Annotated in this window: 46 protein-coding genes and 1 riboswitch (2 of these 47 cut by a window edge); of the genes, 1 reads left to right on the top strand and 45 read right to left on the bottom strand. The window is 31.3% G+C overall.

Annotated elements, in window-relative coordinates:
* The 44 genes from Q0O83_RS02440 to Q0O83_RS02225 all read right to left on the bottom strand — a co-directional run.
* Nucleotides 1–1194, bottom strand: the 5' portion of a protein-coding gene (locus Q0O83_RS02440; protein WP_294093842.1) for a pitrilysin family protein. 30 nt of this gene lie to the left of the window's left edge; 1194 of the gene's 1224 nt are visible here — the first part of the coding sequence; its start codon is at nt 1192–1194; its stop codon lies off the left edge, out of view.
* An 8-nt stretch (nt 1195–1202) separates the two neighbouring features.
* A complete protein-coding gene (locus tag Q0O83_RS02435) occupies nt 1203–2282 on the bottom strand; it encodes an LptF/LptG family permease (RefSeq protein ID WP_294093840.1) in 1080 nt (359 codons plus the stop codon).
* Nucleotides 2279–3358, bottom strand: coding sequence for an LptF/LptG family permease (locus Q0O83_RS02430; RefSeq protein WP_294093837.1), 1080 nt, complete (start codon nt 3356–3358; stop codon nt 2279–2281). Before Q0O83_RS02430 ends, Q0O83_RS02435 begins: the two co-directional genes overlap by 4 nt.
* Nucleotides 3359–3367: 9 nt before the next feature.
* The gene (locus Q0O83_RS02425) at nt 3368–3901 is read right to left on the bottom strand and encodes a CvpA family protein (protein ID WP_294093835.1); all 534 of its coding nucleotides are present in this window, start codon (nt 3899–3901) and stop codon (nt 3368–3370) included.
* Nucleotides 3902–3918: 17 nt separating this feature from the next.
* Nucleotides 3919–5103, bottom strand: a complete 1185-nt coding sequence (locus tag Q0O83_RS02420) for a class I SAM-dependent rRNA methyltransferase (protein ID WP_294093833.1) — start codon at nt 5101–5103, stop codon at nt 3919–3921.
* A gap of 11 nt (nt 5104–5114) precedes the next feature.
* Complete coding sequence (gene alr, locus Q0O83_RS02415) at nt 5115–6224, bottom strand: alanine racemase (RefSeq protein WP_294093831.1); 1110 nt, start codon at nt 6222–6224, stop codon at nt 5115–5117.
* A 58-nt stretch (nt 6225–6282) separates the two neighbouring features.
* Nucleotides 6283–7221: a protein translocase subunit SecF gene (secF, locus tag Q0O83_RS02410; RefSeq protein WP_294093830.1), complete on the bottom strand. Its 939-nt coding sequence runs from the start codon at nt 7219–7221 to the stop codon at nt 6283–6285.
* Nucleotides 7222–7225: 4 nt separating this feature from the next.
* Nucleotides 7226–8446 (bottom strand): protein translocase subunit SecD, encoded by a 1221-nt coding sequence (secD, locus tag Q0O83_RS02405; protein ID WP_294093828.1) that lies wholly within the window; start codon nt 8444–8446, stop codon nt 7226–7228.
* Between the two features lie 16 nt (nt 8447–8462).
* Nucleotides 8463–8882 (bottom strand): Holliday junction resolvase RuvX, encoded by a 420-nt coding sequence (gene ruvX / locus Q0O83_RS02400; RefSeq protein ID WP_294093826.1) that lies wholly within the window; start codon nt 8880–8882, stop codon nt 8463–8465.
* A gap of 15 nt (nt 8883–8897) precedes the next feature.
* Entirely contained in the window at nt 8898–11504 is a 2607-nt protein-coding gene (gene alaS, locus Q0O83_RS02395) for an alanine--tRNA ligase (RefSeq protein WP_294093823.1), read from the bottom strand.
* 38 nt (nt 11505–11542) lie between these two features.
* On the bottom strand, nt 11543–12268 hold the full coding sequence (gene lptB / locus Q0O83_RS02390; protein WP_294093819.1) for an LPS export ABC transporter ATP-binding protein: 726 nt from the start codon (nt 12266–12268) through the stop codon (nt 11543–11545).
* A 9-nt stretch (nt 12269–12277) separates the two neighbouring features.
* Nucleotides 12278–15034: an LPS export ABC transporter periplasmic protein LptC gene (gene lptC, locus Q0O83_RS02385; protein WP_294093816.1), complete on the bottom strand. Its 2757-nt coding sequence runs from the start codon at nt 15032–15034 to the stop codon at nt 12278–12280.
* Nucleotides 15035–15042: 8 nt separating this feature from the next.
* Nucleotides 15043–17667, bottom strand: a complete 2625-nt coding sequence (gene mutS / locus Q0O83_RS02380) for a DNA mismatch repair protein MutS (protein ID WP_294093814.1) — start codon at nt 17665–17667, stop codon at nt 15043–15045.
* A gap of 17 nt (nt 17668–17684) precedes the next feature.
* On the bottom strand, nt 17685–18620 hold the full coding sequence (dusB, locus tag Q0O83_RS02375) for a tRNA dihydrouridine synthase DusB (protein ID WP_294093813.1): 936 nt from the start codon (nt 18618–18620) through the stop codon (nt 17685–17687).
* Nucleotides 18621–18778: 158 nt separating this feature from the next.
* Nucleotides 18779–19789, bottom strand: coding sequence for a tRNA (adenosine(37)-N6)-threonylcarbamoyltransferase complex transferase subunit TsaD (gene tsaD, locus Q0O83_RS02370; protein ID WP_294093811.1), 1011 nt, complete (start codon nt 19787–19789; stop codon nt 18779–18781).
* Nucleotides 19790–19890: 101 nt separating this feature from the next.
* On the bottom strand, nt 19891–20616 hold the full coding sequence (pflA, locus tag Q0O83_RS02365; RefSeq protein ID WP_294093808.1) for a pyruvate formate-lyase-activating protein: 726 nt from the start codon (nt 20614–20616) through the stop codon (nt 19891–19893).
* 32 nt (nt 20617–20648) lie between these two features.
* Nucleotides 20649–22889 (bottom strand): formate C-acetyltransferase, encoded by a 2241-nt coding sequence (gene pflB / locus Q0O83_RS02360; RefSeq protein WP_294093806.1) that lies wholly within the window; start codon nt 22887–22889, stop codon nt 20649–20651.
* A 173-nt stretch (nt 22890–23062) separates the two neighbouring features.
* On the bottom strand, nt 23063–23803 hold the full coding sequence (locus Q0O83_RS02355) for a lysophospholipid acyltransferase family protein (protein WP_294093804.1): 741 nt from the start codon (nt 23801–23803) through the stop codon (nt 23063–23065).
* Entirely contained in the window at nt 23797–24357 is a 561-nt protein-coding gene (locus Q0O83_RS02350; RefSeq protein WP_294093802.1) for a regulatory protein RecX, read from the bottom strand. Before Q0O83_RS02350 ends, Q0O83_RS02355 begins: the two co-directional genes overlap by 7 nt.
* Entirely contained in the window at nt 24329–25402 is a 1074-nt protein-coding gene (gene recA, locus Q0O83_RS02345) for a recombinase RecA (protein ID WP_294093800.1), read from the bottom strand. The genes Q0O83_RS02350 and recA overlap by 29 nt, the downstream gene beginning before the upstream one ends.
* 5 nt (nt 25403–25407) lie before the next feature.
* The gene (locus Q0O83_RS02340; protein ID WP_294093798.1) at nt 25408–26406 is read right to left on the bottom strand and encodes a glycosyltransferase family 9 protein; all 999 of its coding nucleotides are present in this window, start codon (nt 26404–26406) and stop codon (nt 25408–25410) included.
* Nucleotide 26407: 1 nt separating this feature from the next.
* On the bottom strand, nt 26408–27079 hold the full coding sequence (locus Q0O83_RS02335; protein WP_294093796.1) for a lipopolysaccharide core heptose(II) kinase RfaY: 672 nt from the start codon (nt 27077–27079) through the stop codon (nt 26408–26410).
* Nucleotides 27080–27082: 3 nt separating this feature from the next.
* Nucleotides 27083–28093, bottom strand: a complete 1011-nt coding sequence (locus Q0O83_RS02330) for a glycosyltransferase family 9 protein (protein WP_294093794.1) — start codon at nt 28091–28093, stop codon at nt 27083–27085.
* A 2-nt stretch (nt 28094–28095) separates the two neighbouring features.
* Nucleotides 28096–29121 carry a glycosyltransferase family 9 protein gene (locus tag Q0O83_RS02325; protein ID WP_294093793.1) on the bottom strand — a complete coding sequence of 342 codons (1026 nt, stop codon included), beginning with the start codon at nt 29119–29121 and terminating at the stop codon, nt 28096–28098.
* Nucleotides 29078–29866, bottom strand: a complete 789-nt coding sequence (locus tag Q0O83_RS02320; protein WP_294093791.1) for a glycosyltransferase family 2 protein — start codon at nt 29864–29866, stop codon at nt 29078–29080. Before Q0O83_RS02320 ends, Q0O83_RS02325 begins: the two co-directional genes overlap by 44 nt.
* A 123-nt stretch (nt 29867–29989) precedes the next feature.
* Nucleotides 29990–33571: a pyruvate:ferredoxin (flavodoxin) oxidoreductase gene (nifJ, locus tag Q0O83_RS02315; protein WP_294093789.1), complete on the bottom strand. Its 3582-nt coding sequence runs from the start codon at nt 33569–33571 to the stop codon at nt 29990–29992.
* A 172-nt stretch (nt 33572–33743) separates the two neighbouring features.
* Nucleotides 33744–34949, bottom strand: coding sequence for an acetate kinase (locus tag Q0O83_RS02310; RefSeq protein ID WP_294093786.1), 1206 nt, complete (start codon nt 34947–34949; stop codon nt 33744–33746).
* A gap of 93 nt (nt 34950–35042) precedes the next feature.
* Nucleotides 35043–36041, bottom strand: coding sequence for a phosphate acetyltransferase (gene pta, locus Q0O83_RS02305; RefSeq protein ID WP_294093784.1), 999 nt, complete (start codon nt 36039–36041; stop codon nt 35043–35045).
* Nucleotides 36042–36175: 134 nt separating this feature from the next.
* Nucleotides 36176–37336: a signal recognition particle-docking protein FtsY gene (gene ftsY / locus Q0O83_RS02300; protein ID WP_294093782.1), complete on the bottom strand. Its 1161-nt coding sequence runs from the start codon at nt 37334–37336 to the stop codon at nt 36176–36178.
* A 14-nt stretch (nt 37337–37350) separates the two neighbouring features.
* Nucleotides 37351–38742 carry an FAD-binding protein gene (locus tag Q0O83_RS02295; protein ID WP_294093780.1) on the bottom strand — a complete coding sequence of 464 codons (1392 nt, stop codon included), beginning with the start codon at nt 38740–38742 and terminating at the stop codon, nt 37351–37353.
* Between the two features lie 21 nt (nt 38743–38763).
* A complete protein-coding gene (locus Q0O83_RS02290) occupies nt 38764–39240 on the bottom strand; it encodes a hypothetical protein (RefSeq protein WP_294093778.1) in 477 nt (158 codons plus the stop codon).
* A gap of 19 nt (nt 39241–39259) precedes the next feature.
* Nucleotides 39260–40372 (bottom strand): ribosome biogenesis GTPase YqeH, encoded by a 1113-nt coding sequence (gene yqeH / locus Q0O83_RS02285; protein WP_294093777.1) that lies wholly within the window; start codon nt 40370–40372, stop codon nt 39260–39262.
* Nucleotides 40373–40409: 37 nt separating this feature from the next.
* Nucleotides 40410–41312, bottom strand: coding sequence for a tyrosine-type recombinase/integrase (locus tag Q0O83_RS02280; RefSeq protein WP_294093775.1), 903 nt, complete (start codon nt 41310–41312; stop codon nt 40410–40412).
* A gap of 13 nt (nt 41313–41325) precedes the next feature.
* Entirely contained in the window at nt 41326–42633 is a 1308-nt protein-coding gene (trmFO, locus tag Q0O83_RS02275; RefSeq protein WP_294093868.1) for a methylenetetrahydrofolate--tRNA-(uracil(54)-C(5))-methyltransferase (FADH(2)-oxidizing) TrmFO, read from the bottom strand.
* Nucleotides 42634–42688: 55 nt separating this feature from the next.
* A complete protein-coding gene (topA, locus tag Q0O83_RS02270) occupies nt 42689–44959 on the bottom strand; it encodes a type I DNA topoisomerase (protein WP_294093773.1) in 2271 nt (756 codons plus the stop codon).
* A gap of 96 nt (nt 44960–45055) precedes the next feature.
* Nucleotides 45056–46120: a DNA-processing protein DprA gene (gene dprA / locus Q0O83_RS02265; protein ID WP_294093771.1), complete on the bottom strand. Its 1065-nt coding sequence runs from the start codon at nt 46118–46120 to the stop codon at nt 45056–45058.
* A 14-nt stretch (nt 46121–46134) separates the two neighbouring features.
* Nucleotides 46135–46755 carry a tetratricopeptide repeat protein gene (locus Q0O83_RS02260; protein ID WP_294093769.1) on the bottom strand — a complete coding sequence of 207 codons (621 nt, stop codon included), beginning with the start codon at nt 46753–46755 and terminating at the stop codon, nt 46135–46137.
* Nucleotides 46756–47955, bottom strand: coding sequence for an exodeoxyribonuclease VII large subunit (gene xseA, locus Q0O83_RS02255; protein WP_294093767.1), 1200 nt, complete (start codon nt 47953–47955; stop codon nt 46756–46758).
* 8 nt (nt 47956–47963) lie between these two features.
* Entirely contained in the window at nt 47964–49946 is a 1983-nt protein-coding gene (gene uvrB, locus Q0O83_RS02250; protein WP_294093765.1) for an excinuclease ABC subunit UvrB, read from the bottom strand.
* A gap of 39 nt (nt 49947–49985) precedes the next feature.
* The gene (locus Q0O83_RS02245) at nt 49986–50660 is read right to left on the bottom strand and encodes a methyltransferase (RefSeq protein ID WP_294093762.1); all 675 of its coding nucleotides are present in this window, start codon (nt 50658–50660) and stop codon (nt 49986–49988) included.
* A 9-nt stretch (nt 50661–50669) separates the two neighbouring features.
* Nucleotides 50670–51521, bottom strand: a complete 852-nt coding sequence (locus Q0O83_RS02240; RefSeq protein ID WP_294093866.1) for a stage 0 sporulation family protein — start codon at nt 51519–51521, stop codon at nt 50670–50672.
* Between the two features lie 192 nt (nt 51522–51713).
* On the bottom strand, nt 51714–52673 hold the full coding sequence (locus Q0O83_RS02235) for a TIM barrel protein (RefSeq protein WP_294093760.1): 960 nt from the start codon (nt 52671–52673) through the stop codon (nt 51714–51716).
* A complete protein-coding gene (locus Q0O83_RS02230; RefSeq protein ID WP_294093758.1) occupies nt 52670–53524 on the bottom strand; it encodes a helical backbone metal receptor in 855 nt (284 codons plus the stop codon). Before Q0O83_RS02230 ends, Q0O83_RS02235 begins: the two co-directional genes overlap by 4 nt.
* 63 nt (nt 53525–53587) lie before the next feature.
* The gene (locus Q0O83_RS02225; protein ID WP_294093756.1) at nt 53588–55516 is read right to left on the bottom strand and encodes a TonB-dependent receptor; all 1929 of its coding nucleotides are present in this window, start codon (nt 55514–55516) and stop codon (nt 53588–53590) included.
* Nucleotides 55517–55543: 27 nt separating this feature from the next.
* Nucleotides 55544–55712: riboswitch (cobalamin riboswitch) on the bottom strand.
* Between the two features lie 116 nt (nt 55713–55828).
* On the opposite strand from Q0O83_RS02225, the gene Q0O83_RS02220 reads away from it, so the two are divergent.
* Complete coding sequence (locus tag Q0O83_RS02220; RefSeq protein ID WP_294093753.1) at nt 55829–56308, top strand: methylated-DNA--[protein]-cysteine S-methyltransferase; 480 nt, start codon at nt 55829–55831, stop codon at nt 56306–56308.
* 15 nt (nt 56309–56323) lie between these two features.
* On the opposite strand, the gene putP is transcribed toward Q0O83_RS02220, so the two are convergent.
* Nucleotides 56324–57671: the 3' portion of a sodium/proline symporter PutP gene (gene putP / locus Q0O83_RS02215; protein WP_294093751.1), read on the bottom strand. Its footprint extends 86 nt past the window's final position; the window shows 1348 of its 1434 coding nt (coding positions 87–1434); its start codon lies beyond the right edge, outside the window; it ends in the stop codon at nt 56324–56326.

The following is a 57671-nucleotide window of genomic DNA, read 5'->3' as shown; positions in this document are numbered from 1 at the left end:
CTTCTCCTCTACAAATATTTTTTTAGCAACTCTTTTAATATCTTCTAAAGTTACAGATTCAATCTCTTTAATTACAGATTCAATCTCTTTTACATATCCATGAACTAAATATGATCCAACCATTCTTGTCATTTTACCTTTACTGCTCTCTAGACCAAATGTAACCATACTTAAAAATTGATTTTTTGCTCTATTTAACTCTTTTTCTGTAATTCCATTTTCTTTCAACTCTTTCAGTTCATTTTCAATGATTGATATAACCTCTTTATAATCCTCATGTGTAGTTCCTGCATACACAGTAAACAGTCCACCCTCATCAAAGTTAGATGTATATGAATATACCGAATAAGCTAATCCTCTTTCCTCTCTTATCTTTTGGAATAATCTTGAACTCATATTTCCACCTAAGACATTTGAAATAACAGACATCGCTATTCTATCCTCATCAACATTTGAAACTCCAGGGGTATTTAAACATAGATGAACTTGATTCGTTTCTTGAGATATTATTTTCTCACCAGAGTTTATAACCATTTCACCGTTATATTCTCTTGGAGTACTCTTATCTTTCAGTTGACCAATCCCTTCATTTAATTGCTTAAAGATTTTATCATGTTCTATATTTCCAGCAACTGCGATAACTAAATTTTCAGGTTTATACATATCAGAGAAGTATTTTAAAATAGCTTCTCTATCTATTTTCTTTAAACTTTCAATCGATCCCGCTATTTTTTTACTTTGAACTCCTGTTATTGCAAACTCTAAGTTTTCTTCATGAACTACTTCTTCTGGAATATCTTCATACATTCTAATCTCTTCGATTATTACATTTCTTTCTTTTTCAATATTCTCATCTGTAAAAGTAGAGTTTAAAAACATATCATTTAAAATATCTATTCCAACGTGTAAAGTATTTGATGTCATTTGAATGTAATACGCTGTTTTTTCAACACTTGTATAAGCGTTTATCATTCCACCTTGATTATCAATCTCTTCTGAAATCTCTTTAGCTGTTCTATTTGTTGTTCCTTTGAATAGTAGATGCTCTATAAAATGTGATATTCCCTCTTCACCAGGTAACTCATTTTTAACACCAGCTTTTACAAAAAATCCTAAACTTGCTGTATTTATACTTTTTATATCCTCTGTTAGTAATGTTATTCCATTATCTAACTTCTCTATATTTATACTCATTTTCCTCCCTAATATTCAGCTTTTCTCATGAAATATACTCCCAAACATAAAAATATAATATTTGGTATCCATCCACTTACAAATGGATTTAATATTCCATTTACACTTAAAGCTTCAAACGATGCTTGAACTATATAATATGAATAACCCAATCCGACACTTAATGCTATGCTTATAGCTGATGCTCCTCTTACATATCTACTTCCTAAAGATAACCCTAAGAACGAAACTATAAAAGCTGCAAAAGGAAACGAATATCTTTTCCCTAAAACTGCAAGAGATTCTTTTATATCTCCACCAGTTATACGAATATCTCTAATTGTTTTTGCAATCTCAGCGTTTGTCAATTCATCTGGATCACCTTGAATTGTTATAAAACTTGCTGGAGATTTATCCAACTCTAAATCGATATAATTTTTTTCAACTTTTTGAACTTTATTTTCAAAATTATTAATAACTGCATCTTTTAATACCCAAACATTTTTCTCATTATCAAAAACTCCACTTTTAGCAGTTATTATCTCTTTAATATTTTGAAAACTATCATCTAACTTTATAATCTCTAAAGTGTTTCCTACATTTTTAACTCTATCAACTCTTTTAATATAATAAACTATATTTTTTTCTGTTCTCAAAAATGCATTGTTTTTTGTGGCTGGTAAGACTCTTGCTGAAACATCTCTTCCCGCTCTTATTGCTCTACTTTTAGCTAAAGCAAAAGGATGAACTTTATTCATGACCTGAAAAACAATTAAAGAGATTAGAAATGATAAAATTATAGGAAATCTTACAATTCTTCTAAAACTTATTCCAGATGTTTTTAATGATATTATCTCTAAATTAGATGCCATTCTATTTATACACATCAACGATCCTAAAAGAATAGCTAGCGGAGTAACCTCTATAAATATTTTAGGCAATAGGTATAATATATATGTTATTGATTCAGAAACAGTCATTCTTCCCGCTGTTATATATCTTATTATTTTAAAAAGTTGACTTAGTATAAAAATATTTATAAATGCAATCAAGCTAAGTAAAAATGATTTTAAAAAGTTTTTACTTATATATAAATCTAATTTTTTCATTTAGCACCACCTGCTTTTCTTTTATATAGTAATAATGTCCCACCAACTAATAATAAATTTGGTAGCCAAACTCCTACATAAGGTGATACTATCGCCTTATTTGCCATTACCATTCCAACATTTAAAAATACAATATAAGTAAAAATTACCCCTAAACTTATTCCAAAACTTGCACCTTTACCACTTCTATGATGACCTATTGACAGTAAAACTCCTAAAACAGCTAATACAACTGTTGAAAGAGGTATTGCAATCTTTCTATTTATCTCTACTAGATATGGAATTTTTTCATTTTTCTCTTTGTTTTTCAATCCTTTAAACAAATCTTTTATTGACATAGCCTCAATATCTTTCACTTCAATACTTATCTCTTGGAAATACGAACTAAGAGGTATTTTTTTCTCTTGGAACTCCCCTTCTAACTTTAAAGTTCCATCAGGATTAAATGTGTAAAATTTTGAATCTTCTAATACCATATTTACATTTTTCCAATACGCTTTATCTCCTAGCAATATTGTAGGATAGATGTCTTTATTATCTTTTTGGAATATTAAAACATTTTGAGCTTCATTAGTTTTTCTATCTATATTATCTATATACAGACTATATTCATCCACTTCATCTATCAAAATCCTCTCTTTCAATTGAAAAACAGGGTTTTCATAAGCTATTTTCATTGTGATTTCTTCTAATTTAGCAAATGATCTTGGGATAATACTTTCTTGTAGAAAGAAAATAAATAAAGTTATTACTGAAGCCAATATTATAATTGGCTTCAGTATATCCTTTAAAGACATTCCTATTGAACTCATAGCAGTAGCTTCACTTGTCCTCGTAAATTTAGAAAATGTTATCATCACTCCTAAAAATACGCCCATAGGTATTGTTTGAGATAAGATTGGAGGAAGATAAAATGATAATATTCTCATAACATCAATTAAAGATATCCCTTTAACTATAATATTCTCCATAAGAGATACTATTATCTCTATCAAAAATATAAATGTAAATAGAGATACTCCAAATATTATTGGCATTTTTACATCTTCCAATATATATTTTTCTATTATTTTCATTTCTTTCTCCTAAAACATTTTATTAAAATATTTTTCTACTAATTCTTTTCCTTTAATATAATTAAGTTCAGATTTTAGCTCTTTCGGTAGATACTCTTCTAGATGATAAGATTTCTCTAAAAAAACTTCATTCGTTTTACTTTCAATTCCATATTTTTTTAAAGTTGTATATTTTTGTGCCGAGTAATTAAAAATAAACAGTACTATTACTGATACAATTAATCCTTTAACTAATCCAAATACGCCTCCAAGACCTCTTGATAAAAACCCTTTGCTTTGTGCTTTTAAAATAACACCTATGAAGAACATCAAAATAGCTATTGCAAAATAAGAAGCTATAAAAGTTCCTATATATGTCAGTAAAAAATTATTTTCATTATGACTTATTGATAACTTGTCCATAACAATTGGTGTAAATTTTTGAGCTATTATAAAATCTATAAAGATTCCAAATATTGAAAAAAATTGTAATAAAAATCCATCTTTCAATCCTTCAATTACTGCAAATATAAGTATTATTGCTATTAATATATCTAAGTACATAATTATTCCCCCTTAAATTAATTATTTACTACTTTTACCCATAAAGCTTTTAAATATAAAGTTTCTGGAACATGTAATATCCATGGATGATCTTCTGGTTGATAGTTAATTCCAATCACTTGTAATAACTTTCCATTTTTAGAAGCTGCCATTCTTGTAACTTCTATTAAATCTTGAAGACTCATATGATATGCACAAGTAATAACCCCTACTATTCCTCCATCCTCTATTAGCTTAAAGCTCTCGTCACAAAGACTAAAGAACATATCTCTTCCTCTTGGAACATCTATTCTTTTCTTTATTAGCGAAGGTGGATCTAATGTTATTACATCGAATTTCTCTCCTCTATTTGCTAATATTTTTAGCATTAAGAAAGCATCCCCTTCTGCTGTTTCAAACTCATTTGTAAACTCATTTAATGCGTAGTTTTCTTTACATAATTCTAATGCATGAGGTTCTTTATCTATCGCTACAACTTTCTTACATCCCTCTTTTAATGCAGCTACAGAGAATCCTCCACTACTTGAGAATACATCTAAGAATCTTGTATTTTCATTTAAATACGGTCTAATAAACTTTCTAGAATCTCTTTGATCTAAGAAGAATCCTGTCTTTTGTCCATCAACTATATCAACTAAATACTTTAATCCGTTATCTTCCATTACTATTCTATCAGGAATCTCTCCATAAATAATTCCAGTTTGTTGCTCTACACCTTCGTGAGTTCTATTTTCAACATCACTTCTCTCATATATTCCTTTTGGTTTCATAACTTTTTTAATTGCATTGATTATCTCTTGTCTAAAAGCTACTTCTAATCCAGAATTTCTAAATTGTACAGATACATATTTATCAAACTTATCTATTATTAATCCTGGAATTCCATCTGCTTCTGAGTAAAATGCTCTTACACAGTTAGTTTCTGCTAATATGTGCTTTCTTTTTTCATAAGCTCTTTTTATTTTATCTAAAATAAGTGTTTTATCAACAGCTACATCTTTTGTCGTTAACATTCTTACGTAAGCATTTGTTGATTCTGCCACATATCCTTTTCCAACAATCTCTCCATCTGTTGTACAAACCTCAACTATATCTCCATTTTCTATTTTTCCAAATGTATCTGCAATCTCATCTTTAAAAACATTTGGGTAAAAATTCCTGATTTTTTTCTCTTTTCCTGATTCTAATATTACTTTTGCCATTTCTTTCTCCTTTAGATTTTTCCTATTAAACTATTTATCAAATAAGGTTTTCCATCTCTTAAGTAAACTCTACTTACTCTTCTACTCAATCCTGTGAACAGTTCATAAATTGATGAGCCAACTATTTTTGATTTTTCAAAAATATCCTCTCCCATTACAACTACTTCATCTCCTGCTTTTACCTTATCTTTTAATTCTTTTGGGATTTTTACCATCAGCATATCCATGCAAACTTTCCCAACTATTTTACATTCTACTCCATGAATATTAACAGTACCTTTATTCGATAGCTCTCTTCTAAATCCATCAGCATACCCTACTGTTATAGTTGCTATCAAATCTCCTACATATCCTTTTCCTACTCTTCCATAAGATATATCTATATCCTCTTTTAGCTCTTTAATAAAAAGAATTCTACTTTTTAAAGTAAATACTCTTTTTAAACCTTCTATTACTCCCTCTCCATAAACACCATACATAATTACTCCAGCTCTAACCAAGTTACTTTGAGGAATTTTAGAAAACTTTAATATCCCACCACTATTAAGAATATGGATATATTTTATCTCTTCTAATTTTTCAAAATATTTAAATTTTTCTAACTGTATTTTTGTATAGTTTACCGATTCATCATCTGACTCATCTGAAACCGATAAGTGAGAATACACACCAACTACATCTATATTTTTTAATTTACAGATATCAATTGCCTTTTTGGCTTCATCTATTGTAAACCCTACTCTTCCCATTCCTGTATCTACTTTTATATGGACTTTCAATGAAAGATTATTCTCATAGACATACTCTATTTGAGAAAAGTCAGTTAAAGTAACTTGGAGGTTTTTTTCTTCAGCTTCTTTTAACTCTTCGTTAAAAGTTCCCGCTAAAATTAAAACTTCATTTTCAAATCCACTATTCCTTAACTCAATTCCCTCTTCTAAAGATGAAACTCCAAATATTTTTACTCCCATATTTGAAAGTTCTTTTGCTATTGTGACTGCTCCCATTCCATAGGCATCTGCTTTTATAATTGCCATTATGTCTCTGTCATGAGATAGTTCTTTTATTTTTTTTATATTGTATTCTAAGTTATCTAGATCTATCTCTGCCCACGTTCTCATTGCTTCCTCCAACTTCTTATTAAGTAGATTAAGCCACCTTTTTCAGGTGGCTTTTTTGTTATACTACAATTTTTTCCTCTGGATCTGAATTATCATCTTCGTCATCTTTTCTTGGCTCATATTTTTCATCTCTTTTTTTCTCAAAAAGATATACTAACGGAGCTGCAATATATAATGAAGAATATGTTCCTACACCTATTCCAACTAATAGTGTTGTCGTAAATGTTCTTAAACTATCTCCACCAAAAACTAATATTGCTACTAAAGCTAACAATGTTGTCACCGAAGTATTAATTGATCTTACTAAAACCTGATTTAAACTTCTATTTAATACTTCTCCAAAAGTCATATCAGATTTTTTTCTTAAACTTTCTCTAATTCTATCATATATTATAATTGTATCATTTATAGAATATCCTAGAATTGTTAATATTGCTGCTATAAAAGGAGTATCTATTTCATATCCTAATAGTGCGATTACTCCTAGAGCTGCTGTCACATCATGAAGTAGTGTTAAAATTCCTGCTATTGCAAATTTGAATTCATATCTCATAGTTATATATATAACTATTAATAATCCTCCAATTACTAATGCGTAAATAGCTGATGTTTTTAACTCCTGTCCTATAGTTGCTCCAACTTTTTCAGCTCTTTCTAATTTATATTCACCCATATCTTTAAGTTTTGTTAGTAACTCTTGTGTTTGAACTTCTGTCATCTCTGCAGTTCTTATAATTACGTTATTATCAGCCTGAGAAACTTGAACTTTTCTAGCTGTTGAAGATAGCTGTGGTATTTGAACAGCTAACTCGTCTAGTTCTTTATTTATTCCAGCTAAAGTTATATCATTTGTATAGTTTAATTGGATTAAACTTCCACCTGTAAAATCTATTCCATAGTTTAATCCTTTTACAAAGAACATCCCAAGGAATACAATAAAAGATATTGTTGATAACATTATCCATTTTTTACTATGCTTTATTACCTCAATATACATCTACTTACCCCCTTTTCACACCGAAGAACTCTGTTCTTTTTATTTTGAATATATCTACCATAGTTGTTAACAGAACTTTTGTTATAAAAATAGCTGTAAGCATTGACGCTACTGTTCCTATTGTTAAAGTTACTGCAAACCCTTTCACAGTTCCTGTTCCAAACATAAATAATACTAAAGCTGTTAATAATGTTGTAACGTTAGCATCTATTATCGAAGCTATACCTTTACTAAATCCAAGCTTAATTGCTCCTGCAATAGTATTTCCTAACTTTAACTCATCTTTTATTCTTTCAAATATGATAACGTTAGCATCCACTGCCATACCTGCAGAAAGAATCATACCCGCTATACCTGGTAAAGTTAAAGTTGCATCTATAAAGTTTAACATTGCGAACATCACAAGTCCAAAACTTAATAAAGCTAAATCCGCTACAAATCCTGGTAATCTATACATGAACAACATGAATACTCCGATTAATCCCACAGCTACCATAGCTGCTGTTTTACTCTGAGCAATTGATTCATCTCCTAAAGATGCTCCAACTATTCTTGTTTCGATTATCTCAGCTTTAACTGGTAAAGCTCCTGCATTTAAAAGTGTCGCTGTTTTTTTAGCTTCATCTGGAGTATAGTTTCCTGTGATTACCCCATTACCACTTGGAATCTCACTGTTTATTGATGGTGCTGTTTGAACCTCTCCATCAAGAGTAATTGCTAATCTTCTTCCAATATTCTCTCTTGTTATTTTTGCGAACTCTTTAGCTCCTTCGATACTCATTTCAAATTGTATTTGAGGTCTTCCTAAGTTATCATAAGACACTTCTGCCTTTTTTAAAGCTCCACCTGTTAATAGTGTTGGTCCTAATGAACCATCATCATTCATTATTTTAAACTCCATTAAAGCTGTCTTACCAATCATATTAACTGCTTCTTCTGAGTCGCTAACTCCAGGTAACTCTATTATAACTCTATCCATACCTGCTCTTTGTACAACTGACTCTGCCACTCCAAGACCGTTTATTCTTCTATCTAGAACCTCTATTAATCTATTCATTGCATCGTCATCTAACTGTGCTCCAGATTCTGGTTGAGCTTGTAATACTACATAAACTCCACCTTTTAAATCTAGTCCTAACTTAGTTGGCTTCACAACAGCTAGCCACCAAGAACACACTAGTATAACTAATACAAAAAATAGTTTTGTCATCCCCTTAAAATTCATGTTCGCCTCCACTTAGTTATTTTTTCATGTCTAAAAAAGTTTGTAGTATAATAGCTGCTGCTACTTTATCAACTACTTTTCTTTTCTCTTTGGCTCCCCTTAAATTTGTTTCGTTTAACATTCTATCTGCTGAAACAGTGGAAAGTCTTTCATCTACTTCAAAGAATTCTAATCCTTCAATAGATTTGTTCAATTTCTCCATAAATTCTCTTACTTTTTCCGCTTGACGCTTCTCTGTTCCATCTAAACTTTTCGGGATTCCAATTACTATAGATTTAGTATTTTCCTCTCTACATAGTTCAGCGATTCTTTTTACTGCCTTTGTCTTTCTTCTATCTATTACTTCTAGGGGAGCGGCTACCATCCCCATTAAATCTGATTTTGCCACTCCAATTCTTACATCTCCTACATCTAAAGAAAGATATCTTTTATACATAAAATCTTCCTCCAATTATAATGAATTTGCTAAAATCTCCTTAACTGCAGCTAAAGCTTCTTTAACTTTTGCTCCATTTTTTCCTCCAGCTTGTGCGAAGTCAGGTCTTCCTCCACCATTTCCTTCAGCTATCTTAGCAGCTTCTCTTACTAAATCTCCAGCTTTTACTTTTCCGATTAAATCTTTTGTTACTCCAATTGCAAATATAGCTTTATCGTTATTTGATCCTAAAGCGATTACACAACTTCCTAACTTATCCTTTGCCTTATCAACGATCTCTCTTAATGAATCAGCTTCTTTATCTGTAAAGTCTTGTACTAAAACTTTAACTCCGTTTATCTCTTCAACTTGGTCAAATAAAGAACTTGCTTCGAATGTTGCTACTTTAGCTTTTAAAGTTTCAACCTCTTTTGCTAAATCTCTTACTTCTTCAACAACTTTTTCAGATCTCTCTTCAACTTTGTTTACATCAGTTTTTAAGTTTTTAGCTACTCTTTTCATTGTTTTTTCCATCTCTAAAACAGATAAGTATGCTTTATAACTTGTTTGAGCTTCTATTCTTCTTACTCCAGCTGCTACTCCAACCTCTGAAACTATTTTAAACATACCAATTTTACTGATATTGTTTATATGAGTTCCTCCACAAAGTTCCATTGAGTAATCTCCAATAGTTACTACTCTAACTTCATTTCCATATTTATCTCCAAATAAAGCTGTAGCTCCTTTTGCTTTAGCATCATCCATAGACATAACATCAGCATTTACTGCTGTAGCCATAAATATTCTTTCGTTTACTGCTTTTTCAACTTTCTCTAACTCTTCAGCTGTTAATCCCTCATAGTGATTGAAGTCAAATCTTAATCTATCTGCTCCACAAGATGAACCAGCTTGTTGAACATGAGTTCCTAATACATCTTTTAAAGCTTGGTGTAATAAGTGAGTTGCAGTATGGTTTTTAGCAACCTCTTCTCTTCTAACTGGATCAACAGTTAAGTTTAATAGAGTTCCCTCTACTAACTCCTCTATTCCACTTTCAATCTCAACAACATGAGTGTAAATCTCTTTTTGCTTTTGAACATCTAAAACTTTAGCTACTAAGTTTTCTCCCTCTACGATTCCGTGGTCAGCTTCTTGTCCTCCCGACTCTGCATAGAATGGAGTTTGATCAAATATTAAAGCATATCTATTATCTTCTAAAGCTCTTACACTTAAAAGAGTTGCAGCAGTCATTAAGTCACAGTATCCTGTAAACTCTGTTTTTCCATGCTTATCATAGAACTCTTCAATAAAGCTATCTTGTCCCTTTTCCATTACAACAGTTCTTGATGATCTAGCTTTTTCTCTTTGCTCTTCCATCTTCTCTACAAACTCTTCATTTGAAACTTCTATTCCGTTTTCTTCACAAATCTCTTCTGTTAATTCATATGGGAATCCATAAGTATCATAAAGCTTGAATGTAACATCTCCTGAAAGTTTTGTTTCACCTTTTGCTTTAGCTTCGTTTATCTCATTTGTTACTAATTGCATTCCTTGATCTAAAGTATTAGAGAATTTTTCCTCTTCTATCTTTACAACCTTTTTGATGTGCTCTATATTCTTTCTTAACTCTGGATACGCTTCTTCCATCATCTCTACAACTTTATCTACCATCTCATACATGAACAGTTCTTTTCTTCCTAAAAGTCTTCCGTGTCTTACAGCTCTTCTTAATATTCTTCTTAAAACATAACCTCTTCCTTCGTTAGATGGTATTACTCCATCGTTTACTAAGAATGTTACAGCTCTTGAATGATCTGTTATTACTTTTAATGAGAAGTCCTTTTCAGGTGCTACTCCGTACTCAGTGTTAGTTAATCTTCCAGCCTCTTGAACGATTGGGAATAATAAGTCTGTTTCAAAGTTATTAGATTTACCTTGAACCATCGCTGCTACTCTTTCTAGTCCAGCACCAGTATCTATATTTTTCTTTGGTAATGGTTGTAATGATCCATCTTCCATTCTGTTCCACTCAGTAAATACTAAGTTCCAGATTTCGATAAATCTATTATCTGTTCCTTCATCACCTAATTTAGAGTTTTCATCTCCACCATAAGCTGCTCCTAAATCCACATGTATCTCTGAACATGGTCCACAAGAACCTGTAGGTCCTGCTGCCCACCAGTTTTCTGATTCTCCCATTCTTACAATTCTCTCTTTAGGGAAGTTACACTTTTCTATCCATATTTTTTCAGCTTCATCATCTGTTGTGAAAACTGAAACCCATAGCTTATCTTTTTCTAATTTTAATACTTCTGTTATAAACTCCCAAGACCAAAGAATAGCCTCTTCTCTGAAATAATCTCCAAATGAGAAGTTTCCTAACATTTCAAAGAATGTGTGGTGTCTAGCTGTTCTTCCAACATTTTCTAGATCGTTTGTTCTAATACATTTTTGATAAGTTGTCACTCTTGGAGTTGGTGCTTCTTTTTGCCCTAAGAAATAAGGCTTGAATGGTACCATTCCTGCAACTGTTAATAAAAGAGTTGGGTCATCAGGAATAAGTGATGCACTTTCAAAATGCTTATGAGCTTTTTCTTCAAAAAACTTTATAAATTGACTTCTAATTTGATTACCTGTTAACATATTTTTGTTTCCTCCGCTATATTTTTAAAAAATTTTATTTAATCTAATTTAAAGTTTTCCCCTAGATAAACTTTTTTAGCCATTTCATTATTGGCTATCTCTTCTGGAGTTCCACTTATTAAAACTTTTCCATTGGCCATTATATAGGCTTTCTCTGTGATGGATAGAGTTTCTCTAACCGAATGATCTGTTATTAATATTCCCAAACCTCTTTGTTTTAAGTATCTAATAATCTGTTGAATATCTTCAACTGCTATTGGGTCAACTCCAGCAAAAGGTTCGTCTAGTAAGATAAAATCAGGATCATTAGCTATAGTTCTAGCTATTTCAACTCTTCTTCTCTCTCCACCAGAAAGAGAGTATCCCATCGATTTTGCTACATGAGTCAATTTAAACTCCTCTAAAAGCTCTTGCATTTTTTTTACCTGCTCGCTTTTAGGTAATCCCTTCATCTCTAATATAGCTAATATATTATCTTCTACAGATAGATTTCTAAAAATAGATGGTTCTTGAGCTAGATATCCAATTCCCATGTCAGCTCTTTTGTACATTGGATAATCTGTTATATCCACTTCATTTATAAAAACTTCACCTTTTTCAGGCTTTACAATCCCGGTTATCATGTAAAACGTTGTTGTTTTTCCAGCTCCGTTTGGTCCTAAAAGGCCTACAATCTCACCTTTTTTAACCTCTAAACTCACTTCATTAACAACTTGTCTCTTTTTATAACTTTTACATAAACCTTGAGCAACTATACTTCTCATAGATTCTCCTTATTTTTTTATAATTTTGTTATATCCTGAATTTATTTGATTTTTATTAGTGATACTTTTACTTTCATTTGCTTTATAGTCTACAAATACATTTCCTCTAGCTTTAGCTTTATTCGTTTTCATATCATAATCAACCTCATCGGCAGTTATAATTGAATCTCCATCATCAACGAATACATCGCCTCTTAACTCTGCTAAGTTTTCTTTGTTTTTTAACTTAGCTTTTGTTGAAGTCGCATTTAAAGTTTTATCTTTATCTTTTCTTACAATAACAACTTTTCCTACTAAATCGATTACCTCTGTATTAAGATTTCCAGTCATTATATTTGCAGTTACTGTTGTTACTACTCCATTCGCATCTTTCATGATAACTTTTGTATTATCTTTTCCAAACACTAATTTTTTCTCTGGTTGAATCTCTAAATAATCTGAATAAAGTGTCGTTCCTTCTTTTTCAACAACAGCATTTTTTCTAATTTCAACTCTTTGAATCTCGTTCTTACCAGTAGCATTCTTTTTAAAATATGCTCTTACGAAATCTCCTTTAAAGTTTACAGGTACACCATCTTGATAGATTCTACCTGAAACATTCCCAATGAAATCTAAATTCATATTATTTAAAGTACCCTCAACTCTATCTCCTTTAAATTCTTCATTTAAATTAGATTTTATAACTACTGTTTCTCCTGTTAAATAACTACTTTTTTTATTTAACTCTCCATTTTTCATATCGATATTATAATCTGTATACTTTATATTTATAGGCAGATTTGATTTTGCTATTTCAGTATTTTGATTATATTGTAACCGCTCACCCTTTAAAGTTGAAATATCATCTTTAATCTCTGCATTACCTTCTAATATAAACTCTCCCTGAGAAACAAAGTACTTTATTATATCACTTTTTGAAGCATTCTTCACATCTTTTCCACTAAATTTTTCACCAGTGAATATTTTTTTATCAGTTTCATACACACCATTGTACATTTTTCCATTGCTTTTCTTAACAACATCTTCAAATATAATCTCTCCTGGTATATAAATCTTTTGATCTTTAATTTGATAATCAGCTGAATTTGCATTAGCAACAACATCTCCACTTGTTAGAACAAGTTTATCTCTCATTTTTACAAACTCATTTTCTTTGAATTCACCAGTTGTTGAAACAACTTTAGTTTCACCCTTTTTGTCTATAGCTACTAAATCTTTCTCTACAGTTCCTATTCCTGTTTTTTGATTAAACTCTAAATTTGTTCCTTCTACAGAGTTATTTGTACTTACATATTTAAATGCTCCAAAAGATTTAAATATCTCTGTTGTTAAGTTATATTCACCCTTCAATCCTTCAAAGCTATCTTTTTCAAGTTTTCTTTTTAAAATATACTTTTCAGGCAGATAAACAAATCCTTTTTTTCCTAAATAATCTACCTTTGAGCTTTCAAAAATATAGTTTCCATCCTCAAAATGAGCATCTCCATCGACTAAATAACTTTCTTCATCTCTATCAAAATCAACTCTGTCTCCTGAAGCAGTTTGATTTTCAACTAAATCTTTTATTGTTCCTTTTAAAACATAACCTTTTCCAGTCAGCTTATTATAAAAGAAGCTTTCTCCTTTGCTGTCATATTGATCACTAAAGTATGAGTATCCATCTTTTAAATAAAGCTCTCCTGTTACTGTTTGATATTTTAAATTTTTAGTTAAGATTTTATTAGTCGGACTTGCATACTCTATATTTTTATCCGATATTAACTCAAGATCTTTTGTATCTGTTGAGTATATAGCCATATCAGCTTTTAACTTTCCTCCATCGCTATCGGTTCCATTTACATCTCCTTTTATAACTAACTTCTTAGTTACTTTGTTGTAAATTCCATCATCACCTACAAAAGAGTATACTCCATTACTACCTTTAATCTTTCCATTGAAATTGATATTATCTCCACCATCTGAAGTTATACTTTCCATATCAATTTTATATCCATCTGCTACTACATACACATTTTTACTAATTTTAAAAGATTCAGTTTTATCATTTAAACTTAAATCCTCTCCATATAACTTTATTCCGTTATAATCCAATTCAAAAGGATTTGAACTAGTTAATACATTTGTTTTCGTATCATATCTTAACCCTTTAAAGTTTCCACTTAAAATCCCTGAGCCATCGCCTAGATTACTTCCTGATAAAAATGCTTGTCCCTCTATATTCATAATTTTATCTTTATCATTATACTTAGCTTGTTGAGCCGATAGTGTTATATTCTTTGTTTTAAAGCTTACATCTCCAGATAAAGTTACATTTTCCATTTTTAAATCACTTTTAAAATTCTTTCCAGAAACTTCTAATTCCTGCTCTTTATTAAAAGCTGTTACACCTATCGTTGATTCTATCTCTCCATTTTCTTTCGTATACTTAGCTTCTTGAGTTTCAAACTCCCAACCATTTAAACTTTTTCCAAGAATATTAGATTTCAATAAAAGGTTTTTTCCTGCATCTAAAATTGCATTATCTCCCGTTAAAATCATTCCATCTAGAACTGCCTTTGCTTTTTCAAAAGTTGTTTCATTTGTCTTTATAAAATCTTTCTGTTTTTCTGCTTCTATATGATAACCCTCTGTATCATATACTGCACCTGTTGTTTCTATTATTTCCTCTTTTTTCTCTATTTTTTTCTCATCACCAAAATAATTGAAATATCCCAAAACCAACGCTGCTGCTATAACAATTCTATAGGCCAACTTTTTCTTATCCATACTGCCTCCTAGTTTAAGATACGTTTTAACTCATTCAGCTTTAAAAAGGCATCCAAAGGTGTCATTTTATCTAACTCAGCCTCTTTTAAAAGACGTAGAACTATTCTTTCTTCATTTTCCAACTGAACAATATTTTCTTCTATTTTTTTTACTGGTTCCTCTTTTACTTCCTCTTTGAAATCTCCAAATAATATCAATTGCTCTTTTTTTACCTTTTTTTCTATAATCATCTTTCTATTTTCTAAAACTTTTAGCATCTCTTTAGCTCTTTCTAGAATCTCTTTTGGAAGTCCTGCTAATCTAGCAACCTCTATTCCATAAGATTTATCCGCTCCACCTTTAACAATCTCCCTTAAAAAAGTAATTTCTTTTTCATCCTCTTTTACTTCAATTCTAAAGTTTGCTGACTTATTTAATTTTGATTCTAATTGAGTCAATTCATGGTAATGAGTTGCAAATATAGTTTTAGCTTCAATATTATCGTGAATGTACTCTGTTATTGCTGTAGCTATTGATATTCCATCAAAAGTTGAAGTTCCTCTTCCAATCTCATCTAAAATAATAAATGAATCTTTTGTTGAGCTATTTACAATATTAGCAACTTCACTCATCTCTAACATAAATGTAGATTGCCCAGTCACTAAATCATCACTTGCTCCAATTCTTGTAAATATTTTATCCACTATTCCTATTTTAGCATATTCAGCTGGAACATAACAACCCATATGTGCCATAATTAGAATTAATGCAACCTGTTTCATATAAGTAGATTTTCCCGACATATTCGGTCCTGTTAAGATTATAAGGTTTTTTTCATTATTTAGAACAATACTATTTTTTATAAACTTTTCTCTACCTACTAATTGCTCAACTATAGGATGTCTTCCTCCTATAATTTCTAACTCTCCATCTGTAGTTATCTCAGGCTTAACATATCCATTTTTAGTTGCAATGTATGCAAAGTTTGAAACTACATCTAAATACGCTATTTTATAAGCTAACTCATGAAGAACCTTTCTATACGCTTTTACCTCTTCTGAAATATCTTTGAATAACATATACTCTAGATTTTCAATCTTATCCTTTGCATTTAAAACTTTCTCTTCATAAATCTTTAAATCTTCAACAATATATCTTTCAGCATTAGCTAAAGTTTGCTTTCTTATATAATCATCTGGTACTAAATGAATATTTGCTTTTGTAATCTCTATAAAATATCCAAAAACTTTATTATATTTTATCTTTAGACCTTTAATTCCTGTTCTTTCTCTCTCTCTATTTTCAATCTCTAAAATAGTATCTTTTCCATTGTTAGAGATGTTATGCAGTTCATCTAAATCAGAGTTATATCCCTCTTTTATCATTCCACCCTCTCTAACAGAAAATGGAACTTCATCCTTTATAGCTCTTTCTATCAAATTGTATATTTTAACTAATTCATCTAAAGCTATCTCAAAAATTGGAGCACCTTTTAATACCTTGTATATATCTAAACTATTTAAAATAGATTTTTTTAAAGCTACTAAATCTCTTGCATTTTCATTTCCTAAAACTAGCTTTCCTATAATTCTCTCAATATCATATATATTTTTTAATCTCTCTCTAACCTCTTCTCTCAAAAGAACATTCTCATAGAAGAAATCAATATCACTTTGTCTATCTAAAATTATCGATTTTGAAATTGATGGATTCTTTAAGAAATGCTTTAAAAGTCTACTTCCCATTGAACTTTTACAACTATCTAAAACCCACTGTAAAGTACCTAACACTCCATTTTCTCTCGTCGATGCTACAATATCTAAATTTCTTTGAGTAGTCAGATTTAACTCCATAATATCTTCACTACCTGTATATACTATTTTATCTACTGGAATCTCATTTCCTTTTTGTAATTCCAACACATAATCTAATACCATTGCTGCAGCTTCTACTGCTACAACTTTTCCGTTTAAATCGAAACTATCTAAAGAGATAATCTTAAAATACTCTTTTAAATACTCTTCACTTTTTTTTACTTTTAAGCAAGAGTTAATATTTATTTTATTCAGTTGAGCAAATTGTTTCAACTCTTTTTCTAACTCTGGGTAAGAAACTTCATCAATTAGAACCTCTCTTGGAGAAACTTTATTTATCTCACCTAAAATTTTATAGACATAATCCTCTGTTTTTGGTTTTTCACTAGCTACAAACTCTCCAGTTGTTATATCTATATATGTCAATCCTATGATATCTTTTTTTAGTACAACTCCCATTAAGTAGTTATTACTTTTTTCATCTAAATACTCGGTATCAATTATTGTTCCTGGAGTTATTACTCTAACTACCTCTCTTTTTACCAACCCTTTTGTGGCTTTTGGATCTTCAACTTGTTCACATATAGCAACCTTATATCCTTTCGCCACAAGCTTTCCTATATACCCTGCCGATGAGTGATAGGGGATTCCCGCTAGGGGAACCTCCATACCTTTCTCTTTGTTTCTACTTGTTAAAGTTAATCCTAACTCTTTTGATGCAACTACTGCATCATTGAAAAACATCTCATAGAAATCACCCAATCTAAAAAATAGAATGCTATCTTGATTTTGTTCTTTTATCTCTTTATATTGAGCCATTAATGGCGTATCTGCTGACAAAAAATCACTTCTCCTTACTATAAATTTTCCTTTGCTTTCTCTAATAGAGCTACTAACTCATCATAACTATCTATCTGATTTATAGCCCCTTTCAGGAATGCTCCATTTCTTATTCCTTTTAAATACCAACAAAGATGTTTTCTTAATTCAAATAGAAATTTTTTATCTGGATTATCTAATTTAGCTTGAAGAGTATGCTTTATAGCCATATCCAGTCTCATCTCTGGTGTTAAAATTGTTTGAACCTCTCCTGTTTCAAACTTTTCTTTTATTTGTTTAATCAGCCAAGGGTTTCCACATATCCCTCTAGCTAGCATTATCCCATCTACTCCTGAATATTTTACTTTTTCATAAGCATCTTCAGCTGTAAATATATCTCCATTACCTATAACCTCTATATTTACACTCTCTTTTACCTCTTTTATAAGTTCCCAATCTGCGGTTCCACTGTACATCTGCTCTCTTGTTCTTCCATGAATTGTAATATGTTTACATCCAGCTTCTTCAGCTATCTGTCCTACTAACTTATGTTGCTTTAACCCTTTATATCCAACTCTTGTTTTCAGTGATAAATCAACATCGTCAGCTATATTAGCTTTTATTTCACATAAAATTTTCTTTATATGATCTGGATCCTCTAGTAAAGCTGCTCCATATCCATTTTTTATTATCTTATTCACAGGACAACCTGCATTTACATCTATATGCTTTACTCCTAACTTTTCAGTTATGTATTTAGCACTATGAACCATTTTGTCCACATCTCTTCCAAATATCTGAACAGCTTCACCATCTCTTATTTTTAAGATTTGATTTAAAGTCTTTTCGTTTTCCATCTCTAAGGCATTTATACTTACCATCTCTGTAAACATAAGATCTGGTTTATACTCATCTAAAATTCCTCTAAATGTATAATCTGTAACTCCAGCTAGTGGAGCAATATATATTTTCATTTTACCTCCAAAATAACACATTGTTATCCAAAAATTTTACCATATTTTCAAGAGTTTTTCAATGTTAAATAGCTTTTGAAATAACTCTAGTTTTCTAGCTTTCTTTGTATAAAAATTATATCATAAAAATTAAAATACCCCAAAATTTGGGGTATTTTCTAATCTTTCATTATATCTAATGTAGCTTTTCCATTCAAAGTTAAATCTGCAAAAATTTCACCTTTTCCATAATTCAATTTGTAATAAGCTGCTGCTGCTATCATAGCTGCATTATCAGTACAATAAGACATCGAAGGATAATTTACCTTCACTCCTATTTTTTCTGCTCTCTTAGTTAATTCACTTCTAAGTAATGAATTCGCTGCCACTCCTCCAGCTATTACAACTTGCTTTACACCTTTATCTTTAACAGCTTTCAAAGTTTTTTTACAAAGAATATCTACAACTTTCTCTTGGAATGAAGCAGATAAATCTTCTGGTTTAAAATCTTCACCTTTCATTCTAGCTTTATTGACAGCATTTATCACTGATGTTTTTATCCCTGAGAAACTAAAATCATATCCATCCACTTTTGGTTCTGGAATCTTGAGTGCATCTTTATTACCTTTATAATATAGCTTATCAACTATAGGTCCACCTGGATATCCAATTCCCATAACTCTAGCTACTTTATCATAACTTTCTCCAACAGCATCATCTAGTGTTGCTCCTAGATTTATAAAATTGTGTTGCTCATCAATATAGACTATATTTGTATGTCCTCCAGATACCACCAAAGCGATACATGGTAACTCTACATCATGTTCTATAAAGTTTCCATATATATGAGCTTTGATATGATGAACTGGAATAAGCGGAATATCATGCCCATATGATAACCCTTTAGCAAAAGATATTCCTACAAGTAAAGCTCCAATCAATCCCGGTGCATATGTTACAGCTATATAGTCCACATCATCCATTGTTATTTTTGCTTCTTCTAAACTTTCCTCTAGTATTGTAGCTATATTTTTTATATGATGTCTTGAAGCTATCTCTGGTACAACTCCTCCATACTCTTTATGTATATCTATTTGAGAAGAGATATTATTAGATAAAACCTCTTTACCATCTTTTAAAACAGATATCGACGTTTCATCACAAGATGTTTCTATTCCTAATATTATCATTGAACTCTCCTTCTTTTTTTACTTAATTATACCATATTTTTTATTAAAATATATAAAAAACTACCTTAGAACAAACTTGCTCTAAGGTAGCTAAAACTTTACTATTTAACTGATAAACCTCTACTTCTAAATATATTTTTAGCATTTTCAAATCTCTCTGCTGAAAGTTGCTCAACACCTTTTAAAGGATATTCTAAACCAACTTTTTGCCACTTGTACTCTCCTAAAGAGTGGTATGGTAAAACTTCTACCTTTTCTAGATTATCAAAATCTTTCAAGTAGTCAGCTAGTTTTTCTAACAACTCATCATTATCAGTGATTCCTGGAACAACAACGTGTCTTACCCACATTGGCTTTCCAATCTCTTTTAAATACTTTGCAAATTGTAAAGTAGGTTCTAAATCTACACCAGTTAACTCTTTATATTGTACTGAATCTATTGATTTTATATCTAGTAAAATTAGATCTGCATACTCTAAAGCTTCTTTAACTTTATCATTGAATAGATACCCTGAAGTATCAATCGCTGTATGTATCCCTTCTTTTTTACATAATCTCAATAGTTCCTTTACATACTCAGGTTGAGTTAACGGGTCACCACCGGTAACCGTAACTCCTCCTTTTTTTATAAAGTTTTTATATTTACAGATTTCTAAGAATGTTTCTTCAGGAGTCTCTAGAGATTTCGCATCCTCTTTTTTCCAAGTATCACAGTTATGACAATATTTACATCTCAAAGGACACCCTTGAGTAAATACAACATATCTAATACCTGGTCCATCTACAGTTCCAAAACTCTCGTGTGAGTGTATAAATCCCTTTTTCATTTCTTAGCACATCCTTTATATTACTTTATTAATTACATATTTCCGTTAATTGTTCTTGAAATAACGTCTAATTGTTGCTCTTTTGTTAATCTTACAAAGTTAACTGCGTATCCAGAAACTCTGATTGTTAATTGAGGGTACTTCTCAGGGTTAGCCATTGCATCCTCTAATAAAGCCTTGTCGAACACGTTAACATTTAAATGTTGTCCTCCATCAGCTGTAAAGTATCCATCCATTAATCCTACTAAGTTCTCTACTCTTTCTTCTCTAGATTTTCCTAAAGCTCCTGGAGTGATAGCGAATGTGTAAGAAATTCCATCTTCTGCATGGTGGAATGGTAACTTAGCTACTGAAGCAAGTGCTGCTACAGCTCCTCTCTTATCTCTTCCGTTCATTGGGTTAGCTCCTGGAGAGAATGGAGTTCCTGCTGGTCTTCCACATGGAGTAGTTCCTGTTTTCTTTCCGTAAACTACGTTTGAAGTAATTGTTAGGATAGATTGAGTTGCTTTTGAGTTTCTGTAAGTGTCATGTGTTCTGATGTAGTTCATGAACTTTTCCATAATCTCAATTGCTAATTTATCTGTATTGTCATCGTTGTTTCCGAATGCTACGAATTCTCCTTCTCTTTCGAAGTCAACAGCGATTCCTCTTTCATCTCTTATTACTCTTACTTTTGCATCTCTAATAGCTGCTAATGAGTCAGCAACGATTGATAATCCAGCGATTCCTGATGCTTGAGTTCTTAAAACATCTACATCATGAAGTGACATTTCGAATGCTTCGTAAGAATACTTATCATGCATGTAGTGGATAACTTTAAGAGCATTGATGTATACTCCTGCTAACCATTTTAACATTAAGTCATATTTTTCCATAACTTCATCGAAATCTAAGTACTCAGAAGTGATTCCTTCGAATTTAGGTGCAACTTGTGCTCCTGACTTCTCATCTCTTCCTCCGTTGATTACATATAATAAAGCTTTTGGTAAGTTTACTCTAGCTCCGAAGAATTGCATTTGCTTTCCTATTTTCATTGGAGAAACACAACAAGCGATTCCATAATCGTCACCTAAGTCTGGTCTCATTAAATCATCATTTTCGTATTGGATAGCTGATGTATCTATTGAAACTTTAGCACAGAAGTTCTTCCAGTTTTCTGGAGATTTTTGTGACCATAATACTGTTAAGTTTGGCTCTGGAGCTGGTCCTAAGTTGTAAAGAGTGTTTAAGTATCTGAATGCAGTTTTAGAAACTAAAGTTCTTCCATCTACTCCTTCTCCTCCTAAAGCTTCTGTTACCCAAGTAGGGTCTCCTGAGAATAACTCATTGTACTCTGGAGTTCTTAAGAATCTGATGATTCTTAATTTTATGATAAATTGGTCGATTAAGTCTTGAGCTTCAGTTTCAGTAATTAATCCTTTAGCTAAGTCTCTTTCGATGAAGATATCTAAGAATGTAGCAGTTCTTCCAACTGACATTGCAGCTCCATCTTGATCTTTAGTTGCTGCTAAGTATGCAAAGTATACCCATTGTACAGCTTCTTTAGCGTTTGTAGCTGGCTTTGTAACGTCAAATCCGTAAGAAGCACACATTTTTACGAATAATTTTAATGCGTTAATTTGCTCAGTGATCTCTTCTCTTTTTCTGATTATTTCTTCAGTTAATTCTGGAGCTTCAGCTTTCTTTAACTCAAACTTTCTCTCTTGAATTAATCTATCTACTCCGTATAGAGCTACTCTTCTGTAGTCTCCGATTATTCTTCCTCTTCCGTAAGCATCTGGTAATCCAGTTACGATTCCTGATCTTCTTACAGCCATCATATCTTCAGTATATGCTGAGAAAACTCCTTCGTTATGAGTTTTTCTATATCTTGAGAATATCTCTTTAGTTATTGGATCAATTTCATATCCGTAAGCATTAAGAGAGTTTTCAACCATTCTTAATCCACCTTTTGGATAAATACCTCTCTTTAATGGTGCATCTGTTTGTAATCCAACGATTGATTCGTTTTCTTTTGAGATGTACCCAGGTCCATAAGTGTCGATAGCTTGTGGAGTTCTAGTTTCTGCATCGTAAACTCCTTTTGCAATTTCAACTTTGAACATTTCTGTTAATTTTGACCAAACAGCTTTTGTGTTCTCAGTAGCTCCTGCTAAGAAAGCTTCGTCACCAGTGTATGGTGTGTAGTTGTTTTGAATGAAATCTCTAACATTAATTTCTTTCTTCCATAAGTTTCCTTTGAAATCTGACCAGTAAGATTGTAAGTTTTCCATCTTTGTTTCCTCCTGAATGGATTATAATTTATATATATTCCACTTATATTTTTGGTGAAAGCTCTGTTAAGCTTCACTTAATTTTCAAGGAAATTATAGCATAAATAATAATTAGTGTCAAACTTTTCCAGACTTTTTAACGGTTAAATTTACACTAATTTAGTGGTTATTTTTTAATTATTTTTTGCAATTTTTTGATTAGCTACCAATTCTTGAACAATCTCACTCAAATTTTTATTATTTTCTAAGTACATTTTCTTCAAATCTATCGGTTTTCCTACAGTTACTCTCACCTTCTGATTAGGATTAATTCTTATATTTTTTCTATTTTGAACAAAAAAAGTTCCATCAATAGTTACTGGCAGTATAATTCCATCAGTTTCTGTAGCTAATTTAAAGCTTCCTTTTTTGAAAGTACCCATATTTCCTGTGAGTGTTCTTTCTCCTTCTGGAAATATAACCGTTGGATAACCTTGTTTAACTATACCTACAGCTTTTTTTATACTTTTAATTCCCTCTCTTGGATTTGATCTATCTAAAAATATACATTTACTCATTTTCATCCACATAGAGTAAAAAGGCCAATTTTCCATCTCTTTTTTGGCTACAAATCCTAAAGGTAAATCTAATGCAACAACTAAAACTGGAATATCTAAGTTACTTTCATGATTCGCTACTACAACTATTCCATCTTCTCTTTTCAATTTTCTGTATGCTTTTTCATCTAAATAAACAACTTCTAAATCAATTTTAGCAGCTTTAATCAACCCTCTACACAAATGTTCTCTTAAGACTTTCCTTGCCTCTAACGGAGCTTTTTCACTAGACATCTTCTTTATTTTTCTAGATTCAAATATAGTTATATATGTAAACTTAAGTAGTGCTGCAAGTGTAACTTTTAATAGCGTTAACATTCTTCCTCCTGTTTTCTAGTAATAATTTTTTTTATATCTCCGTAAGAATAGCCTTTTCTCATCAATGAAGCTATTTTCTTTTGTTCATCTTTAGCTCCAAGCTTATCCCAAGCTTTTGATAACTCCTCTAACTCATCATCACTTTCATAATAATTTAAACTCTCTTTTATTATCTCTGATGAAATACCTTTCAACTTTAAGTCATACTCAAGTTTTTTTCTTGCACCTTTTCTATTCTTTACAAAATTTTGAGCAAACTCTAAATCATTAATATACTCTAACTCTTCCAACAATTTTATAACTTTCAAAACTACTGATTTTTCCCAATATTTTTGTACTAGCTTCGTATAAATCTCTTTTTTACTATAATCTCTTTTGGCTAAGTAATAATATGAAGTAGAGAGAGCAGCTAACTCTAACACTTGTAAGTATTCCTCGTGAGATAGCTCCTCTCTCTTTTTCAAATCATATTTATTTACTATTTCATTATTTAATCCAATATTCAAGCCATTTTCAAAGAGATAATTATTCTTCAACAATCTCTTCAGCTTCAATATTTTCCTCTCCTTCTGATGAATGAACTACAATAGTCTTTTTCTCTAAAAGTTGATTTACTTTCTCTTCAATAGCTGCTAATAATTCTGGCTCAGTCTCTAATCTAGCTTTTACATTCTCTTTTCCTTGACCTAATCTAATATCTCCAAAACTAAACCAAGCACCTGATTTTGCTACTATATCATTGTCTAAAGCCATATCCATTATTTCACCAACTCTAGAAATACCTTTTCCATACATAATTTGGAACTTAGCTTCTTTAAATGGAGGAGCTACTTTATTCTTAGTTACTTTTACTACTGTTTCGTTTCCTATTATCTCTTCACCTTGTTTTACACTTCCGATTCTTTTTACTTCCATTCTAACTGAAGAGTAGAACTTTAAAGCCTTTCCACCAGTAGTAGTTGTTTGTGGACCAAAACTAAATCCACCAATTTTATCTCTAACTTGGTTTATAAATATCATCGTTGTTTTTGATTTATTTATTGATCCAGTTAATTTTCTTAAAGCTTTTGACATAAGTCTAGCTTGAAGTCCCATCTGTTGATCTGACATCTCTCCATCTATCTCTGCTTTTGGAACTAGTGCTGCTACTGAATCGACTACTATTATATCAATCGCACCTGATCTAACTAACATATCTGCAATCTCTAAAGCTTGCTCTCCAAAATCTGGTTGAGATATTAGTAATTCATCTACATCTACTCCTAAAGCTTTTGCATAAACAGGGTCTAAAGCATGCTCAGCATCTATAAAAGCTGCAACTCCACCCATTTTTTGAGCTTGAGCTACCACATGTAGTGCTATCGTTGTTTTTCCCGAACTCTCAGCTCCATAAACTTCTATAATCCTCCCTCTAGGTACTCCACCTATTCCAAGGGCCAAATCTAAATTAATACTTCCTGTTGAAATCACTTCAATACTCATTGCTTGGTTTTCACCTAGCTTCATTATTGAACCATCACCAAAGTCTTTTCTAATTTGCTTTAACGCCGTCTCTAATGCTTTTGACTTATCTGTTGTTTCTACTGACTTTTTTGCCATTTCAACTACCTCCCATTTTTTTCTATTATCTCCATAACCCTTGCTGCACTTAGTTTTCTCATACAATTAAAATGTTTTTGCGGACAAGTTTTATCTCCGTGCAAACTACAAGGTGAACAAGCTTCATTTAAATAGATCAATCTATTATTTTCATCATATTCAAACATCTCTGGGCTAGTTGGTCCAAAAATTACAAACGTTGGACACTTAACTCCTCTTGCAATATGAAAAGGTCCCGAGTCATTAGTTACTAAAAATTTAGCTTTTGAAAGTAATGCTCCACTCTCTTTAAGATTTAATTTTCCTGCTAAATTTATCGCTAATCCACCACTCAATTCTTTTATTTTTTCACACATTTCATATTCAGCACCAGAACCTATAATAATAGGTTTTTTCCCATATTTATTATAGAGTAGTTTTGATAATTCTGCAAACCCTTCTTTTGTCCACTTCTTAGTTTCCTTTGATGCGCCTGGGGCAATCATCGGAACATTTTCATATTCTAAACATAATGCTTCTAATTTTTCCACATCTTTCTTCTCGAAACCAAATGTCAAATCTTCACCATTATATTCTAATCCTAATACTTTAAAAGCTCCAAAATAATTTTTTATTATTGTATTATCAACTTTATATTTTATAGCTTTTGTTTTTACCAATATTGTTTTTAAAAAACCTCTTTTTTTGTAAGTATATACCTTAGAACCTATCGTACTACTAATTATTTTCGATCTCACTTTCGAGTGTAAATCGAATACATAATCATAATTATTTTTTTTCAACTCTTTACCAAAGGCTATCATATTTTTTAGCCCATCATGCTTTTTTTTGTTAAATAATATCAAATTATCTATGTAAGGACACCCTGATATAGAATCTTTAAAGTTTTCCATAACTAAAAAATCTATAACTATATTAGGATATTTTTTTTTCAATTCTTTCAATACAGGTGTTGTTAGTATCACGTCCCCTATTGAACTAAGTCTTATAATTAAAACTCTCAATTTATCTTTCCTTTCCTCGAATTGCTTTTTTTACTCTTCCAATCCAATGCAGGTAACTATTTAAATATTTTGCTAATTTATAGCTTATAGTTGTTTTATCATATATATCTATCTCTTTATGACAACTTTCCTCTAAATATATAAATTCATACGCTTCCCCTGCTTTAGCATATTTATTTCTTATTAGTTTTACATCTATTAAATAAACTTCCTCTTTTAAAATCATAAAATTATCAAGTTGTGAATCACCATGCAGATACCCTTTTTTATGAATTTTTTCTAATTCATTCTTTACCAAAGATAGGTCTCTCACTGTTGCTGGTCTTCCCTCCAAATAAGAGCTTACAAAAAATGAATCAAAAGACATCCCAAAAAATCTTTTTTCCCAATACATAATTGGAGTGGCTCCCCTGAATCCTAAATTACTTATTCTCAAGCAATTTTTATACTCTCTTCTACTTTCACTGCCTCTAAAAATAGATAAAACTCTTTGCCAAACTCTTCTATTTTTTTCTCTTGGCACTTTATAAACATATTTTTCTTCATCAACCTCTATTAAAAGAACCTGACTTCTTTTATCATCTTTTAAAACTTTTAAAACTGTGTATTCTTTATTTTTAATTTTATTGGGCAGATTAAAATTTATAGAATTGTTACAAATTACCTTCTCCATAAATTACCTCTTTAAAGATGCTAGAATTTTATCAAATGCCACTTCTGGCTTTAGATCTAACATACATTTGAAATGCCCTTTAGGACATTTGTTTCCACCATGGATAGCACAAGGTCTACAAGATAAATTTTCCACTTCTAAAACTTCACTATTTTTACTCCAAGGGAAGAAGCCGAATGCTTTTACAGTTGGTCCAAACAAAGCTATTATCTTTGTATTTTTAAAAGCTGAAGCTATATGTATAGGTGATGAATCATTTGTTAATACTACTTTTGACCTTTTTAAAACTTCTGCTAATTCTAAAAGAGTGGTTTTTCCTCTCAAATCAACCACTCCAGAAGGTGTATGTACATTTAAAAGCATCTCATCTCTTCCGCCTATGATTACAACTTTTTTATTGTTTGCAACCAACAGATCAATAACTTTATTGAAATATTCTAAAGGCCATTTTTTAGTAAACCATTTACTTCCAGGAGCAACTGCTACTACATCTTTATCTATCAATCTATTTTCTTTCCAAATATCATCTACCTTTTGAATATCTTTTTTACTTGGGTACAACTCTATTGGATAAGACTCTCTTAAATTTTCAGGTAACTCTCCTAAAAAAGAAAGTAATTTTTCCACTTCATGTTTACTTTTATCATATTTTATTCTCTTTGTAAATAATACCGCCCCACTTGCTGTATTATATCCAACCCTTTTAGGTGATCTCGTCAACCAAGATAAAATTGAACTACGTAGATATCTATGAGGTGTTAAAACCAAATTAAAGTTTTCATATCTCAATCTTCTTCCTAGCGCAATAAGACCTTTAACTCCTGAATGAACCCCTCTCTTATCATATTCAATAATCTCTGTTATATTTTCATTGTTTCTTAATATACTAGCACCTACTGGAGTTGTCACATATGTAATCTTCGCTTCTGGATAAACATCTTTTATTCTTTTTAGTAAAGGAGTCGATAACACTATATCTCCAATAAAAGCTGTATGTATAATCAATATTTTCACTATTATCTCTCCAATCTTTTTATTATCTCTGTAATTATTCTCTCTTCAATCTCCTCGTTATACGAATCAAAGTTTTTGTGCTTGTAATTTTCTTTGCTATTTTCATCAGGAATTATATAAGTTACATCATCATTTCCAAATACTCCCCATCTTGTTGGGCTTTGCGATGGTTTTTTAGGGTATAAGGCAACTATACTTTTTTGTAAAGAACCAGCTATATGTGTCGGTCCTGTTGAACCTCCAAAATAAACTTTAGATTTATCTATAACCGCTCCAATATTTAATAACTCTCCTCCATTAGCAAATAAATAGATTCTCTCTCTACCAATTTTTTCAATTAAACTCAGTCCTCTATCTTCATCAGATATATGTGCAGTTATAATAACGTCTAAATCTTTTTCTCTATCTATAAGTTTTGTCAAAAGTTGAGCATATTGATCATCACTTATATTTTTAGCTGATCCTCCCATAAATGGATTTACAACTAACACCTTTTTACCTATATTATTATCTTTAAAGAACTGCTCTGCTGATTCAATATTACTTTTATCTAAATAAATAGCTGTATTTATCTCAAACCTCTCCTCAAAGAGTTTCTTATCTAACTTTTTTATTAAATCTAAATTATATTCAGCTTCATGCTTAATAGACTTTGATCTTTTTTGAAGAACACCTTTGTTAAAAGTAAAAAATGATTTTAATTTTGACAAAGGTCCTATTTTTAATTTAGCTTTACTCGCTTTTGCTAATTGCATTACAAAATCATCAACATATAAAGCAATAAATACATCTGCATTAAAATATTCAATCTTTTCTAGCAACTCTTTTTGTCTATATCTATCTATTTGAACAACTCTATTTATATATGGTAAACTTTTTACAATATTGTAATTATAATTTCTAACCAACAAAGTTATCTCTGCATCTGGATACATTTTTTTTACCATAAAAAAACTTGGGATTGATAAAATTAAATCGCCTATTTTATCTGTTCTTGCTATTATTATTCTCTTGTAAGTACGAACCATTTTTATACATCTCCCTCAATTTAAAGTATTTTATCATCGAATACAACGAGCTTGTTGATGCTATAACAAATCCTTCCACTCCATCTAAGAATCCCAATCTAAATATATACATTCTTATAAATTTATAAAATGGATTCACAGCGATATCGAAAACACTAACTTTTTTACCTTTTTTATAATAATCTTTTGCACCCTCTGTTGTATATCTATTAAACCTATTAAAATAATCTTCCATTGTTAAATAAGAATGATGTAGAATATCTTCATCTATCTTATAGATTTTTTTATCTGTTTCAAAAGCTTCATGTACGGTATTATCATTAAATTTTCCCGAACCTTTTCTAAATAATCTAACAGCATAAGAAGTTCCCCAACCACCATGTTTTAACTCTTTTCCAAAGCAAACTGATAATCTATTGATTTTAAATATATCTTTGGAATTACTTCTATCCTCAACTATCTCTTTTATCTTTCTTTTTAACTCTTCTGAAATCTCTTCATCAGCATCTATATTTAAAATCCAAGTTTCACTACATTTTTCTATAGCTGAATTTCTTTGAGGTCCATATCCTTTCCAAGATTCAGTGTGAAACTTTACCCCAAACTCTTTTGCTATCGCTTCTGTTGAATCAGTAGATCCACTATCAACAATAACTATCTCATCTGCTAACTCTTTAACTGATTCTAAAGTTTTTCTTAAAATCTTCTCTTCATTAAAGGTTATCATTGCAACAGATATCTTCATTTTTTCACCCTCTCTTTTTAACTACTTACTTTTAATTATATCAAATTATACGTTAATTTACAAAAAAGTTTTGGATAAAAAAAGAGATAAGGTATCTCTACCTTATCTCTATAGTTCAAAGAATTACTTAGCTTCTGATGTGAAGTCTAATGATGCAAGTCTTTGGTATTGTCTCCATCTTCTTTGAGATTCTGACTTATTCTTAGCAAACAGTACTGATGCATGCTCTGGTTGAGATTTAGCTAAAGTAGCATATCTTACCTCTCCCATTAAGTAGTCATTATAGTTATCCCAGTTTGGTTCTTTACAATCAATTTGAAGTGGGTTTTTACCTTCTACTTCTAATAATGGATTGTATCTGAAGATTGGCCAGTATCCACACTCAGTAGCTCTCTTCATCTCAAGTTGACTGTTACCCATTCCGTTCTTCAATCCATGACTTATACAAGGTGCATAAGCTATGATTAATGATGGTCCTGGATAAGCCTCAGCTTCAGCGATTGCTTTTAAGTATTGAGCTTGGTTAGCTCCCATAGATACTTGTGCAACATAGATATGTCCATAAGACATAGCTATTGCAGCTAAATCTTTCTTCTTATTAGGTTTTCCTGCAGCTGCGAATTTCGCTACCGCTCCTGTTTGAGTTGACTTAGATGCTTGTCCTCCAGTGTTAGAATAGATTTCTGTATCCATTACTAAAACGTTAACGTCATCTGAAGAAGCTAAAACGTGGTCTAATCCTCCGTAACCGATGTCATAAGCCCATCCGTCTCCTCCAAATATCCATTGTGATTTCTTAACGATGTATTGCTTTAACTCTAAAAGTTCAGCTGATACTGCACAGTTACAAGCTTCTAAAGCTGGTACTAATCTATTTCTTATCTCTTTTGTTTTGTTTCCATCTGCTCTATTAGCAATCCATTCAGCGAACATTGCTGCAATCTCTTCAGAAACATTATTCATGTTTTCTTCCATAATCGTTGCAATTCTATCTCTCATAGCTTCAACAGCAGTTGCCATTCCATATCCAAACTCTGCGTTATCCTCGAATAATGAGTTAGCCCATGATGGACCTTCTCCACAGCTATTTGTTGTGTATGGAGTTGAAGGTGCTGATCCTCCATAGATTGAAGAACATCCTGTAGCGTTAGCTATCATCATTCTGTCTCCAAACAGTTGAGTTATTGCTTTAATATAAGGAGTCTCTCCACATCCTCCACAAGCTCCGTGGAACTCGAATAATGGTTGTGCAAATTGTGATCCTTTTACTGATGATTTTGGCATTAAGTTATCTTTGTAAGTAACTTTGTTGAATAGGTAGTCTGCATTTTCTTGCTCTCCTTTTTCAACCTCTTGTCCGATTGGTACCATTACTAAAGCTTTCTCTTTAGCTGGACATACGTTCGCACATAATCCACATCCTGTACAATCTAATGGAGATACTTGAATCTTGTACTCTAATCCTTCTAAACCTTTTCCAATTGGAGTTTTTGTTTTTAACTCATTTGGTGCTCCTGCTTTTTCCTCAGCTGTCATTAAGAATGGTCTGATAACTGCATGTGGACAAACATATGAACATTGGTTACATTGGATACAGTTTTCAGTTTTCCACTCAGGAACGTTTACTGCAACTCCTCTTTTCTCAAAAGCAGTTGTACCGTTCTCAAATGTTCCATCCTCATATCCTAAGAATGTAGAAACTGGTAAGTTTTCTCCTTGTAAAGCATTTATTGGCTTCGCAATCTTCTCTACGAATGATTCTAACTTAGTTGAAGTTCCACATCCGCATCCTGTACAAGAGCAAGCTCCTTTTTCCTCTGCTACAACTTCTGTTGTTAAGTTAGCCCATGCAGAATCAACAGCTATTTCAACTAACTCTCCAGCTCCCTTATCGATAGCCTCGTAGTTCATCTTAACAATAGCGTCACCTTTCTTAGCGTAAGATTTTTCCGCATATTGCTTCATATAGCTTTGTGCATCCTCGAATGGAATAACGTCAGCTAATTTAAAGAATGCTGATTGCATTATTGTATTAGTTCTTCCTGATAATCCAATTTCTGTAGCTAGCTTATTAGCATTTATAATATAGAACTTAGCATTCTTTTCTGCTAAAGTTTTCTTAACTGAATTTGGTAAGTGAGCAACAACCTCATCTTTATCCCATACACAGTTTAGTAGGAATGTTCCACCTTGCTTTAATCCGCTGATCATATCGTATTGAGTTAAGTACGCTGGTACTGAACAAGCTACGAAGTTAGGAGCTGATACTAAGTAAGTTGATTTAATTGGGTTCTTTCCAAATCTTAAGTGAGATCTAGTTGATCCTCCAGATTTTTTTGAATCGTATGCAAAGTATCCTTGTGCATATAAATCTGTTTTATCTCCAATGATCTTAATTGAGTTTTTGTTAGCTCCAACTGTTCCATCTGATCCAAGTCCGAAGAATAAGCATTCTCTTACACCTTCTGCTCCTGTTTCAATGTGTGGTCCTACTTCTAATGAGTTGAAAGTAACGTCATCGTTAATACCTACTACGAATCCATTCTTTGGCTCATCTTTCTTTAAGTTGTCGAATACAGCTTTCATTTGTGCTGGAGTTGTATCCTTAGAAGATAATCCATATCTTCCACCTACGATTACTGGAGCGTTTTCCATTCCGTAGAATAGTCCTCTTACGTCCATGTATAATGGCTCTCCTAATGATCCAGGCTCTTTTGTTCTATCTAATACAGCAATTTTCTTAACTGTCTTAGGGAATACATTGAAGAAGTACTCAGCTGAGAATGGTCTGTATAAATGTACATTTATAAGTCCTACTTTTTCTCCCTTTGCTACTAAGTAATCAACAGTTTCTATTAATGTTTCACAAACAGATCCCATAGCGATAACAATATGCTCTGCATCTGCTGCTCCATAATAGTTAAATGGCTTATAATCTCTTCCTGTTACTTTAGAAATTTCTTCCATGTAACCAGCTACAATAGCAGGTACTGCGTCGTAGAATTTATTTTGTACTTCTCTTGTTTGGAAGTAAATATCATCGTTTTGAGCTGTTCCTTTTGTTACTGGATGCTCAGGATTTAATGCTCTTTCTCTGAATGCTTTTATAGCGTCCATATCAACTAAACCTTTAAATACCTCAAAATCCATTACTTCAACTTTTTGAATTTCATGTGAAGTTCTGAATCCATCAAATATATTCATGAAAGGTACTCTAGATTTAATTGCTGCTAAGTGAGCAACTCCTGATAAATCCATTACTTCTTGTACTGAGCTTTCAAATAACATAGCAAATCCAGTCTGTCTAGCTGCGTAAACGTCTTGGTGATCTCCGAAGATTGATAATGCTTGTGCTGCTAATGCTCTCGCTGATACATGTATAACTGATGGTAATAACTCTCCAGCTATTTTGTACATGTTAGGAACTTTTAATAGTAACCCTTGAGATGCTGTATATGTAGTTGTTAAAGCTCCTGCTTGTAACGATCCGTGAACTGTTCCTGCTGCTCCTGCCTCTGATTGCATTTCAACAACTTTAACTGGAACTCCAAACATGTTTTTCATTCCTCTTGATGCCCACTCGTCAGTGTACTCAGCCATTGGCGATGATGGAGTTATTGGATAGATTCCTGCTACTTCTGTAAAAGCATATGATGCATATGCTGCAGCTTGGTTTCCGTCCATAGTTTGCATTTTTTTAGCCATTTGAATTGTCCTCCCTTTTTTAATTGACTCTAAAGTTAACTCTATTTTACGAATATTACTTTAAATTGTCAATTAAACTTCTAAGTTTTTTTAAGAAATTTTTAAACTAATTCAACCAAATATAATTTTTACTGACTAATATGTTTATTTTTTAAACAACTTTCGATACGAACTACTTTGTAGAGTTTACAATTTCGTAAGTATCTCTAGCTATTACTAACTCTTCATTTGTAGGAATTTTGAAAGCTTTTACTTTTGAAGTTTCTTTAGTTAAAAGAACGTTTCCTTTTTGTCTCTTAGAGTTAACTTCTTTATCTAACTCAAGTCCTAAGAACTCTAATCCTCTTAAAACATCTTCTCTAGTTTTTCCAGAATTCTCTCCAATTCCTCCAGTGAAGCAAATTGCGTCTACTCCACCCATTTGTGCAGCATAGTTTCCTACATATCCTCTGATTTTGTAAGCGAACATGTTTTCAGCTAATAAAGCTCTTTCGTTTCCTGCTGCTGCTGCCATTTCCATATCTCTACAGTCTGATGACTCTCCGAATACTCCTAAGATTCCAGATTGCTTGTTCATTCTGTCGTCCATCTCTTTATCAGATAATCCTCTTTTGTTTTTAATGAATAAAACTGCTGCTGGATCGATATCTCCACATCTAGTTCCCATCATTATACCTTGTAATGGAGTTAATCCCATTGTTGTATCGATACATACACCATTTTTAACTGCAGATACTGATCCACCGTTTCCTAAGTGACATACGATTATTTTTGATTCAGCAGGGTTTCCTAATAACTCTTGAGCTACTCCTGAAACGAACTTATGAGATGTTCCGTGGAATCCGTACTTTCTAACTTTTAACTCTGTGTAATCTGCATATGGTAATGCATACATGTAAGCTTCTTGAGGCATAGTTTGGTGGAATGACGTATCGAATACTCCTACGTTTGGTTTTCCAGGCATTAACTCTTGCATTGTTCTGATTCCTAATAAGTTTGCAGGGTTATGTAATGGAGCTAACTCTGAACACTCTTCCATTGCATCCATAACTTCTGGAGTTACTAATACAGATGAAGCGAACTTTTCTCCTCCATGTACAACTCTATGACCGATAGCATCTATTTCTTCTACAGATTTGATTACTCCGTACTCTGGATTAGTAATAGCTTTTATTACTAATTCTAAAGCTTCCTTATGAGTAGGCATAGCTTCTTTTATTTCGATTTCGAAGTCGTTTGCTGGAGTTTCATATTCCATTTTTGATCCTTCGATTCCGATTCTCTCACAAAGTCCGATTGCGAAAAGCTCTCCAGACTCAGGGTTTAATAATTGGTACTTTAGAGAAGAACTACCACAGTTAATAACTAAAACTTTCATTAAATTTACCACCTTAATTTTTATTTTATAATTTATTTTACTCAGTGAGAGAGCCACTCTCACTGATTTTTAACCTTAATTTTATTTAGACGATTACTTTCCTGCTTGAACTGAAGTTATTGCAGTTAAGTCTACGATATCTTTAACTGAACATCCTCTTGATAAATCGTTAATTGGAGCTGCTAATCCTTGAATTAAAGGACCGTAAGCTTCTGCATTAGCTAATCTTTGAACTAATTTGTATCCGATATTTCCTGCTGCTAAGTTAGGGAATATTAATACGTTTGCATGTCCTGCTACTTTTGATTCTGGAGCTTTCTTTAATCCTACTGCTGCAACTAAAGCCGCGTCAGCTTGTAACTCTTCCTCAAATGCGAACTCTGCATTTCTTTCTCTTAATATTTCTCCTGCTCTTTTTACAACATCTACTGAATCATGCTTTGCAGATCCTTTTGTAGAGAATGACATAAGTGCAACTTTTGGATCTAAACCTGCAACTGTAGCTGCTGTTATTGCTGCTTCTGAAGCGATATCAGCTAATTGCTCTGAAGTTGGTTCTGGTATTACAGCACAGTCACCGAATACTAAGATTTCTCCATAAGTTTCTATGTTATGCTTTAATTCCATTAAGAATACTGATGATACAGTTTTTACTCCTGCTTTAGTTCCAACAACTTGTAATCCAGCTCTTAATACGTTTGCTGTAGGTGAATCTGATCCTGAAACCATTCCAGCTACATCTCCCATTTTAACCATCATAGCACCAAAGAAGTTAACATCTGTTGTTAATAATCTTTCTGCTTCTTCTGGAGTCATTCCTTTTTTTGCTCTTAACTCACAAAGTTTTTCTACATAAGAAGATAACTTTTCAGTAGTCTTTGGATCGATTACTTCAACACCCTCTAAAGATACTCCTAGGTTTGCAGCGAATTTTTCAATTACTTCTACTTCTCCTATTAATACAGGAGTTCCCAACTTCTCCTCAACTACTCCTGCAGCTGCTCTGATTACTCTCTCATCAGTAGCCTCAGGAAGAACTATTTTGTTTCCTAAAGTTTTTGCTTTTTCTTTAATTTGAACTATAATGCTCACTCTAAGTCCTCCTTGATTTTTATTAAATAAAATCGCACTTTTTTAATCATACTGTAATAGTGCTCATAATTTTCAACTATATATTAACAAATTTTATATATATTTACAACAGAAATTCTTTTTTTTTTAATATATTAGTCAAAAATTGCTTGTATGTACTCTTTACTATTAAATTCTCTTAAATCCTCTATTCCTTCACCAACACCTATATACTTTATAGGTTTTTTAAGCTCTTCAGAGATACTAAATAAAATTCCACCTTTAGCTGTTCCATCTAGTTTAGTTACAACAAATCCTGTTAACTGTGTTACTTCATTAAACACTCTTGCTTGAGTCAGTCCATTTTGTCCAGTTGTTCCATCTAAAACTAATATAGATTCATAAGGCTGATCACCTATTTTTTTCTTTATAATATTATTTATTTTCTCTAACTCTTTCATTAGATTATTTTTATTATGTAATCTTCCTGCAGTGTCTATTATTACAACATCTGCATTTTTATCCTCTCCAGCTTTCAGAGTATCAAATACTACAGCTCCTGGATCCGCACCATCAGGATGTTTTACAAGCTCTGCTCCAGCTCTTTTAGCCCACTCTTCTAGCTGTTCAACTGCTGCAGCTCTAAATGTATCTGCTGCACCTATAACAACTTTTTTACCATCTTTTACTAACTTTGATGCTACTTTTCCTATCGTAGTTGTTTTTCCTACACCATTTACTCCAACTACTAAGATAACATTCATTCTTCCAGGCTGAATATCTAAATCTGTATTTTCTGTTATTAAGTAACTTTCTAGAACATCTTTTAAAACAGGGTAAACATCTTCAGGATTTTTAACTCCTCTTGCTTTTACCTCAGCTTTTAAATCTTTAACTATTTTCAAAGTCATCTCAATTCCTATATCTGATTGCACTAGAGTATCTTCTAACTCTTCATACATCTCTCCATCAACTATTGATTTTCCTGTAAAAATATTTTTTAAAGTTCCAAAAAGTCCCTCTCTAGATTTAAATAATTTCTCTTTTAAAGATGTAAAGAAACTTCTTTTTTCAACTTTAGGTTTATCTGCATAAACTACTTCGTTTTCTATCTCTTTCTCTTCTTCATTATTTTTTTCTACAGCTGATTCTACAGCTGTATCTATCTTTTGTTCCTCTTCTAACTTCTCTTCAACTTGTTCATTAAAAGTTGATTGTTCAACTTCCTCTTTTATAACCTCTTGTTCTAACTTTTCTTTTTGTTCCTCTATCTTTTCCTCTTTTTTTCTACCGAAAAGTCTATTAAAAAATCCCATTGTAGTCCTCCAAATTATTTAGAAATTATATGTCTTACTGCCAGGATTCCCATTACAGCTGCTATATTTAAACCACTTCCATATCCTGAACTATCTCCTGCTGCATATAACCCTTTTATATTTGTCTCCATATTAGCATCTATAGTTATTCTAGTACTTCTAAATTTAATTTCTGGGAAGTATAGTAATAAATCACTTGATGCAAATCCAGGAGTTATCTTATCATGCACTTCAATAAATTCTATTATGTTATCTAAAATTCTTTTTGGACAAGCTAAAGCGATATCTCCAGCTACATAGTCCTCTGTAGTAGGAACTATATTTAATCTTGCAATCGATTCATCAGTTGATCTTCTACCAACTTTTAAATCTCCATAAGATTGCATTAATATTTTTCCACCAGTTAGCATTGATGACATCTTAGCTATCGCTGTTGCATACTCAAACGGTTGCTTAAACGGTTGTGTAAATGTCTTTGTACATAATAATGCTAAATTTGTATTTTGTGATTTTTTATCTTTGTATGCATGTCCATTAGCTAAAACTACATCATCACTATGCTTTTCAGCTGCAATAAATCCACTCGGATTTGAGCAGAAAGTTCTCATTTTATCTCTATACTTTGTAGTGTGGTATATCATTTTAGCTTCATAGAAGTTCTCATTGATATCTTTCATTACTAAATCAGGTATTTCAACTCTAACCCCTAAGTCAACAGCTCCAGTCTCATAAGTTACACCAGATGTTTCACACATCTCCATAAGCTTTTTAGCTCCACTTCTTCCTAATCCTATTACAACGTTATCTGCGTAGTAGTTTTCATCTTCACCTTTTTTATTTTTTACAGTAACTCCCTTAATAGTTCCATTTTCAATAATTAAAGCTTCCGCAGATTTTTCAGTTATAAATTCTACTCCTCTTTCAAGTAATTCATTAACTAATTTCGTATATAACTCTCTTGAACCATCTGTTCCTAAATGCATTGTTGGAGTATCAACTAATTGTACATTATTTTCAATACATCTCTTTTTTATATCTAACATAGTTTGATTGTACTCTAATCCTGATGGTTTCTCATCAAAACCAAAATCCTTATAAATATTAGCTACATACTGAATAGTTTCATTTACAATTGTTTTTCCAGTTAGAACATGTACATCTCCTCCAACTCTATAATCCATATTGAATTTAGAATCTGAGAAAGCTCCAGCTCCAGAAACACCATATATTATTGCACAAGTTGGACATTTAACACATGTTCCTAACTTCTCCTTTGGACAAACTCTTTGAGTTAACATTCTTCCCTTATCTAAAACTAAAACTTTTAAATCTTTGTTCTTTTTTATCGCTTCGTATGCTCCAAAAACTCCAGCTTGTCCGCCACCTAAAAATATAATATCGTACATTTCTTTCCTCCATTTTTGTTACTACTGTCTATTCCAGTTTATTTTTTCTATATATATATCTTCTGGCAAGTTAGGATGAATCTCTCCTGTTTTCTGAGAGTAATTATAATTCCATCCTCCATTTTTACTTCCCTTTTCAAAATCTTGTATATCATAAACTTCATTTGATGCAATAATAGAATTACTTCCATAAGTTTTTGCCAATGTTTTTCTTCCATAAATCTCTGCAAAAGAGATTTTTTGCCCCTTACTATTTGTATAGTCTAAGAGATGGAGATTTAAATTTACTCCAGGTTTTGTTAATTCTGGATAATCACCTGCTAGTTGATAATACTTTTCCAATGCTATTCTAAGTTCTTTTGTATTTCTTATAGTTTCATCTATTTTATATGTTCCCGTTAAGTCATCAATCCCTCTCATAGCTAAATAGATAAATAAAATTGTTACTGCTATATTTATAATCCAGTTTAAAGTAGTTATTCTTCCATCTCTTTCCATAAGTTGTAACCTCTTATTTTTATGATCTTCTTGGTTTTATAAATGCGTCTCTTACTATTATTTCTCCACCTTTTGGTGATGTTATCTCAACATAAAGAGGTCCTCTTTTAACTGATAACCATCCTAAACCTTTGAATACTAACTCTTCTCCAGTTTCTACAGTATAAATTTCACTCTCTTTTTCTAAAGAATTAAACTCATCTCTACAGTCATCACAAGGAGGTGCTATAAAATCTGCTCCATTCATTAACTCTTCAGCTTTATCAGCGTTCGTTTCATGGAATGTAACTCCTTTTGATGCATAAACTGAGAATATTGGTTTTAAATCATCTTCATTTAGTATTTTCATTTGAATCATTCCACCGATTAGAATAACTCTGTTCTTTTGAACTTTATAAGTTTTTCTAGAAATTTCATTCGCAGGAATTATATTTTGATTACACTCTTGACACACAAAATCAGAGAATCTTCCCTCTGGAATTAATCCTGGTGTATCTATTAATGTTATTTTAGAGAAAGGAATCTCTGTTTTTACACTTTTTAATGTAGTCCCTGGGAACTTAGAAACAGTAACTCTTTTAGCTCCTATTAACTTATTGATTATACTAGATTTACCAACATTTGTTACTCCTAGAACTAAAGCTTTAGCTCCATCTGGATAGAAATGCTTTATTTTTTTAAATATTCCATTTATTCCATAACCATTTTTAGAGCTTACAATAGCGATATCTAAAGGTGCTACACCCTCTTCTGCCAATCTTCTTTTCACCCAGTCAGCAACTTCTGATGGATGCTTATCATCAGGTATTAAATCCAATTTATTTATAACAACAATTGAATCCATTTCTCTTAAAACATCTAAGATTTCATCATCAAAAGATCCTTCAAAATCTATTATGTCAAATACAGGAATAGCTACATCTGCTTCTGCTAAACTTCTTTTAACTTCATTTCTATAATCCTCTTTAGTCATTTTTATTGGGATATATTGTCCGTAGTTTTTTATTTTAAAACATCTTTGACAAAGTAACTCTTTATTGTCGCCCTCTAAAACAGATTTAGGTAAATATCCATTAGAATTTGAATTTTCACCTTGAAGTTCAATTCCACATCCTATACATTTTTTCGTCATAAACACTCCTTCAATTATATATTAATATTTTTATATATTATTCCACATTTAACTCAATTGCTAAATCTTTTCTCTTTTTTCTTTCTAAAGCCTCTATATATATTTTCGTTGAATCCAAATTTGTATGCCCTAATAATTTTTGTAACTGATGTAAGCTCATTCCATTTTCAAGCATATGCACTGCAAATGTGTGCCTAAAACTATGAGGGCTTATCTCTTTTGTTATTCCAGCTCTTAAAGCGTATCTATCTATCAATCTTCTAAGAGAACGATCTGTTAATCTACCTCCAGATCCATTTACAAAAAGAATCTCTTTTTTATATTTCTCTCCTAATTTTTCTTTTTTAGCTAGAATATACCTTTTAAAAAACTCTCTTGTTCTCTCACTGAAATAAACCGTTCTATATTTTTTAAAACTACTTACAATAACTTCTCTTTTTTCAATTTCAAAAACATCCTCACCTAATCCTAGTAGCTCTTGTGAAGTTATACCACTAGAATATAAAAGTTCTAATATCAATCTATCTCTTAAACTGTGATAATTTTTCAATTCGATAGCTTTTCTTAAATCTTTTATCTCTTTTAAGCTTAAAGCTTCTGGAACTCCCCTATCATAACTAGGTGCTACTATCAATTGTGCAGGATTACTTTTTATTTTTTCTACATCTTTTAAATATTTAAAAAATGATTTTAAAGATGAAATCTTTCTATTCAAAGATCTTTTTCCTATATCTTCATTCTGAAGTTCTATTAAAAACTCTCTGAAATTAAATCCATCTATATCTGAAATTTTCTCAAGGTCATTACATTCTGTAACATACTGATTGAATCTAAATAAATCTATCTTTAAAGATTTAATTGTATTTAAACTTTTACCTTTTGCAAATTCGCAGTGATATAAAAACTCTTTTATATCACCTAATAAATTAAGAGTACCCATCCCAAACTCCTTTTTACTTCTCTTGGCTTAACTTTTCATCTAAATAATCTAAAGCTATTTTAGAAATTTTATTATATTTTTCCTTTTTATCTTTTATTCTCTCTTCTAAAGATCTAATTACTCCAAAATTCGGTCCCATCGGTTGGAAATTCTTTTTTTCCTCTGTAATATATTTTATTATTGCTCCTATTGAACTTCTATCATCTAAAATTAGAGGTTCTTTTCCATCCATTTTTCTTAGGATGTTTGTAGCTGCCATCATTCCAGTTGCCATTGCACAAACATATCCCTCTCCACCTGTTATTTGTCCAGCAAAGTATATATTTTCATTTGACTTTAAATTAAGTGCTGGTGTTAAAAGCTTTGTTGAGTTTATAAATGTATTTCTATGCATTACACCATATCTTACAAACTCTGCATTTTCTAATCCTGGAATCATAGAGAATACTCTCTTTTGCTCTCCCCACTTCAGATTAGTTTGGAATCCAACTAAGTTATAAAGTTTTCCATCCTTATCATCTTGTCTTAATTGAATTACAGCAAATCCTTCTCTTCCTGTTTTAGGATCTATTAACCCTTTTGGTTTTAATGGTCCAAATAGTAATGTTTTAAATCCTCTTTGAGCTATTCTCTCAACAGGCATACAAGCCTCAAATAACTTCTCCTCTTCAAACTTTTTCATAGGAGCTCTTTCCGCTGTTATTAATTCATCATAAAAGGCTTGATACTGCTCTTTATCCATAGGACAGTTAATATACTCTCCCTCTCCTTTATCATATCTTGATTGGAAGAAAACTTTATTCATATCTATTGACTCTAAAGTTACTATCGGTGCTGCTGCATCATAGAAGTAAAGATACTCTTGTTCTAACATCTCACCTATATTTTTAGAAAGTGTCTCTGATGTTAGTGGTCCGCTTGCTACAACTACAATCTTATCTTTTGGTATCTCTTTTAATTCATCATAAATAATCTCTATATTTTCCATTGATTGTAATTTTTTTGTTACTCTCTCTGAAAATCCTTCTCTATCTACAGCTAAAGCTTGTCCTGCAGGAACCTTAGTTTCGTCTGCAATCTCTATCAATAAAGATCCCATTCTTCTTAATTCTTCCTTCATAAGTCCAGAGGCATTTCCTAAATGATCTCCACCTAAAGAGTTACTACATACTAACTCTGCAAATTTATCACTTTTATGAGCTTCTGTTGAAACCTTTGGTCTCATCTCATATAATTTAACTTTTACTCCATGTTTTGCTAATTGATAAGCTGCTTCTGAACCAGCTAATCCAGCTCCTATTACTATAACTTCTCTGTTTATCATCGATTCTCCTTTTTTATACATACAAAAGCCTCGCCTAAAAAGGCGAGTCCTTTTATTTCTCTTTTTTCTCTTTTTTTTCTGTTTCTAATTTCTTTATATTTTTACAATCAGGATATCCTGTACAAGCTAGGAATTTACCCCATCTTCCTCTTCCGATTTTAAACGGCTTTCCACACTTCTCACAATTTCCAGCATTCTTCAAGATTTCGTTTTCCTCTTTCTGAATTTTTTCCATTATCCAGTTTAAACGAACAACCCCATCAATCTCCTCTATAGAGTTATTCATTAAAAGTTTTTTCACTTCACCTGGTAAAGAAACTCTTTCATTGTCATCCTTAAAGTTTTCACTCTCTAAGTAACTTCCAAATCTTCCAAGCTTTAAAAGCAATCTACTTCCATTATCAGAAAAGACATCTGTTAACTTCCCTTGTTTTACTCTAAGTTGTTCTTCTAAAAGCTCTTTTACTTTTATGTCACCCTTTTTAATATCATCTAAAGGAATCTCTATACCTTTTAAAGAATACTTTTCTTTGCACTCTTCATCAACACAACATAGATATCTTCCAAATCTACCATTTTTCATAATCATATTCCCTTTTCCACAAGGACAAGGTACATCAGAAGTTATTATTCTATTTGTCTCCTCTTCAACTTTAACTTTATAAAGTTCTAAATCTTTAGCAAGCTTAGAGTAGAAGTCTTCTAAGATTTCAATCCAATCTTTCTCTCCCTCTTCAACAGAATCTAATCCATCCTCTAACGATGCCGTAAATTTAACATCCATTATATCTTTAAAGTTTTTTTCTAGAATCGACTTTATCTCATATCCTAACTCTGTAGGTATAAAACTTTTCCCTTCTAAAACTACATACTCTCTCTTCTTTAAAGTTTCAATTATTGAAGCGTATGTAGATGGTCTTCCAATTCCATCAGCTTCTAGTTTTTTCACTAGTGATGACTCTGTCAATCTTGCTGGTGGTTTTGTCCAATCCTCTTTTATATTCAATTTTTTCAGTTGTAAGAAATCTCCTTCATTTATAGATGGGAATTCTCCTAATGGTAGTTCCTCTTCATCTTTAAAGACTTTATAATATCCATCAAAAGTTATCTTATTTAAAGTTCCTCTAAATTGATACTCACCATTTTCTAAGATTATCTCAAACTGTTCATACTCCATCGGAGCTAATTGAGATATCATAAATCTTTCCCAAATCAGCTTGTATAACTTATACTGATCTGGAGTCAAATCTTTCTTTATTTTATCTGGTTCTAAATATATATCCGTTGGTCTAACTGCCTCATGGGCATCCTGAATTTTTTCATCTTTTTTCTTTTTAACCACTTCTTTTCCAAGATATTCTTTACCAAATGTTTCAACTATATAACTTTTAGCCATTCCTTTAGCTTCTTCTGAAACTCTTGTAGAATCGGTTCTCATATACGTAATCAAACCTTTTTGGTTTCCATCAATACTCATACCTTCATATAACCCTTGAGCTACTGACATTGTTTTCGATGCCGAAAACCCTAAATATGATGATGATAGCTGCTGTAATGTACTTGTTTTTAATGGTAAAGGTGGATTCTTTGATTTTTTACTAACTTTAGAGTTTATAACAGCGTATTCAGAGTTTAATGTCAACTGGATATCTTTTACAACATCTTCATCTGTAACTCTTTCAAATCTTTTTCCTGCTATTTTATAAAGAGAAAGATTCATTTTATTTTTAAACTCTCCCTTTATATCCCAAAACTTTTCAGGTATAAACTTTTTTATTTTATCCTCTAAATCACACACTAATTTCAAAGCAACCGATTGAACTCTTCCAGCACTTGTATTTGAAGATATAGATTTCCATAATAACGGACTTATTTCATACCCAACTAATCTATCCAAAATTCTTCTTGCTTGTTGTGCATTAACTCTATTGATATCAACTTTTCTAGGATTTTTTATAGCTTCTCTAATAGCGCCATTTGTAATCTCATTGAACTCTATTCTGTTAGCTTCGTTCTCATCTAATTTTAGTGTTTGAGCTATGTGCCAAGCTATAGCCTCTCCCTCTCTATCTGGATCGGATGCTAGATATACTTTATTTGATTTTTTAGCTAAATCTTTTAAAGTTTTTATTACGTCGCCTTTTCCTCTTATTGTAGAATAACTTGGTTTAAACCTATCCCCCACATCTACTCCAATTTTGCTCTTAGGTAAATCTCTTACATGTCCAAATGAAGCTGTTACATGAAAATTATTCCCCAATATTTTTTCAATTGTTTTCGCTTTTGCAGGAGATTCCACTATTACTAAATTTTTTTTCGCCACTATTTTCACCCCTAATTTTTTCTCTATATACATTATTCGCTCTTAATTATATTAGAAAATACTAAAAAAATCAACTAAGGGCACTAAGTTTCCCATTTACAAACGCCTTCTGTAATGTCCTGCTGGAAGACTTTGAACGTAACCCTCTATTTCTAATTCCATTAAATTACTCAACAATTCACTAGTTTGACAATGAATTTCCTTCTTTATTTCCTCTAAGTGCATTTTCGTTTTTAATACACTATAAATTTTTAATTTTATTCCTGTCAAACGATTTAATTCCTCGCCAGATTCTGTTTTTTTATCCCACTCATACTCTTTTAATATATCATCACCATGAGTTATCAGTTTAGCTTGAGCATTTTTTATAAGTTCGTTACATCCTTGAGAAAGAGGGTAAGTTATATCTCCTGGAATTGCAAAAACATCTCGCCCTTCATCCAATGCTAAATTAGCGGTTATTAAACTACCACCTTTTAGCGAACTTTCAATCACAACTGTTCCTCTACTTAATCCTGCTATAATTCTATTTCTTATTGGAAACTTCTCAGGAGTAGGTTCTGACCCTAACGGAAACTCTGATATCACAACACCTTTTTTCTCAATCTCTTTTCTCAACTTCACGTTACTTCTCGGATATATTATATCTATTCCACATCCTAAAACTGCTACTGTTTTACCATTTAATTTTAAAGTCTCATTGTGAGCTAAAGAATCTATTCCTAAAGCTAAACCACTCACAACAACTACATCACCATCTATCAATCCTTTTACTATTTTCTGACACCCTAGCTCTCCATATTTTGTAGCTCTTCTAGTTCCTATGACAGAGATTACCCTTTCCTTTTTTAAAAGCTCTATATTCCCTTTATAAAAAAGAAAAAGGGGAGGTTTTGAAATATTTTTTAAGTTTTCAGGATATCTATAGTCATTCAAATCTATAAGACCTATCCTATTGCTCTCCAAATAATCCATAACCTCCAGGTATTTTTCACAATTCTGTGAGTTTATTATAAGCTCGGTATCTTCTGAGGTTAAATTTAATATATTTTTAAGTTCATTTAGATTAGTAAAAATATCTTTATATCTTTTATAAAAATTCATCAAAATTCTAATCTTACTACTTTTTAAACCTATTAATTTTAATCGATACCACTCCATCGCTCACCTCTTTACTATCTAGAATAAGTAGATGTCAACATATTGCTAATATCTTTTGATTGAGGAAAAATTCTTCTTCCCTCCTGAAGTATCTCTCTTGCTCTATCTATCTTTTTTTCTGCTAAATAAATGTCACCTAAAGCTAAAAAACCTTCAACACTTGGTGAATAATTCATATATATTTGAATATCTTCAACTGCTTTATTGTATCTCCCTAAGTTTCTATAAGCTAAGCCTCTTCCTAAGTAAGCTTCTTTCATACTCGGTTCAATTGTTATTGCAACACTGTAAAAGTCTACAGCTTTATTATAATCTCCTATGAATCTATAGCTCGTTGCTGCTCCAAATAAATTTCTAGAACTATCTATGTTACTACTAAAAATCTGTGCTGCTCTTTCATATTTTCTATTTCTAAAGTATTGGTCTCCTAAATAAAAAATACTATTTTCATTGCTGCTTATTGATGATAGATAACTTTTAAAGTATCTTTCATACTCTTTTATAAGAACTGCAGCTTTATCTCTGTCATCCTCTCTGGCTATCTGAGCTTCTAAATTTTGAATTTGTGCGGGTCTTTCCTCTGCTAAAACTCCTAAGCTCAAAAGAATAAATATCAAACTCAATATCTTTTTCATCTATTTTATCTCCTTTACTTCACTTATTATTTTTCCAAAATTTAATATTGTTTCAATCTCATCCCCAATTTTTATATCGGATAATTTTTTTAAAGATTTACTTTTAGAATTTGTTATAGAGTATCCTCTACTCAAAACTGCTAAAGGATTTAATCCAATTATTTTTTCTGCTCTAATCTCTAAATCATGTTTTTTCTCTTTTAATATTCTGCTTAAAGAGTTTTCTAATCTTTCTTCTAAGTATACTAAACTTTGGTGCTGCTCCTCTATTGTTTTTATAAAGTTTTTTAAAATATAACTATTTTTATATTTTTCTAACTCATCATTTTTTGATTTTAAAACTCTCTCAATAGAACTTTTTAATTTTTTCTCTCTGTCTAACATCTGCTTTTCTATATCTTTTTTTACTGGAATAGCTATCTCAATAGCTTGGGTTGGTGTTGCCGCTCTTACATCCGCCACTAAATCTGAAAGTAAATTATCAATTTCATGACCTACAGCTGATATTATTGGCTTTTCACTTCTGTAGAAAGCTCTCGCTACATCCTCTTCATTAAAAGCCCATAAATCTTCGATACTCCCACCGCCACGTCCAGCTATTATGATATCAATTTCTGGTATTTTATTCAAAGTTTCAATACCTTTTACTATCTCCTCTTTAGCTCCAACGCCTTGAACTTTTGCAGAGTATATATAAATATCTATATTTTCAAATCTTTTTCTTGTTGTATTTACTATATCATGAAAAGCTGCTCCTGTATATGCTGTTACTATCCCAATTGCGTTTGGATATTTAGGTAATCTTTTTTTAAAAAGAGGTGAAAACAGTCCTTCTTTTTCTAATTCTACCTTTAACCTCTCTAATTTAGCAAACATCTCTCCAAGTTTATCCTCTTTTTGTATATGTCTAACTAATACTTGAAAATCGCCTCTAGTTTCATAAAAGCCTACATCTCCAAATATTTTTATTGAATCTCCCTCTTTCAAATCTTCAGGTATTCTTTTATATTTATAATTAAATGCAGCACATTTTATCTGACTGTTTTTATCCTTTAAAGTAAAATATAGATGTCCACTTTTATAATAAGTAACTCCAGATAATTCACCTTTTAAAAAAAATTCTTGAAAATTTGGATTTTCATCTATATAACCTTTTACCATTTTATTGAACTCTGTTACACTATAAACCATCTCTTCCATTCTCTCTCCTATATCTCTAAAAGCATAAGTTTTAATTTATTCATCTCATCTCTTTTTTCAATAGCTTTTTCAAAATCCAACTCTTCTGATAATTTTTTTATCTCTTTTAATAAAACTCCAATCTCTTTTTCAATATCCTCTTTGCTGGTAAAATTCTTTGATTTCTTCTCTTTTTTATCACCATTATCCCATGTAAATAGTGATTCTGAAACCTCTCTATAAATTGTTTTAGGCTCTATCCCATTTATTAAGTTATATTGTCTTTGCTTTTTTCTTCTTCTGTCTGTTTCATCGATAGCATATTTCATAGAATCAGTGATAACATCACCATAAAGAATTACTCTTCCATCAACATTTCTAGCTGCTCTTCCTATAGTTTGAACTAAAGATCGTTTACTTCTTAAAAAACCTTCCTTATCAGCTTCTAATATCGCCACTAAAGAAACCTCTGGTATATCTAATCCCTCTCTTAAAAGATTTATTCCTACTAGAACATCAAACTCACCTTTTCTCAGCCCTTTTATTATCTCTATTCTCTCTAAAGTCTCTATGTCAGAGTGCATATACTTCACTTTAACTCCTAAAGTCATATAGTATTCAGATAGCTCTTCTGCCATTTTCTTAGTCAGTGTTGTTACTAAAACTCTCTCTTTTTTCAAAACATTTTTTCGAATCTCTTCTAATAAATCATCCACTTGATTTTTAGTTTCTTTCACTTCAATTATAGGATCTAAAATACCTGTTGGTCTAACCAATTGCTCTGCTATATGTCCTTTTGAATGTTCAATCTCAAAATCGCCTGGAGTTGCTGATATAAATATAGTTTGTTTACAGTTCTCTCTGAACTCTTCAAATGTAAGTGGTCTATTATCTAAAGCTGACTTTACTCTAAAACCATTCTCTACCAATGAGGTTTTTCTAGCTCTATCTCCATTATACATACCTCTTATTTGAGGAACTCCTATGTGTGATTCATCTATATAAACTACAAAATCTTCTGAAAAGTAATCCATCAAAGTATCTGGTTTATCTCCTGGATTTTTATTTGTCAAATATCTTGAATAGTTCTCTATCCCTTTACAATATCCAACTTCTCTTATCATCTCTAAATCATACTCTGTTCTTTGTTTTAATCTTTGAGCTTCTAAAAGTTTTCCCTTTTCTTCAAAATTTTTAACTTCAATTTTTAAATCACTTTTTATTCTCTCTACTATCGCTTCTTGTTCACTCTCTTCTGTTACGTAGTGAGTAGCTGGAGAGATTGCTATTCTTTCTAGATTTTTTTTAATTTTCTGGCCCGTTAAAGTGTTTATTTCAGATATATCCTCTATATCATCACCCCAGAATTCTATTCTATAACCGTTCTCCATATAAGATGGGTATATATCAATTACATCTCCTTTTACTCTAAACTTACCTCTTTCAAATGCTAAATCATTTCTTTCATATCTTAGCTCTATTAATTTAGATATCAATTTTTTTCTACTATAACCAGTTTTTTTATCTATCGCAATTGTTAACTTTTTATATGTGTCTGGTGACCCCAGTCCATATATAGCCGAAACAGATGCTACGATTATAACATCTTTTCTATTTATTAGTGCTGCTGTTGCAGCATTTCTAAATTTATCTATCTCGTCATTTATCGACGAATCTTTTTCTATATAGGTATCTGTTGTTGCTATATAAGCTTCTGGTTGATAGTAATCATAGTATGACACAAAATACTCCACTGCATTCTCTGGAAAAAAACTTCTATACTCTGAGAAAAGTTGAGCTGCCAATGTTTTATTTGGAGCTAAAATCAAAGCTGGTCTTCCACTCTCTTTTATTATATTTGCCACTGTAAAAGTTTTTCCAGAGCCAGTCACCCCTAAAAGAGTTTGATCTTTTACACCATCTTCCAATCCTTTTACTAATTTTTTTATCGCTTCTGGTTGATCCCCTGTAGGAACATATTTAGAATTTATCTTAAACATAGTCACCTCCATTAAAATAGGGAGAGGTTTCTCCTCTCCCATAAAGTATCTCTAATTATCGTTTAAAAAAATTGGAGTTTCAATTTTTAATATATTTTTTCTCCCTTTGCTTGCTTCAATTAAAACTATACTTGAATCTTTGTCTTTTGAATAGTGAACAAATCTAACTCTCTTTACAGAAAATCCACATTTCCCAAGTTCCTCTGATATCTCTAAAAATCTATAACTTTTATGAACCATGAACAGTTCACCTCTTGGTTTTAAGAGCCTCTTTGCATTTGCAACAAACTCTTTTAGATTTAACTTAATCTCATGTCTTGCTATGCTTTTCATATCTTTATCGTTAATCTCTTTTCCATCTAAAACCATATATGGTGGATTTGAGATTATATAATCATATGTATTTCCCTCTTCAAGATTTTTTATATCCATATTTATAACTTCAACTGAATCTTCTAAATTATTTCTTTTTATATTTCTAATTGCTAACTCTGCAATCTCTTTTTGGATTTCAACAGCTTTCATCTTAGTTATTTTATCTTTTGCACATAATAGTACTGGAATTGCTCCATTTCCTGTTCCAATCTCTAAAACCTTAGCATTTTTCTTTCCGTTAAAAAAATTGGCTAGTAAAACTGCATCTGTTCCAAATCTAAATCCATCTTTTTTTTGGATTAAACTGTATCCTTCACAGATCTGTGCTATATCTTCATTTTCTAAAACCATCTATTTTTACTACTCCTTTTCTAAAACTTTATGCTGTAATTCATCTTTTGATAAAACATTTTGTAGCTTTTTAGCTTCTTTTTTATTAAACTTTATCTCTTCGATAAGAACTTTCATAATTCCCTTACCTTCAACATCCACATATAGGAATCCATTTAGAGGACTTATACTCATTACTTTTCCATCGCCTTTTGTCGTTTTTACCAACTGATTAACTGCTGGATAAACTCTTAAAGCCTCTTCATATTGCTTGTATTCATAATTTATACAACAAAGTAATCTTCCACAAACACCTGAAATCTTAGTTGGATTGATTACTAAACCTTGATCTCTGGCCATTTTTATAGATACTGAATCAAATTTATTTATAAATGTTCTGCAACAAAGTTCTTTTCCACATACTCCTATATTTCCAAGAATTCTTGCTTCATCTCTTACACCAATTTGTCTTAACTCTATTCTTAATTTGAAAATATTTGCTAAATCTTTTACTAAATCTCTAAAATCAATTCTTCCTTCCGCTGTAAAATAGAATATAAGTTTTGTTTTATCAAATGTGAATTCTGTTTCTATAAGCTTCATTGGTAACTTATGGAATCCTATTCTTTCTTTACAAACTTTGAATGCCTCTTTAGCTTCTAAACGAAGTACTTCATATTTTTTTATTTCATCTTCACTTGCTTTTTTTACAACTGGTTTTAATGGTAATACTAAAACTCTTTCTGGAAGTTGCATAGGTCCACCATAAACAACACCAATCTCTTTTCCTCTGATAGTATCAACAATCACTTTATCGCCTTTTTTATATTCAATATTATCTATAATTTCAAAACTATATCTTTTTTTTGTAGTTTCAAACATAACACCTAATATATTATAAAGTTTATTCGGATCTGAAGTAATCTCTTCAGCTACTTCCTCTCCTGCTACGTCAACTTCTGGTAATGTTGTTTCATCTATATTTTTATCTATTTCTAAGTTTCCTTGTGTCATCTTTCCTCCCGCGAAAATCTTAACTTTCTATAGTATAGAGTATATCATATTTTTTATATTTTAAAAATTTATTTTGAGATAATTTAGCTGCTCTAGAACTTTCTCTTTTAACTCTAATAACGATGAAAAACCGAGTTCTAAATTTATATATTTAAAATTTGGTAAATATTTAATTATTTCATTTATATTCCCTTTATATAAAAGGTGTGGGTCTATATTTTTCATATGATTTAACTCAATTTGAAATTTTTCATATCTATCTCCCTTCTCCCATTCAGAGATTTTATTTTGAAAATCACAATCTAGAAATTTATCAAACTTTACCCCATTCACATGTAATCCAAAAATATAATCTTTTAACTCTTTCATTTTTCCAATTCTATCAATTATAAACTTATTTGCTTCCTCAAAATTTGTCACTTCTCTCTCCAAACAAATTAGATGTGAAAAATCTAAAAGAAACCCTTTATTTTTATATTTTACTTTCTGAATAAAATATCTAGTAAGTTCATAATCTCTAAAATTTAATCCTGGCCAAGGGAGATTTTCAAATAGCAATAATGGTCCTTCACCTTTAAAAACTTCATTCACTATTTTTATACACTCATCTAAAACCTCTAAATCTGTATATTGAAAATCAAATTGAAATATATCTTTTGGTCGAACGTGTGAAACATGAAAAACCATATACTCAGCATCTATTTTTTTAGCGTTTTCAAACTGCTCCTTAAACGTTTCTATCAAAATATTTTTTTTAAAACTTCTATAGTAATTTTTTATCCCTTCATCATCATAAAAATCTTCTTTAACTTTTTTCCAATCACCTTTCCAAAACTCTAACCACGTTGGATAATACAAAAGATGCACTCCTTTGATTGGATAGTTTTTATACTCTGAAAAATCTAAATGATCTCCGATAATTGTTTCAATTCCAGAGATACCTTTCTCTCTGAGTTGATTGTATATAGTTTTGAAATTTTCAAACTCATTTTCTTTAGGTATAAAACTAAATGTTATCATTTATCTAACACTTCCCTTAGCTCTTTCAATGCTTTTAAAACTCTTGGTGAAGGTCTATTTATACTTTCATCTATAAAATATACCTCTTTATTTTTTATAGCATTTACATCCTGCCACTCATCTCTTGCTAATATCTCTTCTACCATATATTTTCTATCTTCACCCACTAATATCACATCAGGGTCTTTCTCTAAAATAGATTCTATTGGTGGTGAAATCCAGCCCTTTTCATCTCTGAAAATATTTTTTCCACCAACACTTTCTAAAGCATCATTTAAAAAAGTTTCAGAACCTGTTGTATATATTGGATTTTCTAAAATTTCAAAATATACTTTTTTATCTTCAGAGTTTTTATTTGAGACTATCTCTTTCAACTCTTTTAAAAACTTATCTTTTAGATGTTCAGCTTCACTTTTTTTATTTAAAATTTCACCTATCTCTATAACCGAATCAGCTACCTCACTCAAAGATTTTGGATTTTTAATAACATACACCGGAATTCCAACTTCATCAAAAAATTTCAAACTCTCTTTCCCTTTTTTCAGATTATGATGAGATGAAATTACTAGGTCTGGCATTAACTCTACTATTTTTTCCTCATTCAAGTCATCACTTCTTAAAACTCCTTTTTCACTTAATCTTTTATCCACTTTTTCTGAATAACTATCCACTCCTACTAATAAATCTACCAATCCCATATCTACAATAATCTCTGTATTAGATGTTACAGTAGATACTACTCTTTCGATATTTTCTGGTATTTCAATTACTCTTCCTGTACTATCTACTAATACTCTTGAAAAACAAATCGTGAAAATAAAAGTGTTTAATATCATTATTTTTTTTAACATTACCTTCTCCTTCAAATAATATGAAAAATGCTCCTTTCAAACTTTGAAAAGAGCATCTCTTTCTTAGAAGCTGTATTTAACTCCTAAATAATAATTTCTTTCTGCTGCTGGATAATAAACTCTACCAAAAGTTGGGTCCCAATCTGAAGGTTCTTTATATCCTATGTAGTCATAATACTTTTCATTGAACATATTATTTACTCCTATACTTACAATCAATCCGTCTTTAAAGTCATACGACATAGATAATCCACTTATTAAATAACTATCTACTTTTTCTCTTATATTTGCTTCATCAGAGCTATCAAAAGCCTTACCATAATATTCCCAAGAGTTATTTAAAGTAAGTTTATCATTAAACTTATAGTTTAAGTTCAACACTCCTTTTATATTTGGAACCCCTGGAATATCCTTTCCGTCTTTAAACTCTGTTTCCATATATGTCAATGATTCTGAAATCGTCAACTTATCAAAGTAGTGCTCTAACGAGAACTCAATTCCTTTTCTTTTACTCATTCCATCTAAATTTCTATTAACATAATTGATCGCATCAAAATATATTTCATGTTGAGTTTCAATGTAGAATATTGATGTTGAAATATATGTATTTCCTAAATAATCTTTTATTCCTAATTCATATGTCTCTGTTTTTTGCATCTCAAAGTTAGCATTATCAGGTAAATAATCAGGATTTAATTCGTCTGTATTAGGTGTTCTAAAGGCTTTTGTATAACTTATATAAGTTGATCCAGAATCTGAATATAGATAACTTGTTGTTAATTCTAACGCATCTGCTTGGTATTTTTTTGTAATTCCTTTTTTTCCCAATCCCTTATATTCAATATTTTGTCTTCTATATCCTTGAGTAAATCTTAAATCATTAAATGTATAACTATTTATTAAAAACCCTGCTATTGATTCTTTTTCAACTTTATTATCTCCAGAGCTTGAATAATTTATCGTTTCTCCTTCAAAAATTTCTCCACCAAACACTACATAACTTTCTTCTAAGTATGAATACTTTAACTGTGGCTTTAAGTATTTCAACTCTGTTTTATAATCTGTTCTATATTCTGGAATAAGATATCCGTTAATATTTCTATATGCTTCTCTAGAATACATTCCAAGCACTTTAAATTCTAAATCAGAGTTTATATTATATGTATAATCTCCTGTAAAATCATTTTTTTCTGTCTTACCATCAAAAACTCTCCAACTATTACCAGTAGATTGAGTTCTATCTCCGTCAACCTCTTCTCTTGTTAAGCTTCCAGGAGCTCTAAACTCAGTATTTGAATAGTTATATTTAAATCCAAACTCACCCTCTGATAACTTATATCTACTTCTAAGTCCAAAGCTTTCTAAATCATCTTTGGCATAATCTCTATATCCATCCTTCTCTTTTTTCAAATAATCCAACTCTAAAGATAACTTATCATTAATCTTTGTTCCATATATAGCTTGTTGCTTTTTTAATCCGTAAGACCCTATCTCACTATTTAAACTACCATAATTTTTCTTATTCTTTGGCTGCTTAGTTACAATATTTATTGTTCCTCCAATAGCTCCATCTCCATATAAAACAGACCCTCCCGAAGGAATAACCTCTATTCTCTCTATATTGTCAACAGGTATTGAACTAGTTTTATATCCAGATAAATCTATCGAGTTTATCGGTGCTCCATCTACAAGCACAACTACATTTGATTTTGCAGTCGCTCCTTGACCTCTCATATCAAAAGCTGCATCTGCTCCACCCATCTCTTTAACAGTTACACTCGATACTAATTTTAAAGCTTCCGCTACTGTCTTCGCTCCTCTTTGCTCTATCTCTTCAGCCGTTAAAACAGTTATATTTTTTGGAATATCAGCTATCGTCGCTGAACTGTTCTCACTTGTTATAACACTTTCCTCTAACTTTATAACTTTTTGTTCTGCAACAGCTAAATTAGCTACAGCAACTAATGCTACTAATAAAAATTTTTTATTCACTTTTTTTAATCCTCCCGCTCTGTCATTCGCAGATTTAAATTTTATGGCAGGTCTCCTGACTCAACTTCATCCTAGCAATAGCCCTTCCCAGTTTCCCAGTGGTTTCACTATTTTCGTCCATTTTACAGTGGCGTGACCGTTTAAGATTTTCACTTAATTCCCTTTTAATTTCAAAACCATACCAAATTATTATACTACAAATATTTTATTTTGAAAAGTTTTAACCTTTTAACGAACATGTTTTTTTAAATAATCTTGATTTTTTCTAATTCTTTCAGTATAATCTAAAATTATATTTTAATAGGAGGTTTTATGAAAAATATAGTTCCAGGTTATTTTTATATTTTTGATACTCCACTCGGATTACTTAAAATAGAAGGCAATGAAGAAGAAATTACAAAAATAGAGCTCAACAATCCAAACTCAAATAGAACTTTTAAACTTACAAAACTTTTAGAAAAAGCTTTTAAAGAGATAGAGGAATTTTTAAATGGAAAAAGAAAATGTTTCACTTTTAAAATAAATCCATCAGGAACAGAATTTCAAAAATCTGTGTGGAATGCTCTTCTAAAAATACCTTATGGTGAAGTTAAGTCATATAAAGATATCGCTATCGCTATTGGAAATCCAAAAGCGTGTAGAGCTGTAGGAATGGCGAATAATAAAAATCCAATCCCTATTGTTATTCCTTGCCATAGAGTTATTGGAAGCAATGGAAAATTAACTGGCTATGCATATGGTTTAAGTTTAAAAGACGAACTATTGCATCTAGAAAAAAAAGGTACAAAATAAATTTGTACCTTTTCTCTATGCTTCAATTACTCTTTTGCAGAATACTTTTTCAGCTACATAAACTGTTATTAAATTACTCATAAATCCAGGTAGTAACTCATACATATAAACATCTAAACCAATAACTTTCCAAATTAAAAATATAAATGTCCCCACTAAAATACCTGATAAAACACTTTTTGCACTTACATCCTTTAAATATAAAACAGCTATTATTGCAGGTCCAAATATTGTTCCAAATCCTCCCCAAGCATAAGCAACTAGCGACAACACTTTAGCATTTTGATTAAGAGCAAATAATAGAGCTAATAATGCAATAACAACTACACAAACTCTTCCTACAAACATAATCTCTTTATCTGTTGCATCTTTTTTTATATATTTATAAAAATCTTCAGTCAGTGTTGTTGATGATACCAACAGTTGAGAATCTATTGTAGACATTATCGCAGATAATATTGCTGCTAATAAAATTCCAGCTACCCAAGGATTAAATAACTCTTTTATCATATATATAAATATTTTTTCTGCGTCTCCTCCAAGTTGACTTACCTCTTTAAATAAAGGAATACCTAAAAGTCCAATCGCTATAGCTCCAACAAGTGATATCAATACCCAAATCATAGCTATTCTTCTAGATTTTTTTAACTCTTTAACATCACTTATACTCATAAATCTAACTAAGATATGTGGTTGCCCAAAATACCCCAATCCCCAAGCTAAAGATGATAAAATACCCATAATCCCGATATCCTTTCCACCTTGTTTAAATATATCAAAAGTTATTCCCTTTAACTCCATTCCTTGCTTTACAGTTTCTAAATCCCCTACTTTATAGTAAGCCATAACCGGAACCGCTATTATTGCCATAAACATTAAAGCCCCTTGGAAAAAGTCCGTCCAACACGATGCTAAATATCCACCCATAAATGTATACACAACTATAGTTACAGCTCCAACTACAACCGCTACTTTATAATCTATTCCAAGTATCGATTCAAATAGTTTTCCTGCTGCTACTAATCCAGATGATGAATATATTGTAAAGAAAAATAGTGTTCCTACAGCTAAAATTTTTCTAATAGTTCCCTTCTCATCTTTTAGTTTTCTCTCTAAAAATGTTGGTAGTGTCAGTGTATCCTCAATTTCTGTTTCTACCCTTAACTTCGGTGCTATAAACTTCCAATTTAAATAAGTTCCAATAGCTAAACCAACGACAACCCAAATCTCCCCAAATCCTGAAAGGTAAACTGCTCCAGGTAATCCCATAAGTAACCATCCACTCATATCACTAGCTTGTGCTGATAGTGCAGTTACCCAACTACCTACGCCTCTTCCTCCTATAAGATAATCCTCTGAACTG

It is taken from the genome of uncultured Cetobacterium sp., from assembly GCF_945952365.1.
Taxonomy (GTDB): domain Bacteria; phylum Fusobacteriota; class Fusobacteriia; order Fusobacteriales; family Fusobacteriaceae; genus Cetobacterium_A.
Note: the sequence above shows the minus strand (reverse complement) of the source record. Positions and strands in the feature narration are given on the sequence as shown.

What these genes read in the sequence shown, in the direction of transcription:
- lptB (WP_294093819.1), bottom strand. Translation starts at nt 12,268, where the DNA reads ATGAGAAGTATAGTTGCTCAAGGTTTATGTAAAAGTTATAAAAAGAGA.
- Q0O83_RS02335 (WP_294093796.1), bottom strand. Translation starts at nt 27,079, where the DNA reads ATGGAGAAGGTAATTTGTAACAATTCTATAAATTTTAATCTGCCCAAT.
- Q0O83_RS02435 (WP_294093840.1), bottom strand. Translation starts at nt 2,282, where the DNA reads ATGAAAAAATTAGATTTATATATAAGTAAAAACTTTTTAAAATCATTT.
- Q0O83_RS02290 (WP_294093778.1), bottom strand. Translation starts at nt 39,240, where the DNA reads ATGGAAAGAGATGGAAGAATAACTACTTTAAACTGGATTATAAATATA.
- Q0O83_RS02220 (WP_294093753.1), top strand. Translation starts at nt 55,829, where the DNA reads ATGAAAAATATAGTTCCAGGTTATTTTTATATTTTTGATACTCCACTC.
- dusB (WP_294093813.1), bottom strand. Translation starts at nt 18,620, where the DNA reads ATGAAAATATATATTGCTCCACTAGCTGGAGTTACAGATTATACATTT.
- pflA (WP_294093808.1), bottom strand. Translation starts at nt 20,616, where the DNA reads ATGAAAAAGGGATTTATACACTCACACGAGAGTTTTGGAACTGTAGAT.
- Q0O83_RS02260 (WP_294093769.1), bottom strand. Translation starts at nt 46,755, where the DNA reads ATGAAAAAGATATTGAGTTTGATATTTATTCTTTTGAGCTTAGGAGTT.
- Q0O83_RS02235 (WP_294093760.1), bottom strand. Translation starts at nt 52,673, where the DNA reads ATGATAACATTTAGTTTTATACCTAAAGAAAATGAGTTTGAAAATTTC.
- Q0O83_RS02420 (WP_294093833.1), bottom strand. Translation starts at nt 5,103, where the DNA reads ATGGCAAAAGTAATATTAGAATCAGGAAAAGAGAAAAAAATCAGGAAT.
- lptC (WP_294093816.1), bottom strand. Translation starts at nt 15,034, where the DNA reads ATGGATAAGAAAAAGTTGGCCTATAGAATTGTTATAGCAGCAGCGTTG.
- pflB (WP_294093806.1), bottom strand. Translation starts at nt 22,889, where the DNA reads ATGGAAAACTTACAATCTTACTGGTCAGATTTCAAAGGAAACTTATGG.
- secF (WP_294093830.1), bottom strand. Translation starts at nt 7,221, where the DNA reads ATGTATATTGAGGTAATAAAGCATAGTAAAAAATGGATAATGTTATCA.
- Q0O83_RS02425 (WP_294093835.1), bottom strand. Translation starts at nt 3,901, where the DNA reads ATGTACTTAGATATATTAATAGCAATAATACTTATATTTGCAGTAATT.
- Q0O83_RS02280 (WP_294093775.1), bottom strand. Translation starts at nt 41,312, where the DNA reads ATGGGTACTCTTAATTTATTAGGTGATATAAAAGAGTTTTTATATCAC.
- recA (WP_294093800.1), bottom strand. Translation starts at nt 25,402, where the DNA reads ATGGCAAAAAAGTCAGTAGAAACAACAGATAAGTCAAAAGCATTAGAG.
- xseA (WP_294093767.1), bottom strand. Translation starts at nt 47,955, where the DNA reads ATGGAAGAGATGGTTTATAGTGTAACAGAGTTCAATAAAATGGTAAAA.
- nifJ (WP_294093789.1), bottom strand. Translation starts at nt 33,571, where the DNA reads ATGGCTAAAAAAATGCAAACTATGGACGGAAACCAAGCTGCAGCATAT.
- Q0O83_RS02325 (WP_294093793.1), bottom strand. Translation starts at nt 29,121, where the DNA reads ATGGTTCGTACTTACAAGAGAATAATAATAGCAAGAACAGATAAAATA.
- Q0O83_RS02245 (WP_294093762.1), bottom strand. Translation starts at nt 50,660, where the DNA reads ATGGTTTTAGAAAATGAAGATATAGCACAGATCTGTGAAGGATACAGT.
- Q0O83_RS02295 (WP_294093780.1), bottom strand. Translation starts at nt 38,742, where the DNA reads ATGTACGATATTATATTTTTAGGTGGCGGACAAGCTGGAGTTTTTGGA.
- yqeH (WP_294093777.1), bottom strand. Translation starts at nt 40,372, where the DNA reads ATGACGAAAAAATGTATAGGATGTGGAATTGAACTTCAAGGTGAAAAT.
- dprA (WP_294093771.1), bottom strand. Translation starts at nt 46,120, where the DNA reads ATGGAGTGGTATCGATTAAAATTAATAGGTTTAAAAAGTAGTAAGATT.
- tsaD (WP_294093811.1), bottom strand. Translation starts at nt 19,789, where the DNA reads ATGATAATATTAGGAATAGAAACATCTTGTGATGAAACGTCGATATCT.
- alaS (WP_294093823.1), bottom strand. Translation starts at nt 11,504, where the DNA reads ATGTTAACAGGTAATCAAATTAGAAGTCAATTTATAAAGTTTTTTGAA.
- Q0O83_RS02430 (WP_294093837.1), bottom strand. Translation starts at nt 3,358, where the DNA reads ATGAAAATAATAGAAAAATATATATTGGAAGATGTAAAAATGCCAATA.
- Q0O83_RS02310 (WP_294093786.1), bottom strand. Translation starts at nt 34,949, where the DNA reads ATGAAAGTTTTAGTTATTAACTGTGGTAGTTCTTCTCTAAAGTACCAA.
- secD (WP_294093828.1), bottom strand. Translation starts at nt 8,446, where the DNA reads ATGAATTTTAAGGGGATGACAAAACTATTTTTTGTATTAGTTATACTA.
- ruvX (WP_294093826.1), bottom strand. Translation starts at nt 8,882, where the DNA reads ATGTATAAAAGATATCTTTCTTTAGATGTAGGAGATGTAAGAATTGGA.
- ftsY (WP_294093782.1), bottom strand. Translation starts at nt 37,336, where the DNA reads ATGGGATTTTTTAATAGACTTTTCGGTAGAAAAAAAGAGGAAAAGATA.
- Q0O83_RS02230 (WP_294093758.1), bottom strand. Translation starts at nt 53,524, where the DNA reads ATGTTAAAAAAAATAATGATATTAAACACTTTTATTTTCACGATTTGT.
- Q0O83_RS02355 (WP_294093804.1), bottom strand. Translation starts at nt 23,803, where the DNA reads ATGTTAACGCTATTAAAAGTTACACTTGCAGCACTACTTAAGTTTACA.
- uvrB (WP_294093765.1), bottom strand. Translation starts at nt 49,946, where the DNA reads ATGGAGGTGACTATGTTTAAGATAAATTCTAAATATGTTCCTACAGGG.
- Q0O83_RS02320 (WP_294093791.1), bottom strand. Translation starts at nt 29,866, where the DNA reads ATGAAGATATCTGTTGCAATGATAACCTTTAATGAAGAGAAGATTTTA.
- Q0O83_RS02240 (WP_294093866.1), bottom strand. Translation starts at nt 51,521, where the DNA reads ATGTTTGAAACTACAAAAAAAAGATATAGTTTTGAAATTATAGATAAT.
- alr (WP_294093831.1), bottom strand. Translation starts at nt 6,224, where the DNA reads ATGAGAACGTGGGCAGAGATAGATCTAGATAACTTAGAATACAATATA.